Consider the following 57,671-nt stretch of genomic DNA (forward strand, 5'->3'; position numbering starts at 1 on the left):
TTCGGCAGCTTCGCGGGCTTCTCGGCTTTGATCTACAGGAAATAAGACAGTCTTGAACATACTGCGCATCTCCGGGACGCGGACTCCGATAAAATGTTTACGTTGAGCCAATCAGTGCCGTTTGTTTCATCTTCCGTTTTTTGTACGGACGCGGTTGAATGCGTCCGAGGCCCAAGTGCAAGTGACCAGTGCCGCCATTTCAACGGAATTCGACAAAAACACACATATTAGGAGGTTAATCCTGTGACAAAAAAAACTGTAGCAAATTTATCGGCATCGGACTTATCGGGCAAACGGGTATTGGTGCGGGCGGACTTTAACGTGCCGCTCGACAACGGCAATATCACCGATGATACTCGCATCCGGGCGGCTCTGCCGACAATTCAAGATTTAGCGTCCAAGGGCGCTAAGGTGATTTTGTGCAGCCACTTCGGCCGTCCCAAGGGTGTGACGGAGAAGTTGCGCTTGACGCCGGTTGCTAAACGGCTGTCGGAATTGTTGGGTAAAGAAGTCAAAAAGACTGACGACTGCATCGGTGATGAAGTCGCTGCTACAGTCGCCGGGATGCAAAATGGCGATGTGCTGTTGCTGGAAAATGTCCGCTTCTACCCAGAAGAGGAGGCAAACGACCCAGAATTTGCTAAGAAGTTAGCTTCGGTGGCCGATTTGTATGTCAACGATGCTTTTGGTACTGCTCACCGGGCTCACGCTTCTACAGAGGGCGTTACTAAGTATCTGAGTCCTTCTGTGGCTGGCTTTTTGATGGAAAAGGAACTGCAATATCTCGGCAGTGCGATCGACAATCCTCAGCGTCCTTTAGCTGCTATTATCGGCGGTTCTAAGGTTTCCAGCAAGATTGGAGTCATTGAAAAACTGTTGGAAAAGTGCGACAAACTGCTGTTAGGCGGCGGCATGGTTTTCACCTTCTACAAAGCTCGCGGCTTGAACGTTGGCAAGTCTTTGGTGGAAGAGGACAAGCTGGAACTTGCTAAGTCTTTGGAAGCTAAGGCGAAGGAACGGGGAGTTACTTTTCTGTTACCTACTGATGTGGTAGTTGCTGACAAGTTTGCTGCTGATGCTAACACTCAAACTGTCTCTGTTGAAAGCATCCCCGACGGTTGGATGGGTTTGGATATCGGCCCGGATTCAGTAAAAACTTTCCAAGATGCTTTGGCCGATTGCAAAACTGTCATCTGGAACGGGCCGATGGGCGTGTTTGAGATGGAGAAGTTTGCTGTGGGAACTGAAGGAATTGCTCATTCTTTGGCTGGACTTACTAAAACTGGTACTACCACAATTATCGGTGGTGGTGACTCGGTGGCCGCTGTGGAACAGTTGAATTTGGGTGAACAAATGAGCCACATTTCCACTGGTGGCGGTGCTAGTTTGGAACTGCTCGAAGGTAAGGAATTGCCTGGTGTTGCTGCTTTAGATGAAGCTTAATTAAGTTAAGTAGGGCGGGCTTGGCCCGCCTTGCGGTCAGCAGGTCTAAATCATTGGCTGCGAATCATTTTTTTGAGGGTTTACCGCAGAGGGCGCAGAGAACGCAGAGCAAGAGAAAAGATAGAAGGACTTGGGTTTAAAGTCTACAGTTTGCTAGTATAATTTATTTGAAGTAGCAGTGAGGTTTGTTTGTGAAAATTAAAATTTTGGCAACTGTAGTGGCAAGTTTAGCTTTGTTTGGGCTGGCAGCTCCACTTAAAGCTCAAAATCCAGATCATGTTAGGCAATTGCTGGAAGATAAAGAGTGCGAAGGCTGTGACTTGAGAAATGCTGATTTGTTCAACGCTAGCTTGTACAGAGCTAATTTAAGAGGAGCCGATTTAAGCGGAGCAAATCTCTATGAAGCTAATTTGGTAGAAGCTGATTTAAGGGGTGCTAATTTGGCGAATGCTAACTTAGTTAATGCGGAGATGTACGGAGCTGACTTGGATAGTGCTAATCTGCGAAATGCGGATTTGTCTAATGCTTTTTTGGCGCGAGTGAATCTGACGAGTGCTGATTTGCGCGGTGCTAAACTTTTTAATGCGAATTTGGCCGAAGCTTATCTGTTGCAAGCTAATTTGTCGAATGCCGATTTGAGGCGATCGCTGCTGTTTAGAGTTAATTTGAATCGTGCGAATTTAAGCGGAGCGAATATGTCTTTCGCGGATGTGCGGGAGAGTAATTTGCAGGCTGCTATTTTGTCATCAAATACCAGGCTTCCTAATGCTCTATTGATCGGTACAAATATCGATGCTGCTAATAACGTGCGGCAGGCTGATTTGGGACGTGCCAACTTGCGGGGTACGAATTTGGGACCGGGGGTTTGTGTGATAACTAATTTTCCTTATTGTGTTTTGGAGTGGGAATAATCGGCCTGCTGATTGCGTCAGCCGCGATTAATACGGATACCGTGCCGCGTACTCCTGTGGTGGAAAGATAAAAATTTTAGACCCTACTTCAAGCTCCCAGATGAATCTGTGGAGTAAATCTAAAATCTAAAATTTAAAATCGACTCACCCGGCACAAAAACGGATAGAAGCGTCCGACTTAAGTAGTGGAAATATAAAAATTTTAGACTAAAGTTTTAGCTCCCAGATGAATCTGTAGAGTAAATCTAAAATCTAAAATCTAAAATCTAAAATCGACTAAGTGGCGCGCACACCCTAGGTGGAGTTCAAAGCTAAGTTTGAGGTGGTTTGTATCCTCTTTCCAGGGCAAATCTCACAAGCTGAGCACGATTATCTAACTGTAATTTGCTGAAAATGCTGCCTAAATGAGCTTGCACAGTGCGGGGGCTAATAAACAGCCGATCGCTAATTTGTTTGTTAGTATAACCCTGGATCACCTCCCAAAAAACTCTTTCCTCGGCTGGTGTTAAAGGCAAAGGTGCAGGTGTTGGCAATACTGCCACAAATGTTGGTTCTACCGCCCTACCGCTAGAAGTTTGAAGCAGTCGAACAATCTCGGCGTGAATGCGGTGAGAGCGCTCTAACTGCCCCTTTACCTTAGCTAAAATTTCTTCAGACTGAAAAGGTTTTACCAGATAATCGTCACCGCCGATCGAATGACCTTCAACTTTTGACTCAATCTCCCCTTGACCAGACAAAAATATAAAGGGGACTAATTGTCCCAAACGGGTAGTTCGCAAACGGCGACAAAACTCAAACCCGTCCATTTCCGGCATCATGACATCTGAAATTACCAAATCTGGGGGGGCATTTTCAAACATTGAGAGCGCCTCAATCCCTGAATTAGCGCATTCAACCCGATATCCCTGACTTTCCAAGTACATTGCTAAGACTGTTTGACAGTCTGCTTCGTCGTCCACCACTAATATTCTTTCCATGACAGGCTTGCACCAATTCCAGTTGGACAGTTATTGAAACTGCCAGTCCCAAAGTAGAAACTTAAATGAGTTTACCTGCTGCAACTTGATAAAAGCTCGCAATTTCAAGACGCCACAATTCCTCAAATAGTCCAATTCCGGGCCCCGATCGCATAAAAGGGGAAGAAGTAGAGGAATATGGGAAAAAACCTCCTTCTTTGATTTGCCTATCCTAAAAAGCTACAACTTTTTATGAGGAAGCGTCAACTTTTATGCAGAAAAGAGAAGGTAACAGAAATAATTTTATTCTATTATACAGAAATCTTGGTGACACTTACACTATTCCTAGACCAGAAATTGAAAGGTTTTTAGATTTTTCCGGTTCGGACACAGGTACAAAAGGAACAACGCGATCAGGTGCTACTACTGGGGGCTGCGCGAACAAAGCGGGGTCGGCAACCAACATACTTTCAATTACCGCTGCTGGTTCGGGGCGACTGAACAGATACCCCTGCATGATATCGCACTGATGTTGTTTCAAAAAATCTAGTTCTGCTTGTGTTTCCACTCCCTCAGCAATTACGGTCATATTCAAACTGTGACCCAGTAAAATTACTGCTGTAGTAATAGCAGCATTTTGAGTATCTTCGTTGGCATTACGGACGAAAATTCGATCGATCTTTAAACTGTCAAAAGCAAATTGCTTAAGATACCCTAAAGTAGCGTAACCGGTGCCGAAGTCGTCAATAGCAATCCGAATTCCTAGAGCTTTAAGTTGGTTTAAAGTAGCGCCTGCTACTGTCGCATTTTCCACCAAAGCGCTTTCGGTCATTTCTAATTCTAAATTAGCAGGCTCTAAACCTGTAGTTTCCAATATTTGGACGATTCGCGCCTTGAGTTCCGGGTCGGACAACTGCCGAGCCGACAAGTTTACTGATATGGTAAAAGGCGAAAACCCCGCCGCCAGCCAACTCGCGGCTTGAGCGCAAGCTGAAAGCAGTACCCACTCGCCAATCGGAATAATTAAACCTGTTTCTTCTGCTAAGGGAATAAATTCGCAGGGAGAAATTATACCTCGCTCGGGATTTTGCCAGCGCACTAAAGCTTCGGCGCCGATAACTTGGCCAGTAGCAATATTCACTTGTGGCTGATAGTATACCTGAAACTCACCTTGTGCCAAAGCGTGGCGCAACAAAGCTTCGAGAGCAAACTTTTCAGGAGAGAGGGTCGTAACCTTGGTGGAGTCGTTAACTAAATCTTTGAGTCTGGCTTCTGCTTGGTGAAGCGCCACTGTCAGCGGTTGAGTAATAGTTTGCCGTTTCAAGACGCGAGAAGCAATGGCTCCCAGCAATTCAGCCTTGGTAAACGGCTTTGTCAGGTAATCGTCGGCCCCCAATTCCATCCCCCGACGAAAATCGGTTTTGTCACTTTGAGCCGTGAGGAAAATAAATGGAATTGTTGCAGCTAGCGAGTTTTGCCGCAGAGTCCGCAACACGTCATAACCGTCGAGTTCCGGCATCTGCACATCGCACAAAATTAAATCCGGTATCTCCGAAAGTGCCATCTGCACCCCAGCTCGACCGTTTTCAGCCGCAATGACCCGGTAGCTGTGAGATTCCAGGAGTTGCAGAAGAGTTTCCCGGATTAATTCGTCGTCCTCAATTACCAAAATTTTGAGCATGATACTTAGATAACAGATGGCACTATTCTGAACCTGACTAACTCTAGCATACTCAAACTAACGAATTACTGAGTCGGCCAATTAGCCAATAAACGATTAGCCAAATGGCTGAATATTTTCCCTCGGTTCTTAAGTCACCATAAAAGCACTGGGAAAGTAGGGAAGAGTTCGATCTCTTTCAAGAGCAGAAAACTTCTGCGCCCGACTCGTTTGATAAATTTTCATTACAAAATAGCCGGTGTTTCTCATAAAAAAAATTAGCCAACCGTTTCAGTGCGCGGATGGCGGAAATCACTCAGACAATGACTTAATATTATAGCAATCCTTGCAGGAGTCGTAATTTTTTTGACCCCACCCCCAACTCTCCCCAAACCTGCGGGGAGAAAGTAAGAAATTCACAAATTATTTACGAGTGCTATATGAGGTGCGGTTAATTGTTCATAATTGCTCCGTGTTTGTACTGACAACTAGAGTTTTCTCTCTCGGGATGAATCAGGACGTAGTGTCCTGATCGCTCCCAAAAAAGGATACTTGCTTTCAGACAACAGTCGTGGATAGATAAAAATTTTAGATGAAGGTTCAACCTGCCAGAGTCATCTGTGAGCTCAATCTAAAACCGACTAACGGAGAACTTAATTATGCTTCTATAACCGGAAATCCTATTATGCACTGCCTTAATTCACCGGCCTAGTTGAATTCACGCAAAACTTTTCATCTACAATTGCAGAAGTGATACGGACAGCCTGCATTGATGATGACGGAATTATCTGGTCTTGCGGAACTACCACGGTCTTTTTACAAACCAGCTCGCTACTGCCTACAGAGGCAAAGTTCCAAGCATAAACTTCGGGAGTGCTGACTGTCGCATTGGCCGGATGTAAACCTAGTGCCGTCACTAATACTAATCCAAAAGTCACTAAAGCTAGGATCGCGAATTTCAGCATATTCTTTGTTTGAACCCGACAACTTATCTGATTGGTATTACCTTATTATTGCCTGGGTGGATAGAGAGCGTCAATAGCAGTTATTCCGCCGTCAGGTTCAACTCGTAAGCGATCGGCTCAGATGCTTGAGAAACTACCACAAATTCATAATAACCAGCATCATCCAGCAATCCAGACCAACTCAGCCCCTCTGCATCTGCCAGCAAAGCTCGCGCGCCCTTTGTCCGCCCCGGAGTATAAATTGACAGTAGAGTTGATTTGCGCGGTGCTTGTAAATTCACGCGCAAAGTTTGATTTTGAGCGAGCCTGGCAATGTAAGCTTTCCCTTCTCCGGGTTTGAGATTGCCTGTGAGGCGTTTGCTCTTCGATAGGCGGTCAAATTCAACGCTTTCGACAGTTGCTCCCGCTTGTAAGGCTTCGAGTTCGTCGGCGGTAATTGCTTGCCAAATTTGTCCGATCGGCAAACCGATGATATTGCGATCGCGCGGCTGTTGTGGAAACCAATAAAAGAACCTAGCATCAGCCAAATCGTACAAAGCCCGACTGCTCAAATTCAGGTTGTTAACCTCAGTTTTCCAGCGATCAATATCTGTGGTGTCATAACTGCCCAACCGCGCTCTAGCGTCGCTGCTGAGATTTTCCAGCTTGTCGAGCAACTCGTCGCCGATTTTCTGCCACCTTTCGCGCCATTGGCGATCGTCCTGGCCTTCTTTTAACAATCGTCCGCCCAATTCCGGGTATTTGGCATAGAAAGTCTCGTCCACAAGATTGACGTAACCGTTATAGAATCGATCGTCAATTTTGAGCTTTACAAAGCGATCTTGCAAAGCATCTTCTTGCTGCTGCTTCGGGTTTGCAGGTTGGGGAACTTTCTGTACTTTTGATTGCAGATTTAACAAAGAATTGCCCGCCAACCAGCCAACTCCCCCCATCGTTGAGAGCACCGCCACCACAAACAACACCATTTTCCAAGCAGGCATCTTTTGCTGATTGCCAATAGCAGCTCGCACCGGAGTTCCCGGCAGTTTTGGCGCGGGGGCGGGCATGGGTATAGGCGAGAAATCCGGCGGCTGCGTGGGCCCAAAATCCGGGGCTGGCTGTGGCGGTTGCAGGTGCGGCGGTAAAGGCGGATTCCCCGATAGAGCGAGCATTACCTCGCGAGCCGAGGAGTAACGCTGGCTCGGCTGTTGAGCAAGCATTTTATCCAGCACCTGGGACAAATTCGGAGACAGAGAACATTCCGCCCGCCAGTTCCAATTGAGCGTCTGGCTGTCGAGTAACTGATGCGGTTCCTTCCCCGTCAGCAACACTAAAACCGTGGCCGCCAGAGCGTACAAATCGCTGTGGGGAGAGACGATACCCATTTGCATCTGTTCGACGGGAGCATAGCCGAGCTTGCCGATGCGAGTCGCGGGGCCGGAAGTGCCGTTAGCCTCAGCGAACAGAGACTCTACGGTGGCGGCGACTTGTTTTACTCCGCCGAAGTCGATCAGCACCGGCATTCCGTCAGACAGCCGCAGAATCAGGTTGTCCGGGGAGATGTCGCGGTGAAGCACTCCCAAAGAGTGAATGTATTCGAGCACGGGCAAAATCTGGAGCAGCAGTTGATTGATTTCTGCCTCTATGAACCGCAAACCCTGACGCTTGCGGGCGTCGAGCAGAAAGCGGTAGGTTTGGCCGGGCACGTAGTCTTGGACGAGAAATAGGTAGCCTCGATCGCTGATACTGACGCGGAAAAGTTCGCGGAAGCGGGGGATTTGATTGTGTTGCAGCTTGTAGAGCACTCCTGCTTCCCGCTCGAACAGTTCCTCGGATTTTTGTAAAGCGTAACTTCCATGTACTTGGGGCGCAAATTCTTTTAAAACGCAGGGTTCGTTAAATCGGTGGGCATCTTCAGCGAGGTAGGTGCGCCCGAAGCCTCCGTGTCCCAATTCGCGGACGATGCGGTAGTGGTTGTTGAGAGTTATGCCGGGGTAGATGGGATTGTTCATTGGAACTTGCTGCGTCGGATTTTCACGCTTGACTGAGACTAGGAGTTTTGGGCGATCGCTGAATTAATCTTGACATAGTGTGTCAGTGTTTATTAGTCGATCGGCAGCTTCGCTATCCCCTATGGTTATTGTGAAAACAGCGGTTTCGTGCTATAGAAGTTTACCTATTGCGCTATATTTTCGATCGACCTCAAAATGTGTTCAAATTTTTAGTGTCCAGCCCAATGTGCGATCGGGTCGCGCCGCGCTACTAATGGAATCTTGAGCGATCGAGGTGCAAAATACGCATTTTAAGGAGCAAATCATGCAGCCAGAACAGCGTCAGCGAGCAATTGGGGCGTTTGAAGAGTTTTTGAAGGCGCCGCTTGAGGAACGATTGCAACACCAGCAGAGTCGAGTTGCCGAATCCGGGGCGATCGGGCTTTTTCAAAAAGTCGCGACCACAGTACCAGCTTACCAGACTTTCCTAGCTGCACATAACATCAATCCCGCTTCAATTAAAACCTTTGAAGACTTCCAAAAATTGCCGCTAATTACCAAAGAGAATTATTTACGCTGTCACCCGCTACCTCAGTTGTGTTACGAGGGGAAATTAGAAACTTGCGATTTCATTGCTGTTTCATCTGGTTCGACAGGAAACCCGACATTTTGGCCTCGTTTTATGAGTGACGAGTTGCAAATTGCCGCTCGTTTTGAACAAATATTTCACGACAGTTTTTACGCCGACAAGCGCTCCACATTAGCTGTCATTTGCTTTGCGTTGGGAACTTGGGTTGGGGGAATGTACACGGCGAATTGCTGCCGCTATCTAGCGAGTAAGGGCTATCCCGTTACAGTTGTGACGCCGGGGAATAATAAGACTGAAATATTGCGAGTTGTGCAGGAACTGGGGGAGCATTTTGAGCAAGTAGTTTTGTTGGGATATCCACCATTTATCAAAGATGTGATTGATAGCGGAATTGCTGGGGGTGTGGAGTGGCAAAAATACCGAATTAAGATGGTGTTTGCGGGAGAAGTGTTTAGCGAAGAATGGCGGAGCTTGGTGAGCGATCGCACTAATTCTGACAATCTATATTACAACTCTGCGAGCCTTTACGGTACTGCGGATGCGGGCGTTTTGGGCAACGAGACACCGCTGAGCATTTGCATCCGCCGCTTTTTAGCAAACAATCCCGAAGCAGCACGCAATTTATTCGGGGAATCGCGGTTGCCAACGCTGGTGCAGTACGATCCGAAAAGTCGCTTTTTTGAAGTGAATAATGACGGCACGCTATTATTTTCGGGCGACAATGGCATCCCGCTAATACGCTATCACATCTCGGATAACGGCGGTTTAATTTGTTACGAAGCAATGCTCAATTTTTTGGCTGAATGGGGATTTAACCCTGTGGCACGTTTGCAGCAAGCAGCAGGTATGAAAGTTTCTGATTTCCCCAGAGGAATTCGCTGCTTGCCATTTGTGTATGTATTTGGGCGATCGCACTTTACCGTTTCCTACTTCGGTGCTAACATTTACCCGGAAAATGTCACCGTAGGTTTAGAAGTTCCCACTATTCGGGAATGGGTGACGGGAAAATTTGTACTGCAAGTCAAGGAAGATGGGGATCAAAATCGGTTTTTATCTGTTGTTGTGGAATTAGCAGCGGGGGTGGAGGGCGACGAGGAGATGAAGCAGGCGATCGCATCTTCAATTCTCGCGCAATTGCGGCGGCTAAACAGCGAATTTGCTAATTACGTGCCGCCCGAATATCAGTTACCTGTCGTGACATTAACGGAGACGGGCGATGCGGAGTATTTTCCGATTGGGGTGAAGCACCGATACACGCGGCAGTAAGTAGTTTGAATTAATGTAAGCTTTCCCTTCTCCGGGTTTGAGATTGCCTGTTCGGATTTTTGTAAAGCGTAACTTCCGTTTACTTGGGGCGCAAATTCTTTTAAAACGCAGGGTTGGTTAAATCGGTGTGCGTCTTCAGCGAGGTAGGTGCGCCCGAAGCCTCCGTGTCCCAATTCGCGGACGATGCGGTAGTGGTTGTTGAGAGTTATGCCGGAGTAGATGGGATTGTTCATTGGAACTTGCTGCGTCGGATTTTCACGCTTGGCTGAAGCTGAGGATTTTTGGCGATCGCTGAATTAATCTTGACATTAATTTTGACATAATTGATGAGCTTTTATCTGCTGATCTGTCGCACGCGCCGCTCCTGGTTTTATGTTATGACAGCGAGTGCGATCGAGGGCAAGTGGGTTCACAAAGCTATTCGTCATCCGATTTTAGATGTTAGATTTTAGATTAAGACTACAGATGAATCCGGGAGGTTGTGACCCAATTTTTCGGTCAGAAGTCTGCTATGGTGAATTACAGACATCCGCAGCAACAATGACTATGCTTGAGCTCATGATTTTTGCTGGTTTTTTGCTGTTTTCTACCTGGGGATGATCCTCGGAAGCAACTTTGTCAAAAAATTGGCGATCGGCTCCGAATATTGTTAAAAAATCAGAGCAAGTTCACAGAGTTTTAATGAATTTTCGATCGCTACCAAAATGGTTGCTGCACTCGACAGCAGTTACGGTTATAGCTGCTGTATACTACAGCACCGCTGAACTGGGCAGATTTTTGGCATCTACGCCAGACAATGTGACTCCCGTGTGGCCTCCTGACGGGTTCGCTTTAGCAGCCCTCCTGCTGCTAGGATATCGCGTTTGGCCGGGAATTTGGATTGGTTCATTTTTTGCCAATATTTGGGCTTTTTTGGACGAGACAAATGCAGCTTCTGTTGCTATTTCTATCGCAATTGCCTCTAGCATCGCTGCGGGAACTACCTTATCAGCAATCTTAGGCAGTTTCCTGCTAAACAAGTTTGTCAGACGTGGCCATCTGTTCGACCGCCCTCAAAATGTGTTCAAATTTGTAGTTATGGGCGGAATGGGCGGCCCGATTGTCAGTGCGACTGTGGGCATTACCACTCTCTGTTTGCGGGGTATTGTCCCTCTGGCAGATTGGGGCATGAACTGGTTTACATGGTGGATGTCAAATGTAGGCGGAATTCTGATTTTTACACCTCTAGTATTAATTTGGAGCCAACCACTATTAGAGGCACTTCAGGATTTATTCGATATCCGTACAGCAGGAATAAGGCAAAAAAAAAAGCTGAAATTGAAGCCTTTGAAATTTATCTCATCTCAGGTCAAAGTGGCTGAGTTTGCAATATTGATACTGCTCGTGCTTGCCGTAGGTAAAATTGCTTTTGGCGGCGGCTATCCTGTAGAGTATATGCTGATTCCATTTCTTCTATGGGCAGTATTTCGCTTTGACATCCAAGGAGCAACATTATTAATTTTTATTGTATCGGCAATTGCAGTTTTAGGAACAGTTAAAGGTGGCGGACCTTTTGCGCGTCCCGATCTTAATGAATCTCTGGTGTTATTGCAGTCTTTTATTGGGGTTGTTGTGCTGACAACTTTAGTGCTGTATGCTGCGATCGCACAACGGCAGCAAGTAGAGAACCAGTTGCGAGTTCAAACTCAACAGATTGAAAAAACTTTAGGGGATTTGCAGCAGGCACAAGCTCAATTAATTCAAAGCGAAAAAATGTCGGGGTTGGGACACTTAGTAGCTGGAGTTGCTCACGAAATCAATAACCCCATTAATTTTGTTGGCGGCAATTTGTTTCACGCCAATCAATACACTCAAGAGTTACTCGATGTTGTCAAACTGTATCAAAAATTCTATCCTCAACCAGCACCAGAAATTCAAAAGGAAATAGAAGCACTTGATCTAGAGTTTATTATGGAAGACTTGCCTAAACTTCTATCTTCGATGAAGATAGGAACAGAGCGCATTCAAAAGATAGTCTTGTCTTTGCGAAATTTTTCCCGCATGGACGAGTCGGAACTAAAGAGAGTAGACATACATGAAGGATTGGATAGTACGCTGCTTATCTTGGATAACCGCTTGCAATCTAATACAGAAACTCGGAGCATTCAGGTGATTAAAAAATACAGTAACTTACCTAAAATCGAATGCTATGCTTCTGAGTTAAATCAAGTGTTTATGAATATAGTGGTTAATGCGATCGATGCTTTGGCCGTCAAAAGGATTAAAAGAAACATTAATGAGCCTGAAACTTTACCGCAAATCGAAATTAGCACGAAGCTTTTAGATAAAAATTGTGTAGCTGTCAGCATTACGGATAACGGCAGCGGTATGCCAAAAGAGATAATAAACCGCATTTTTGATCCTTTTTATACAACTAAACAAGTCGGAAAAGGTACTGGTTTAGGCTTGTATATTAGCTACAATATAATCTCGGAAAAACACAAAGGTAAATTGAAATGCGTTTCAGCACCCGATCGAGGTACGGAGTTTATAATAGAATTGCCAATTAGGCAAGACAACTCATGAATTATTGATATACATGGCAGTAAGTAGTTTTAATTGATGAGTTATCAGTTTGGAAAAGCCTTGTGTTATTATATAATTAGGGTGACTGTTGATGGTTCAGCTTAAAATATGCCAGCAAAAGACATCTACCACAATACTGTCAGAACAGCTCTAGAAAAAGACGGGTGGACGATAACAAACGATCCGCTACCCTTAAAAATTGGCAAACGTACTCTCAACGTCGATTTGGGTGCAGAAAAACTCTTTGCTGCCGAAAAGCAAGGTCGCAAAATTGCTGTAGAAGTAAAAAGTTTCGTAAGTGCTTCACCCGTTCATGACTTAGAAGAAGCTGTTGGACAGTATATTGTCTATGCAGATATTCTAGAGCGCTCGGAACCTGAACGGATAATATATCTGGCAATCCGTGCAGAAGTTTATGCACAAATTTTTTCGGAACCTATCGGGCAGGTTTTGTTAGAAAAAAAGAGATTTAAATTAATAGTTTTTGATTCATTAAAGGAGACAGTTGTCAGATGGATAGACTAGATGAATATCGCGGATTTATTCAGAAAATTTTAGATAGTTATGCCCAGATTCCCTATCAATACGGACAAATTAAAAGCAGCGTTATTGTTGACCGCGAACAAAACAATTTTTTACTGATGCACGAAGGCTGGCAAGGGCCTCAAAGAATTCACGATTGTATCGTTCATGTGGAAATTATCGACGGCAAAATCTGGATTCAACAAGATGGTATAGAAACGGGAATTACCCCAGAACTTGTAGAATTAGGAGTGCCTAAAGACCAGATAGTTTTAGGGTTTCATCCGTATCATGTTCGGCAACATACGGGATATGCGATCGCGTAAACCAGCTTAAATACAGGAAACTTGAAGGAAAGGGCGATCGCTAAACTGTATCGGGATCAATATTTAGTTCTCGCAGTTTCGCGGCCAGGCGATCGGCTCGTTTCTGCGCCCAGGACTATTCTGAAAGCCCGATCGCGCTTTTTGCCGAAATACGCGATCGAACACCCAATAATTAGTTTTTAACTATTAGCAATTATCGTTTTATTGACCGTCAGTTTGTCTGAGAGCCTCCAGAATTTCCGGTCGTTTCATGCGCGCGTAGCCCCGCACTTTCCGGTCTTTGCCGATCGCCTTCAACCGTCTCAGCGACAGACTTTCGTAGTCTTCTTCTTCTGGGGACGGGGACGGAAACGGCAACTCTAACTGCAACTGCGGTAACTGAGGTTTCTGCTGTGCTTTCGACTGCTTCTTAGGCTGCGTTTTTGACGGCTTTTTCGGTTGTGCTTCGGGCTGTATTTCTGAGTGCGTCGTTGCGACTCCCAGTTGGCGGCGGAGCGTTTCAATTTGATTTTTCAGGTCATTTTCTACGTCTTCGATGGCGTCGGAAACAAACTGATTAATTGTTTGAACTGTGCGTTCTAATTTTGTTGACAGTAGTTTTTCCAGTTCATCTAACTGTCTCAAAGCGCCTTCCAGATTTACCTCAGAAATAACAGCAGATGTCGGGGGACGGTTGCTGGTCGATTGTTCAATTTTTTTAGCCAATTTATCTACCTTTTCATGAAATGTTTTTTCAACTTGTCCGAGCAAATCCTTAATCTGTTGTATTTGGTTACACTCAAAGTTCTGCTCAGTTAGAGCTTTTACTTGCTTTTTTAGCAGCTCTTCATTTTTTTTAACAGATTGTTCTATTCGTTTTGTTAGACTCTCTACCTTTTTTTGAAATGATAGCTCAAATTCTTGCAGTAGAGTCTCAATTTGTGCAGGTTTCTGAGTCGGTTGCGGAGCTAAATGTTCCATTTCTGCTTGAGCAACAGCTACCTCCTCGTCGGTCATTTCAAATACCCACGCCCACATTTGCTCGGTGCCGAGTTCTTTAGCAACAATACACCAATCTGAGCCGCAGACAACTTCATATTCTTCTTCGTTGCTGTAAGCTTCTGTAGGGCGTACAATTAAAGGAATTAAGTTGCTGCCTTGCTCGATCAGACTTCTCCTGAGAGCTTCGCGGCGTTCGCGAGGAATTTCGCCCCGATGAGGCTCTGGTATGGCAATTTGGGAAGTGTAAATCTGACTATGACTAATTGGCTTAATCCGCAAATATTCAACTATTTGGTTTTGATCGGACGATCGATCCATCTTGTTACAAGTCCCCTTTTGTCATTAAAATCTGCTGTGTAGGTATTTACGTATGTTTGCACTTTACAGCCTGCGTTTTAAGTGCTGCAGGACTAACCCAAAAACTCTAATTGTAAGGTGCGAGACAAACACCTTACCCAGACTGTGGTAAGTTAAAGGGTTTCTTGGCCTGGGTCTTCCAAGTCTGCGATCGAACTCGGTTATCTGGGGGGAGATATGGCGTTGCTGCTGTACCTGTGCGGCTGGCTGTGCGGTGACAGCCCGATCGGCAAAAGTTACTGCAATTCCTAAAAAAGCGACTGTGATGAGTTTAACTGCCTGCGGGACACCAAGCATACACTGCTTTACTCATCTTTACTTTTTTTGGCATCAGGGCGATCGGGCTGGCGTTGCGAGTTGCGATCGCAATTCGATTTATACCACCGCCAGCTTTAATATCGCCCTTATTCTTTAGTTTCAAGCCAGAGGCGCGAAAGTTTCTGTAGGATGGGTTTCAACCCCCGAGTCATATCGGGTTTTTCAAATTTTGTCGGGCGGGCTTTGAGGGTCCCAAAAATGCAATTTAGAGGGCTGAAAGCTTATAAATATCTTTGCCAATAGTCAATAAGCTTAATCATTGTTTTATCTCCTAACCCTTTAATTCGTTGCACCACATTCTCAAATGAGGTAAATGGCTCCAACTCTCGCTGTTTGATGATGTGGTCTATTATTTGAGATTTGATGCCAGCACTATTCAAATTTATCCTCAGTTGGGATTCCTTTTGAGTGTTGAGCGCTGACAACAGCGGAACTGGCTTGGGAATCCGGCTTTCAACATCTTTAACCCTCTCTATCAGCGCCTGTTTTTCCTGCGTATAGTCGGCTTTCAATTCATTAATTCTGTTTTCCAATCGAGTTTCAATATTTGTCAGTCGCTGTTCAAAGCTGGAGGACTGTTGGGGAACCTCACTTACAGTTTTATTGTCAGTGCTTGCGGTTTTTCTGAGAATTTTAAGTTGTTCCAGTAGAAGCTCTTCATTTTCTTCTTCCAGGATAAATGCTCCGATTGTCTCGCCTTTTTGAGGTTCTATTTCCTTTGCTCTCGCCGCCGCATAGTATTCCAAGTCTCCGTCTACTATTTCGTAGGCATCCATACCGTTGCGGCGGACAATTATCGGATTAATCAATCCTCCTGACTCTAAAATCAGTCTCGCTAATTTCTCCAAATCAGCCTCGGTAAAATTGGAACGGGGCACTGCGGATGTTATTTTTTTAACTGCAACCAGTGACGGAGATAACTTTTTCATTAGTTTTTACCTATTTTTTCCAAAACTTCAATTGCTAGCATTTCAAATTCTTGGGATGCGATGGAATCCGGCTTAAAGTCTAGCACTGAAATGGGATCGGCGATTTCCATATTTCCCACGATTTGAAATTGTTCTGCACACTTTGCTAAATCGTCTCTCTCGTAAATTACGCTGTCCATGATTTCAAAGCCGTAGCGTTTGGGAATTGCCTCCCTCCGCTTGGGCAAACTGTACTGTACAAATTTAGCATTTGTGGATATTTTGCAAGCAAGTACGCCTAAAACTTCTAGAGGTTTCTTGCGAATTTGTTTTTTGAATCCATTAACTTTTTTAATAAAATCCTTGACATTAATCAGTCCTTGATTGGCAAAAGGTTTTAAGTCAGAAGGAATAATTAAATAATCCGCCGCAATTAGGGCAACTCTAGCATAAAAATTCAAAGATGGCGGCGTATCGATCAGTACAATATCATATTTATCCTCTACTTCTTCTAGTTTATGAATTAAAATCATTCGGCTGAAATCTAGTTGATTGAGTTCCGTTTCATATTGCATTAAATCAATGTGGGAAGGAACCACATCGATTTCGGGATTGCAAAAATTAGACTTGCGAGCTACTTCTGCGATAGAGAAAAACTCTTCGGATTGCAAAACTTGAAGAATATTATTATCTTTCAAATCGTCTTGTTCTTCATCCTCAAATTTAACTAAACCTGTCGCAAATGTTGTATTCGCTTGACTATCTAAGTCTATTACCAAGACTCTTTTACCTTTCTTACTCAGCGCTGCTGCTAAATTGACTACTGTTGTAGTTTTGCCGACGCCGCCTTTATTGTGGTAAACTGCAATGATTTTCATAGTGTTTTGCCTTTTTGGGGAAACGATTACATCTGATTTAACTTGAATATTAACGGGATTATTTTCAGGTATTTGTTCCGGTTCGGAGAGTTGACTGGGTTCAGGTTCTACGGTGGCGGAATTGTTGGGCTGTACGGGGATTTCGCTAATTAAGTCAGGACTAACCAAATTAATTTTATTATATTCCCGTTCCAGATTCTCGGGAGTTTTTAGAGGTTTTAAACTATTTCTGCCAATTAAAGCGATAATTTCATCAATTCGAGTTTCTACCTCTTGTCCAGCACACTTAAATACTAGCTGAATCTCATCGGCGATTCTGGCATAAATTCTAATTTCTTTACCGTTAGTTATGAGGCCGTAGCGGATGCTCAAACTTGTTAAATAGCGATGGAGTTTTCGCAGGTGGCGGTCTAAATTTTCCTTCGGATGTTTAGCCTCCATGACTACACTCATCGGCGAGTCTGCATCGACAACTATGGGGATAACTTGGGTTGCAAATGAGAGGAAGTCTAGACGAATATTCCCAAATGCGATTTCTTGGTGCCAAGTGTCGGGCGTATAGCCTAACTTGGGTAGCAGATAGCTGACAATGAGTTTGCTTTCTACTTCGCTTTCGTTGCGACAGTTATTGGGATTGAAAGTCATTCGATTTTAGATTTTAGATTTTAGATTTTAGATTGGGAATGACTGATTTAATAATGGTACGGATTGTGATATTGACATTAGGGTACGCATTCCTCCCCTTACAAAGGCTAGGGATTGTAATATCGAAAAACCCGGTTGTGTTTGACAAACCGGGTTTTTAGGGGATTAATCGCGCTTCAAAACTACTTTGTTTGAGCGTTAAATTCCTGCAATGTCTGATAGCCGCCAGCCGGATCGTATAGGTGACAGTTGTCGGCAATCCGCTGCATTAAAGACCAAGAAAATTCTGTTTCGTAGAGATGGTCTTGCCAATTTTCCTTTAAGCTGCTGTGGGCGAGGCGCAAGTTGTACCAGGGAATAGCAGTTGAAAGGTGGTGGGGAACGTGGACGTTAATGTCGTGGCACAGAAACTCTACCCAGCGGGGATAATCGCAGTGAACTGTTCCCGACAGTTGCGCTTGGGCTTCGTCCCATTCTTCGGGTTCTTTAAATGAAATGTCTGGTGCTGTGTGGTGGACGATCGTAAAAGTGCTCATCCAGAAATGGTAAACCAGCCAGGGCACCAACCAAAATTTGACAAATCCCCAAATGCCTGTGGTTGCAATTAAAATCGGGAATCCGATCGCAGCACCGATTAAAACTACAAAAACTGAAAACCGCACTTGTTCTTGTTGCTGTTTGCCTTTGAAGCGCCACCACATAAAGTGCACTTTTCCCCAGTGGGCGATCGAGCCGATCCACCACATCCGACCGAATATTAAACTATAAGCTATTTGTAAAGCCTTGGGAGCAGCAGCGTAGTCTTCTGCTGTCATGGGTTGCCAAGCATTATCCTCACCAATTTTATTGGTGTGCTTGTGGTGGTAATTGTGGCCGTGGCGCCATGCGTGAAACGGATAAATTAACGGCAGAAATGCGAGATGTCCGACTAAATCGTTTACCCAGCGGCGGTTAGCAAATGACCGGTGCCCGCAGTCGTGCCCGATCACAAAAAAACCGGTTAATCCGGTACCTGTGAAAATCCACATTAGGGGTAGTAGAAACCAAGGAGAGACTGCTATGCCCCAGTAACCGACCGCAACTAGCAAAACGTTGACGATTACTTTTGTCCAAGCTTTGCGGGGGTTTTTGACGAATACTTCCCGCGGCAGGGTTTTGAGAATATCTTTCAGGCGCAGGTTGGAAGTGTCACTTGCGGATGTCAAATTTAGTGGTTTTTCGATCGATGCTGTCATAAACTGATTTCGATTCTCCGTATGCCATGAGGATGGCTTAACAAATTAGCGCAATAAAAAAGCGCCGTAAAATGTCAGCTCGTTGCCAGCAAGCAGCAGACGAGTTGAGCTGTAGGCAAGCGCGTTTTAGCAAAAGCTAGCGATCGCTATCCGCAGTTAGGAATTTCTAGCACTTTTGGCAAAAAATACTGCGGGTAGCAAAACATTCGTTTTTATAACACAGGGCCAGGACAATTAGCATTAGCGACTGTTGTCTGCTAATTGCTGTTGCTGCCAGAAATCGGGTCGAGATCCCGCAAGCCAGCCATCGAGCGTTGCTGTTTGAGGCTTTGCACTTCCAGCAGCAAGGATTCGATTTCTGCTTGCAAGTGCAGGAACTTAACTTGCTGATCGGCTTGGTAGGGGCACTTCACCAAATCTACTTTGCGGGCAAAAGTGGTCGATAGGGTAGAAGAACTAGCCATTTCGGGATTGCTCGCGGTAACTTGAGGCCGGGAAAGAGTGGATGAATTATTTGACATTAGTAATTGAGTAGACATATCTACACATTCACACCATTAAGTTACTTTAACCTGAACCGATCGTATTAAACATCAAATTAACCGATCGAGCTAAAATTAGTGTAAATTCCTTAGCCATTGCCTAAAACCATTGACATCGTGACCCTGATTCTACCTGCTACTGACTCTGCTGCTAACTCTGCTGCCCGCGCCGCCGAGCCGAAACGCTACGGCTGGCCCGGCTTGATCGAAGCTTATCGCCCCTACCTGCCGGTGACGGAAACCACACCGGTAGTGACCCTCCAAGAAGGCAATACTCCCCTGATTCCAGCACCGGCGATCGCCTCTCTCATTGGTCGAGACGTGCGCGTCCTGGTGAAATACGACGGCCTCAACCCCACTGGTAGTTTCAAAGACCGGGGGATGACAATGGCGATTTCCAAGGCGAAGGAAGCTGGTGCCGAGGCAGTAATTTGCGCCAGTACCGGCAATACTTCGGCCGCCGCCGCCGCCTACGCCCGACGCGGGGGGATGCGAGCTTTCGTGTTGATTCCCGAGGGTTACGTGGCTTTGGGCAAGTTGGCGCAAGCTTTGCTTTACGGTGCCGAAGTCATTTCGATTGGGGGAAATTTCGATCGAGCCTTAGAAATTGTCCGCGAAATGGCGGTTAACTACCCCGTGACCTTGGTAAATTCGGTGAATCCTTACCGCTTGGAAGGTCAGAAAACCGGTGCTTTTGAAGTGGTGGACGCCTTGGGCGACGCCCCTGACTGGCTGTGCATTCCCGTCGGAAATGCGGGAAATATCACAGCATACTGGATGGGCTTTTGTCAATACCACCAAGCCAAAAAATGTTCGCGATTGCCACGGATGATGGGATTTCAAGCCGCCGGGGCTGCGCCTTTGGTAACGGGCGAGGCTGTGGCGAACCCGGACACCCTGGCGACGGCAATTCGGATCGGCAACCCCGCTAGCTGGAAACAGGCGATCGCAGCTTCCGAAGCCAGCCGCGGCGGTTTTGCAGCAGTCACCGACGCCGAAATTCTGGACGCTTACCGCTTGTTAGCATCGCAGGAAGGGATTTTCTGCGAACCGGCGAGTGCAGCTTCTGTGGCCGGTTTGCTGAAGGTAAAAGACCAAGTTCCAACTGGGGCGACGGTGGTTTGCGTGCTGACTGGTAACGGTTTGAAAGACCCGGATACCGCAATTAATCACAGCAACAATCAATTTAAAAGTGGCATTGCTCCGACTTTGGATGCAGTAGCTGGGGCGATGGGGTTTTAAGAAGAAGGAAGAAGGAAGAGGGAAATATGAAAACTCTTTGTCATCTTCTCTCTCTTCTCTTCCTCTGCGTCCTCTGCGTCCTCTGCGGTTCGTAAAAAAAATTCTTAATTCATCACCAGGAGCAAACAGAATGGTTCAATCACCTGCCAAACTTCTAAGTGTTGATGAATTTATTGCCAACTTTGGCGACAGCGATCGTTACGAACTAATCGATGGTGAATTAACCGAAATCGAACCAACGGGGCCGCACGAACAAGTATCCGCCTTCCTCGGGCGAAAACTCAATGTAGAAATCGATCGTGTGGATCTACCCTACTTTATTCCCCCTCGCTGTCTCATCAAACTATTAGGAACAGCAACAGCGTTTCGCCCCGACGTACTTGTAGTAGATCGAACTCAACTAATTAATGAACCTTTGTGGCAACAAGAACCTGTAATTACATCGGGAAACTCAATTAAACTAATCGCTGAAGTCGTCAGCACCAATTGGCAGAACGACTACGCCCGCAAAGTTGAAGATTACGCACTGCTGGGAGTGCCTGAGTATTGGATTGTGGATTATCTGGGCATTGGCGGCAGAGAATATATTGGCAAACCCAAACAGCCGACCATTACGATTTGTATGCTGCGAGAAGATGAGTATCAAAAACAGTTGTTTCAAAAGAGCGATCGACTGATTTCTTCGCTCTTCCCAGACTTACAGTTAACCGCACAACAAATCTTAGCAGCAAGCAGTATTTTAAATTCCTGATTACCAAACGGCGGTAGTTCGAGTAACAGTAAGCTGCGTAGCGTACACCCTACAGAATAACTTCAAAAAGCTTGTATGGTGCGGAGCGTCAATAAAACTTTAGCGATTATACAATGACTAGCCCTACTGCAACCCTGTTAATTGCCTGTCCCGATCGCAAAGGACTCGTCGCCTTACTTGCTAACTTTATCGCCTCCCACAACGGCAATATCATCCACGCGGATCACCATACAGATTTTACCGCCGGATTATTTCTAAGCAGGCTAGAATGGCAATTAGATGATTTTGACTTAACCACCGAACAAATAACACCTGCTTTTAGTGAAATTGCCAAGGACTTACAAGCCAACTGGCAATTGCATTTCTCCCATCAAATTCGGCGGATCGCGGTTTTTGTAAGCCGTCAAGATCATTGTTTATTAGACTTGATTTGGCGACAGCGAGCGCAAGAAATCAGAGGTGAAATTCCCCTGATAATCAGTAACCATCAAAATTTAAAGCCTATTGCCGCACAATACGGTATCGACTTTGAGTATATTCCAATTACTAAAGACAATAAAGCTCTTCAAGAAACAAAACAGTTAGAAATTCTTAATAAATATAAAATTGATTTAGTAGTTTTGGCCAAATATATGCAAATATTGAGTCAAGACTTTACGATCGCATTTCCCAATCTGATTAATATTCACCATTCATTTTTACCCGCGTTTGTGGGTGCAAATCCCTACCAAAGGGCTTATGAAAGAGGGGTAAAAATTATCGGTGCAACAGCCCACTATGTTACACCTGATTTAGATGCTGGCCCGATTATCGAACAAGATGTTGTGCGCGTGAGTCACCGCGATGAAGTGTCTGATTTGGTTCGCAAAGGTAAAGATTTAGAAAGAGTTGTGTTAGCAAGAGCCGTGCGATATCATTTACAAAATCGTGTTTTAGTTTATGGCAATCGGACTGTGGTTTTTGCTTGAAAATTAGGCTTCATATCAATCCTGGTTTGTTACTCCTTTAATCACTCGGCGAGTGATATCAATTCCGGTTGCAACATCGCAGTGCAGCGAATCCCACAGTTTGCTCAGCTTGATATTTTGCATGACTGGGGATGCGGTTAAGATTTTCCGTTGTCGTCGTGTTGCGATCGCCCTTGGGTCAGTTTTCGCACAGAGCGGCGAATACGATTAGGTTTCGGAACTTTACGTTTGTCTGCGGGCCATCCTTCACGCTGCTGGGAGCGATCGCCATCGGTTTCTTCGGTTTGATCGTGGAACAAGATGTTCTGCGTGGGATAAGGCAAATCGAGGCCGTTTTCCACATATAGCTTTTTTTTAATAGCACAAATTACCTTGTCGCGCGATCGCAGATCGTCAATTCGGCGCGGCGGAGCAATCCACCACCGAACGCGGATATTGACCGTACTTTCTGCTAGATCCATCGCCAGTACATCGGGTGCAGGAACTTTCAAAACCTCCTTCAGGCTGTACAGTGCTTCCAGGATTAACTGCTTGGCGTGGTCAATATCGTCGCCGTAACCAATACTAATATCGTATTCCATGCGGCGTTGATCGAAAGCGGTATTCACTGTCACCGTATTCGTAAACAATTCGGCATTAGGAATGACAATCCGCCGCCCATCATAGGTTTGGATTGTTGTAGCGCGGGTCTCAATATTTTCTACCGTTCCCTCAAAGTTTTTAAACACAATTTGGTCATCGATTCGGAACGGTTCCGTCAACAGAATTAGGATACCCGCTAAGAAGTTTTGCAAGATATCGCGAAATGCAAAACCAATCGCCACCCCGCTAATTCCCAGCAGTTGCACCAAATCGCCAGCTTTCAATGTAGGAATTACAATCGAAAGAGAAATAAATAGACCAACTAGAACGATCACACTCTGGGCTAACCGTCCTAACACCAGCCCCAAATTTCGAGCTTGGTGGTGGTGGCGGGTAACTCGCCTGACCACTCTCTTAATTTGCCTACCTACAGAGTAAAAAATAGCAAAGACAATTAACGCCAGTACAATATTAGGCAGCATGAGCATAAAGCTGTCGATCATGCTCTGCATCTTTTTCCAGACTATGGATATCTCTGCCTTCATGAAGTTTCCTCGCGTATCAGTCGTTGTCGATAGTAGTAAAATTTAGCTCGATTAAATTCTATCTAAAGGGTGTAGGTTGGTACGACGCGAGGAATATTTTTTGGGAGCATCTCACTTTTGCAGCCAAGCCCAAAATTGGAGCCAGGAGCCAGGAGTCAGGAGGAAAGAGGAAGAAGGAAGAAGGAACGAGCCAGAATAAGTGTTTTTACAAATATGAGATGATCCCGATTTTTTGGCAGTGCTCAAAATTTTGAATGGGGATTATAGGTTGGGATATATTACAGTTACATCGATTAGTAGATCATCCGTAGATGCGGAATAATATCAACTCAGCCCTTCATCGGAATTATTCATCTCTCTTCCCTTCCTCTGTATCCTCTGCGTCATCTGTGCTTTAATCATTCCGATATAACCGGAATTGAATATCATAAAGAAGCTGAGAAATTAATGCCGCTTAATTGCAGGAAAAGCAAAAACAACGCATCGGTGACTAAATCCCACCTGCTAAGGGGACTCGCCATACCGACAATTCCTGAATTTTTAACTTCTAATTCCCAAAGGGCGGTAGATCGAGTAACTGATTTTTAGAAGGTGGAAGCTGCGCGGGATTTTTGCCTGTTTGGGCTGAAGTTTGGCGGATTTCCAGAGCAGTTTCGCCAGGATTTGCTGTGCGAGTAGGTACTATCTCTAAAGAATATACTGTCTCGGTTTTGGCAGGGGCAGGATTTTGGGCTTTGGTGAGCAAGTCAACGGCATCTCCGAGGGCGCTAGTTAAATTTTTGCTCGTTTCGGCGTGACGGGCTTCTTCTTGTTTGAGGGCTTGAGTGAGTTGTTTAACTTGTTCGATCGCCCGATCGCGCTCTTCGAGAACTTCTGCTAACTTAGCTTTAAGTTCGCCTACTGTTTGCAGTTGTGCGACTTCCTGCTGGCGAGCAACTCCAGCATCATCACCTTCGGGTACAGGGGGGGAAAAATTTTGTAATTGCTCTATTTGTGATTCCAGAGAAGCGATGCTTTGCTGAGTTAATTTAGCATCATTCCGCCGCTGCTCGGCTTCGGTATTGTAGAGTTGGCGCCACTGAGCAGCACTTTCACCGGCCTCATCGCGATCGCGCGAAACTTCTGTTAACTGCTGTTGCAGCCGCTTGATTTCATCTAACCACTGTCTGACATCCTGAGCCATAATATTGATTTTAGATTTTAGATTTTAGATTTTAGATTGGGGAACTGGGAATTGGCAATTGCGAGTTGATAATGGCTTAATTAATTAACGAGTTGTGTTACCTCATCTTTCGCCCCGTTTCCTGTGCGCTATGAACATTTTTTACTGGTTGCGCTACCTGATTTTAGCTTTGTTTGAGGTACTTTTAAGGCTGCTTCGAGCTCTCAAACGGAAATTGGGGGGTTTTTGGCTGTTTTGTCGGTGTTTGACTTGGGGTACGCTCAAGGAAGTCGGCGCTAAGGCGGGAGAGCAGCGCTTGCCGGGGCTGTCTGCGGAAATGGCCTACAATTCTATGCTGGCGCTGTTTCCGGGGCTGTTGGCTATCTTATCTGCGATCGCTATCTTTGAACCTTTGCAGTCAACACTGTATCAAATAGCCCGTCTTTTGGGCGAAGTTATACCCGATGACGTGCGGAATTTGATTGGTGGCTTAATCAAAGAAATTCTGTTAACTCGGAGTAAAGGGCTGTTTTCGGTGAGCTTTTTTGGAGCTATTTGGGCATTTTCTGGAGTAATGAGCGCGGCGATGGCTGCACTCGATCGCATCCATGAAATCCGGAGCGATCGAACTAGACCATTTTGGAAAGCCAAACTTATTTCTCTGGCGCTGAGTATCGGTACAATTGTGCTGTTAATTTTAGCATCGGGAGTAGTATTTGTCAGCGACTTAATTGTACAAGCTATTGCCCGCCAGAGCTGCCTGCTGGAGTCCGTCGCCAATTGCGATTTAAAAGATGTCCAAAATTGCTTGCTCCTCGCCGGCAATTGCCCTTTAGAGTCGCAACTATTAGGTGCTTGGCGGCTGTGGCGGTGGCCGATTTCGTTGGGAATTGTATCACTGGCTTTTGCCTTTATTTACCGCTACGGGCCTAGCCGCCGCCAACCAGATATTCCTATTGTGTCAGGAGCTGTTTTTGCTGCTATTTTGTGGGCGCTATTTTCAGCTTTATTTCGGTTTTATGTTTTGCATGTGGGCAATTTTAGTTGGGCTTACGGCACAATCGGAAGTTTTATTGTGTTGCTGCTGTGGCTGGATATTTCTTCTTTGGTGATGCTGATCGGCGCTCAGTTGAATGTGACGGTGGGAAAGGCTATGAAACAACCAAAATTAAAATAATTTGTTAATTTTGAAGTGTTAATTGTTATTTGCCGGATGCGGGCTTACCTACGGAGTAAAGTGCTGAGGATGCCCGCAACAAAAGACAGCAAAATCAGTATCCAAATGACACCACCGGGAATGAATGTCAAGAGGCCAACACCTCTGAGAATCCAAACTAGGAGGGTGAGGCCCAGGATAGTCAAAAAGATGCGGGTAGATAGTCGCATTTGAAATCTAGGAGAATTAGTCATGTTGAATTTTAAAGTTTTGTCTGGATCAATGATAGCTGTTTTATTGGCGATCGGCAGTTACCTCACTTTAATTTCGACTCCCGGTTCCACTGTTGCGCCTGGGGCTACAAATGTGCTGGGAGAAGCGGCAAATGCTGCTCAAAAAACACCTTCTGCAAATTTAACAATTTCCGATCGCGGAATTGGAGCGGCGAAAGTGGGGATGACTTTCGGACAATTGAAAAAGGCTTTGGGTTCCACGGCACTGTTTAAAGTTCAGTCTCCTTTTATGGTAGACTTTGATGCTGTGGCTGTCACCCAGTCGCGAAAAGTGCAATATCGGATTATTTATGCTGCGGGTACAAAGCTAAAAGATACCGATGTCATTGAACTTTTGATGACTGAAAATGCTAATTATAAAACAGTTCAGGGCGTCCGGCCAGGAATGACTCTGAAACAAGCCGAGGCAATTTACGGTAAGGCTACTTTATCTTATAACGTGGATAATGAAATGAGAGAAGGGGTTGTATTTGCCAAGCAACCCACTAGAAACATTATGTTTGTTCCCAAGGCTGAAGGCAAACAATTTGGAGGAGTTTATGGCGCTGGTAAAGGGGGGTTTTATCAGACTAATAAGTATCACCCGAATGCTGTGATTCGCTCTGTGATGGTGCGGAAGTAAGTTAGTAGAGACAGCCCAACAGATAACTCGGCGATTGAAATCGCTTCTACAGAAACTATCATCCCACCAGAGGGGGACTCAAGAAAGGAAAGACGATCGCACTTATCAAAAAAAGTGCGATCGCCAACTTGAGCTAACAGACACTAGCGGAAAAATTACAATCTATAACGCGCTAGTGAGGATATTGTCAGGGCGATCGCCCGGTGCAGCTAAACGGTGACGATCGCCAGTACGATCGAACACAACCTCAAACTTAACGTGAGGTATGGTTTGTTGCAAAAACTGAAAATGCCCGTCTGCATCTGAACGACTGCGGAAGCGGGCAACAATCATCCATTGATGAGAGGGTAACAGACGGGCGATCGCCCGCAATCCCATCCGCGTCCATCCGCGTCCATCCGCTTACATCTGCGGTCAAAAAAAGAACCATCGCCTCAAAAAAATAAGGTGGGCCGCAGCCCACCCTATCCAAATTATTTAGCAGTCACCAACTGTGCCGGCAGCCGCTTAAACGCCAACCTTTCATTCTCGATATCCACAAAAATCGTATCCCCGTCAGCAAAATCTCCCCGCAAAATACCCTTCGCCATTTGCGTTTCCAACTCGCGTTGAATTCCCCGCTTCAATGGCCGCGCACCGTAAACCGGATCGTAACCAATTTCTGCTAAGAAGTCGATCGCAGATTCCGACAATTTCAGAGACATTTTGCGATCGGCTAACCGTTTTTCCAAGCGCTTAACTTGCAACAGCACAATCTGCCGCAGTTCGGCCTTACTCAAACCGTGGAAGATAATCATCTCATCAATCCGGTTCAAGAATTCCGGGCGGAAAGTTCCCCGCATCGCTTCCATCACCCGACTCCGCATTTGTTCGTTATCTCCCGCCACATCTAAGATGTATTGAGAGCCGACATTCGATGTCATAATAATCACAGAATTCTTAAAGTCTACCGTGTGACCTTGAGCATCCGTGACGCGGCCGTCATCCAGAATTTGCAGCATGATGTTGAATACATCAGGGTGTGCTTTCTCGATTTCATCAAATAGAATCACTGAGTAAGGACGGCGGCGCACAGCCTCAGTTAATTGTCCACCTTCATCGTAGCCAACGTATCCCGGAGGCGCACCAATTAACCGCGAAACTGCGTGTTTCTCCATGTATTCCGACATATCAATTCGCACGATCGCCTCTTCAGTATCGAACAGATAAGAAGCTAATGCTTTGGCTAATTCCGTTTTACCAACACCCGTGGGACCGAGGAAAATAAAACTCGCAACCGGACGATTTGGATCTGCTAAACCTGCGCGCGAGCGCTGAATTGCATCTGCAACCGCCGTCACCGCTTCATCCTGTCCAATTACCCGCTTGTGCAGTTCATCTTCCAAGTGCAGAAGTTTTTGCATTTCCGATTCAACCAACTTGCTGATCGGAATTCCCGTCCACTTGGAAATAATCTCCGCAATGTCACCTTCTGTAACTTCTTCCCGCAGCAAAGTTTTACCTGTGGTTTGAGTTGCTGAAAGTTGAGCTTCTGCTTCTTGCAGTTGTTTTTGCAATTCAGTTAACTTGCTATATTTCAACTCAGCAGCGCGGTTCAGGTCATATTTTAATTCAGCTTGTTGAATTTCAATATTCACCTTATCAATCTGTTCTTTAATCTTTTGAATGCTGCCGATGACACCTTTTTCCGATTGCCACTGGGCATTCAAACCGTTTTGGTGTTCCTTGAGGTTGGCTAAGTCTTTTTCCAGTCTTTCCAAGCGTTCGATCGAAGCAGCGTTACTTTCTTTTTGCAGCGACAGTCTCTCCATTTCTAGCTGCAAAATCCTGCGATCGATTTCGTCGAGTTCTTCCGGCTTGGAGGTAATCTCCATTTTGAGTTTAGCCGCTGCTTCGTCCACTAAGTCAATGGCTTTGTCTGGAAGAAAGCGATCGCTAATATATCGAGTAGACAAAGTAGCCGCCGCCACTAGGGCGCTGTCAGAAATTTTAACGCCGTGGTGAACTTCGTACCGTTCTTTCAAACCCCGCAAAATTGAGACAGTATCTTCAACGGTGGGTTGGTCAACATAAACTTGCTGGAAGCGGCGTTCTAATGCCGCATCTTTTTCGAGATACTTGCGGTATTCGTCGAGAGTGGTAGCGCCGATGCAGCGCAATTCTCCCCTCGCTAACATGGGTTTGAGCAAGTTGCCCGCATCCATCGATCCTTGAGTTGCGCCGGCCCCGACAACGGTGTGAATTTCATCGATAAATAAGATGACTTTGCCGTTGCTGTCCATCACTTCTTTGAGCACCGCTTTCAAGCGTTCTTCAAATTCTCCCCGGAATTTTGCACCGGCAATTAATGCGCCCATATCTAAGCTAATTAATTGTCGGTCTTTGAGAGATTGCGGCACATCTCCGGTGATAATTCGCTGGGCGAGTCCTTCGGCGATCGCAGTTTTGCCGACTCCCGGTTCCCCAATCAATACCGGGTTATTTTTGGTGCGACGGCTCAAAATTTGAATCGTGCGGCGGATTTCGTCATCTCTTCCGATTACCGGGTCGAGTTTGCCTTGACGCGCGGCTTCAGTCAAGTCTCGGCCGTATTTTTCCAGCGCTTCGTATTTCCCTTCTGGATTTTGATCGGTCACTTTGTTGTTCCCCCGGACTTGGGCAATTATGTCTTTGAGTTTAGCTTCAGATAGTTTAAATTCTTGTAGTAAATTTTTGCCGAAGCGATCGTCCTTAACGTAACCTAGTATCAAATGCTCGACGGAAATAAATTCATCGCCGTACTCTTTTCGGTAAGTGTCGGCGCGATCGAGCAAAGTGTCGAGAGAACGACCGAGATAAACGTTGCCGCCGCTTCCAGTGATTCGGGGCTGGCGGCTGATAAACTCGTCAGTGCGATCGCGCAATTTTGCTACAGAAACTCCCGCTTTGTTAAATAAGCTGGTAGCAAGTCCCGATTCTTGTTCCAGTAAAGCTTTCATCAAATGTTCGCTTTCTAGCTGCTGCTGCTGGGCTGCTTTGACAACTTCTGGGGTGCGCGCGAGGGCTTCCCAGGCTTTTTCTGTAAATTGGTTTGGATTATTCGGTTGCATAAATTTTAATTCCCTGAATAGAAAATGATGACTGCTGTAGAGGCAATGGCTTGATCGCCCGTACAATTGTCATTGTAGGGAGTTGCGGAGGGCGATCGGATCGGTGTTCCCCTCTCTGTAGATAGGTATTTCCGTCCTGTGTAGCAGTCTCTCGCAGTCAAAAGCAAACTGTCGCCCCTAAAAGTTGCACTCTTGGATAAAACTGAGATGTTGCACCATTCTCAATAAGCTTTTTATGAACAGGCAAGATGCCTGTTCCACAAGAAAATTCACTCTTTGTGGAACAGGCATCTTGCCTGTTCTTGAGAATGGTGCAAGATGTGAGATAAAAGCAACTCTCACATTAAAAATGCTTTCTAGTGCCACTTGAAAAAACTGCACATTCTTAAACAGTCTCTTGCGGAAAATTGAGAAACACTCATGTAAATAGGAGAGAGGACTTGATAAGCGTCACAGTCCTATAGCTAAACCCAAAGCGTTATTGTTTAACTAATCAATAACAGCCGCTATAACTCTCAGAACTGGAAAATATAGCCATGAAAATTTTACCTTTAATTTCGTTAGGAATTATAGCAAGTTCCGTGATCGCACTAGCCCCTGAAGCTTTGGCAAGTACCTGGCGTGCCGCACACCGGATGTCTGGTTTTTCCGCCGACAGCAATTACTACTTGTATCTAGAAAGTTCCAGAGATACAGGAGCGGGAATTCCCAAAGCAAAATTGCAAATTGTTCGAGTCCCTGCAAATTCCTGCATCAAAAATGGGTGTATCCAAACTAAATATGGGGAGCCCGACTCGAATAAAAGCACTAAAATGGCAGAAGATGACTTGCTTAAAAAAAGTTGGAATAACAGGCAAACTTTGAAGTTAACTCCTCCTAAAGCTGGAACTAAACGGAACATTATTTCTCGTACTCCCGGAGCCAATGGAAGCGAGACAGTCGCCGTCAAAGTCAATACAGCAAAGCCTTTACAAATTCGCCTGGAACAGCGGCAAAAAACTACTTCTCCTGGCAAAGAAAGCGCGGCAATGCGTCTTGTAATTAATCATAACGGTCGGCAGCGTGTCCTCGGATCGCTGAACAATTTTCAAGATTGGGTGTTCTCTTATTCAATCCGAGAAGTTCGTTTGTCTCCGAACGGGCGCAATGTCGTTGTCCTGGTGGACAAGACAGAACGCACTTTTGAAGGAGTATTGAAAACTAATGTTGTACAAGGCTTTGTTCTTTAGGCTTGCTATATTCCCAGGTTTTGACCTGGGAATTATCAAAACTTACGCAGAACCCCTATCTGTAAGGTGCACAAGGCGCACCTACAGATAGAGTCTGTGCGTTAGTCCGGATCTGGTTGTTAATTATTCTTTATTTTGATAATTGATATATCAATATATTTTAAAATTTCCCTCTTCCTTCTTCCCTCTTTATTTTCCCTTGAATATCTGCCTCCTGATTATTGACGAATGCTCAATCATTAATCCGTGTATCCGTGTCAAAATCCATATCTTGCCTGACTTCATGCCTGCATCACCACCCGTTCCGGGAGACTGACAATAAAAGTTGAACCTTTACCGTCTTCGCTTTCGACGCTAATTTCGCCGCCGAGAATTTGACACAAACGCTGGCTAATTGTCAATCCCAAACCCGTCCCTCCGTACTTGCGGGTAGTCGAAGCATCAGCTTGGGTAAAAGGTTTAAATATCTGTTCTAATTGCTCGTCCGTCATGCCGATGCCGGTGTCGCTGACTCGAAACATTAAAACTTGAGAAGTGTAGTTTGAACCCGAGTAAAAATCATTATTTTTATTTTGTTTCGTGGATCTTGACTTTTCAATTTTAATTCTTTCGACGCCGATAGTAATGACGCCTTTTTCGGTAAATTTGGCAGCATTGCTGAGCAAATTGAGGAGAATTTGCCGCACTTTCGGTTGGTCGGCGTACATTGTGCCGAGTTCACCTTTTGTTTTCAGTGCTAAAGCATTGCCTTTTTTTTCTACTAGCGGTTGAGCCGTAGTCATCACTTCTTCAATCATGGTTGCCACGTCGAAGTTTTCCAAATAAAGGGTGACGTGACCGGCTTCTATTTTTGAAATATCGAGGATGTCGCTAATCATATCCAGTAGGTGTTTGCCTGCGGTTTGAATTTTTTCTAAGTCCGGGAGAAAGTCTTCTGAACCGGAATCTTGAGCATCTTCTTGCAGCATTTCGCTGTAGTTAATGATGGCGTTGAGGGGGGTGCGTAGTTCGTGGCTCATGTTGGCCAGAAATGCACTTTTCGAGCGGTTTGCAGCTTCGGCGGCTACTTTTGCTTCGTGCAATTCTTCTGTGTATTCCCCGACTCTTTGGATTAGTTCGTTGAGGGAAATTGCTAGCATTCCCACTTCGTCGGAAGTAGTGACGGGTACTTGCAAATCAAAGTTGGATTCTTCTGTGACTCTCTGAGCGATGAGGGTGGTGGCTTCTAAGGAGCGAGCGATCGCCCCGCTGGTGTATGCTGCTAGAATTGCTGCGCTCGCGGCTGATATCAAGAGAGAGCAAATGAGAATTAGAGTTCCGAGCTTTTCTGCTTTGTCGTAGGTACTCAATGCCTCGTCTGCTTTCTCGCCAAAGCTGCCGGCCAGTTTGGCTGAATCCTGCGAAAACTGTTCGAGTTTCAAAGCGGTTTTGCCAGCGACAAAATTGTTCAAGTTCCGCTGGAAAGCCTGCTGCTGCTGCGGATTTAAACCAGATAATTTCGCAGTCCCCAACAATTTTTGTACTTCTTGAAAGTATGATTCTACTGTTTTGCCGTTGGCTTGAACGAACTGTTGAAGCAGTTCGTAGTCTTTGGCCACCTCGGGATTCTTCGTCGGTGGAAAGGTTTGCAGTTGTTCGAGGATGCCGCTCATCTGAGCAACGCGAGTCAGGAATTCCGAGCGTTCGCGATCGAAAATTTGCGGTTTGGCCGTCAGACTGACCAGCTTTTGCTGGTGAATTCTGACTTCCTGTACCGTACTATTGAGGTTGCTCAGGATTTCCCCTTTATCTCGGTCGATCGCCAGTTTTTCCCGAACCTGCTGTTTGTAATAAAATTCTACTCCCCGTCCCGCCACAGCACCCAAAACGGCAATACCAATGACCAAGGCGTATCCGCAGCCGATTTTCTGCCTGATACCCAAGCGACTGAACAGATTTCTCAAATCTCTTTGAGGAGGGTGATGGGGTTGATTTTTCGAGGCTAAGGTTGAAGACATGGGCAATATACTCGTCACCCTGAGAGGCAGTATCTATATTCTAATTGATGCCTGCGTGAGGGTAAATAGAGTTTTTCATCCCCAACCAAATTTCGGCAGTTTCGGGTCTGTGCAAAGTTCCACTGCTTTCTCTGCTTGACACTTGGGCTAAGTTGTGAATAACTAATTAAAATTTACGAGTTATAAGTTGCAAGTTATGAGTTAGATTTGTTATTCACAACTTAACTCAACTCACAACTCACAACTTGTAATTTCTCCTCTACTGGCAAAGTCGAAATTGTGCTATCTCAGCAGGAATTCTTGAAGCATTAGGTACGTTTGCAGAGGCAGGAACGAAGATTCCCAGACCGTAACTGCAACCCTCTGCCGTCGTGCATTCGCCCGGTTTAGCAGTGATTTGATATTGACCTTGGGATGGGGGAGTAAAAGAGAGTGACGCCAGTTCGCCTGTTTTTTGACTCGCAGCGATTTCCTGACCGCTTTCATCCTTAAGAGATAAGTTTAAATCCTGACAATTTCCGTCGCAAGTGGCAACAAAAACATACTCCACATTAGGATGCAGCGTGGCTCTAAAAGGAGATGAAACTTGCTTGCGAACTTGACCCAGCAACGGCACAAATACTAATTTTTGACCGTTGCCTTTCCGCTGGTCAACTTCTGTTTTCAAGCGACAAACAACCGTTTTTTGGTCGTCGGTCAGTTCTTGAGCAATCGCATTTCCTACAATTGCAGTACCGAGGATCAGGGCAAGGCCGGAAATAACCAGATGTTTGAAATTCATTGATGTCCCTTAAAGTTAATTTTGGGTGATTGCAATCGACCGCTTTTGTCAGCAGTCTATTGGTTTATCTGGAGCCTATCACATTTGTTGACTTTTCATCAAAAACAGGTCGGAGAAAAGTGCGATCGAACTCATGTCTGGTTTTAGATGAATCTGGCGTCAGCTATCGCCGAAACTCCACAGATTGCGGACGGTACGAGCAGAGCCTCGTCCTGATTGTATTGTACTAAATTAGGGCGATCGGCATCGGGATCTAGAAACCGGGTTTCTGGGCGGATGCGGCGCAGCTCAACCTAAGATTTATAGTAGAGACTGGGTTTAACAAGACCTGAATCAGTCCAAGACTGTAAATGTCTGATACAGGTTCCCAGATTCCAGGCCAACAACATAATACCAATTTAAAAAAATCTTGCTACAATCATCAATCTTATACCAATTCTTAAAAGTCGTAGCTCCCGTAAGGACAAGGCAATGCCATGTCCCTACTCAAAATCCATGGGTTAAATCCATTAAATCCGTTCTACAATCCCTTGTCTAACTTCCTGCTTCCGTTCATTTATCGCTGTTGCGAAATTTCCACGCAGGAACAAACTTAGAATCACCCCAAACGCCGCGGCGATTTTTCTTAGCTTCGGCTTCCGCTTTTTCCAAAATACTTGCACTCGGACAGTTTTTCAAGTAAGGACGGTAAACCATTGCTAATCCTTCGCGGATCAAAACTTCTTGGGCAAATGTGCCGTTTGGCAAGCGAACTTCGCTCACTTTGCGGCCGTAGCGGTCAGTATCGGTGACGGTCAAAACAACGCGACCGCCCCCTTGGTTTACAAGCTGCTGCATTCTTTGGTGCGCTAGATTTCCCCACTTAAATTGATTTTTTTTTGCTGCTGCTTTGCTATTTTTCTCAGCATTTGTGTGCGCGACTTCCGGTGCATCTATGCAGGCAAAACGCACTTTGATATCTTTTCCAGCGCTATCGCTAGCGACAAGAGTGTCGCCGTCGCTGACTCGCTTGACAGCATAGTTGTTGGGCGCTAACTTTTGTGGACACCCGAATAGTAACAATAGCAAAGCAACTGCACTTAAGGTTTTTATTTTTGGGAAAATGGCGATTTTAGTTTTACTCATCGTTCTGTCTGTCTATTAATTTACCTTTATGTGGTGAGTTTAATTAACCGATCGCACTTTCAGCCTTTCCCTAACGCCAAGCGTGAAAAACCATCCGGGCGCACGTACCGCTAGCTTGGGAAATATTAACAGCTTTGATGTCGCGGAACCCTGCACTTTCCAGCATCCCTTTCACCGCCAAAGCATTTGGTCCGAACCAATTCGTCGGGTCATTATTCAGTTCCCTGCCGCAGTAAAACGCCGCTGCCGGTCTTTGACAATCAAGCATATCGACGTGAGTTTCTAATATTAACTGCTTGCCGGTGACGCTGAAAACTCGATCGAGAGCCAGCAGGGGATGCCTCATATGGTAAAGCACTCCCAAGAACAAAACCAAATCAAAAACCCCTACTTTCTCGGGCGAAAGTTCGAGCACGTCTATCTCCATATCTTCAACTTGAGACTTGAGCACTCTGCGGGCCAGTTCAAATCCTCCTTTGCCAACATCGGGGGATTGCCAAACAAAGGAATCTGTAGCCAAAACGCGCTTAGCCCCGCGCCTTTCTGCGGCAAAAGAGTAAAATCCATCCCAAGCACCGACATCTAAAACAGTCATTCCTTCTAAACTTTCGGGAAGTCCAATTTTTTCTTCGGTTTGGGGAGAAGAGGTTTTACCGCCGCCCGGAGTGATGACTCCGCAACCGAGGTCAATGCAGTGATGCCAAGTGGGAATTTTTGCTACTTCTGCTTTTAGCAGCAATCTTTCGATATCTTGTAGAGAAACAATCTCCGCAGGTGCGGCTTGCTGGCTTGGCAATTGCTGAGTTTTAGCGCATAGCGTGTCAAAATCTTGGCGGTAGACGGCTAATTCTTCAACCAAGCTTTCGGATAAAGGAGTGCCGCTGTCTTGCAGTTTTTGAGCTGCTTGGGAAAAGCGCAAGTTTAAATCGGTGGCGCGTTTTTTTACATCGTTTAACTGCTGCCACAAAGTTTGTGTTTCTGCTGTCATCATCTTGTTTTTTCTCCCCCAAGTGCGGTTGCTGCTGTCTATTTTGTTTCCATCCAATTTTGCCCAGCGTGGATGTCCACTATCAGCGGTACGCTAAGAGGCAGAGCATTTTCCATCGCAGTTCTAATTTTCGGCTGCAATTCTTCCCATTCATCGGGAGGTACTTCAAATATTAATTCATCGTGAACTTGCAGCAGCAGCCGCGCCTGATAGTTTTGCAAAATTTTGTGTACCTCAATCATGGCAAGTTTAATGATATCAGCACTAGAGCCTTGAATGGGAGCGTTGGCGGCAGCCCGCAAAGATTGGGCGTCATCTCTGCTGACAGATTTAAGTCTATCGGAGTGAATGTCTTGGGGATTGCGGCCTTTTAAGTCCAGGAGGCTTTCGCTCTCGAATTTTAAATAGCGGCGGCGGCCTAGAATTGTGGTAACGTATCCGAGGGCGATCGCCTCTTTTTTTACTTTCTCCAAAAATTCAAAAACCTTAATGTAACGCTCGTTAAATCGCTTAATAAACTCTTTGCCGTCTGCTGAAGTTTTGCCCATCGAACGACCAAACTTAATCGCCCCCATACCGTAAATTACCCCAAAATTAATTGTTTTGCCAAACCGTCTTTCGTCCGGCGTTACTTCCTCTTTTTCAAACAACAGTTGAGCCGTCACAGTATGCACATCTCGGTTATTTTGGTAAGCTTCTATTAACACAGGTTCTTGACTCAAATGAGCTAAAATTCGCAGTTCAATTTGAGAATAGTCAGCCGACACCATCAGCCACCCTGACTCCGGTAAAAAAGCCTTGCGAATTTGCCGCGAAAACTCGGTACGGATGGGAATATTTTGTAAGTTTGGATTAGAAGAAGAAAGCCTTCCCGTACCCGTTGCAGTTTGGTTAAAATCTGTATGCACTCGCCCGGTATCTGCACGCACTAACTGTGGCAAAGCATCCACATAAGTTGATTTCAACTTGGATAATGTTCGGTGTTCTAATAAATCGTCTACAATCGGGTGGTCTCCTTGCAATTTATCCAATACGGCGGCGTCTGTAGAGTATCCCGTCTTAGTTTTGCGAGACTTTTTCTGAAACTCATCCGGGATTTTTTCTAACAAGATTTCGCTGAGTTGTTTCGGGGAACCTAAATTAAACTTTCTCCCCGCTGCTTGATAAGTTTTTTCTTCTATTTCTTTTAAGCTCTTTTCTAGCTGCTGCGACAGTTCTTGCAGATACTCTGAATCAATGCGAATTCCGCAGTATTCCATTTCAGCTAAAACTGGTTCTAGGGGCTGTTCTACTTCCAGCAGCAACTGGTGCAAAGACTTTCCCGGAAAGTTAGCTTCATCAGCTTTATCCAATTCTGCTCTAAGTTTATTTACTAACCCAAATGTGGTGTGAACATCCATACCGCAGTAGTCAGCTACCGCCGGAATACTGATGTCAGCAATTGTTTTGTTTTTCGGTACTAATTCATTGTAACTTTTGGCGACAATGCCTAAGTATTTCCTTGACAATTCGCTGAGACTGTGGCTAGTTTCTGGGTTGAGTACGTAACTGGCTAGCATGGTGTCGAAGACGACTCCGGCTAGTTTGATTCCCTGACAGCGCAGGATCGATCGATCAAACTTAGCATTTTGCAGCGCCTTCGGATAATTCTCGCTTTCCAAAATCGGACGCAAAGCATTTAAAACTGTGGTTTTGTCCAAGTTTTTGCCCGTTTTATGTCCCGTAGGAATGTAAGCAACATCCTCTTCACCGGTTCCCCAACAGCAGCCAATTCCGACTAATTCGGCGTCTCGCGGTTCGATGGCGGTGGTTTCGGTATCCCACGCCACGGGTGAGGCTTTGTCGGTGTGGGTTTGCAGCAGTTGGACTAATTCGTTTAACTGTTCGGTTGTTTGAATTATTCGGGGTTTAATGGGTAATTTGTTTGCTTGCTGAGCGGCTTTGGTATCATCATGACTCCAAAAGGATAAGGCATTTTCTTCTGAACTTTCAGAAGTTGGAGGTGACTTATCTATTGTGGGGTGGGCATCTTGCCCGCCCTGTTCCAATGGCTTTTCTACACCCTCCAATGGCTCTTTTACACCTTCCAATGGCTGTTCTAGGGTGTTTTCCGACGAGTCAGAGCCTCTGGATGTGCGTTCCCGGGCAGAGCCTGGGAACGAGGATTCCTCTTCTTGTTTTTCCTTTTCTTCAACGCCACCAAAACGCTTTTGAATTTGCTTTACTTTGCTTAAAAATGTTTTAAATTCCAACTTTTCCAGCATGGGAATCAAGGCTGATTCGTCAAAACCTATAAGCTGGCAATCTTCTAAGTTGATTTCTAAGGGCACGTCTTGGACAATTGTCGCCATGCGTTGAGAATGATAAGCAGCTTCTTTGCCTTCTTCTAGCTTTTTCTTAGTTGCTCCTTTAATCTCGTCTATTGCTGCATAAATTCCATCAAGGGAATTGTAAGCTTCCAGCAATTGCAGTGCGGTTTTGTCGCCGATGCCTTTAACTCCGGGGATGTTGTCGGATTTGTCGCCGCACAAAGCTTTGTAATCTACTACTTGTTCGGGCAAAATACCGAGTTTTTCTTTGACTGCTTCCGGGCCGTATTCTTGGGATTTGCCTTTGCCCGATCGCCTTAATTCATCCGTACTCAAATATAATACGCCGATTTGTTTTTCGGTGTCTACTAATTGAAACAAATCTCGATCGCCCGTGAGGATTTTGACCTGATAACCGGCCGCGCTGGCTTTGTTTGCCAAAGTTCCCAAAACATCGTCTGCCTCAAAACCGGGAGCAGTTATTGCAGGTAAATTCAAATAGGTGAGGAGTTCTTGCAGGTTTTTGATATCCGGCTTAAAATCTTCCGGTGTTTCGGCTCGGCCCGCTTTGTAGGTGTCGTCTGCTTCGTGGCGAAATGTGGGTGTGGCGAGGTCAAAGGCGATCGCCATGTACTGGGGATCGTGGGCGGCCATCACTTCCAGCAGCGACTTGAGAAAGCCAAAACAGACGCTGGTGGGAATGCCTGTTGTCGTTCGCAAGCCTCCGTCTCGACTTTTGGCAAAGGCGAAGTAGGATCGAAAGGCCAGGGAGTGACCGTCAACTAAGATGAAGATGGGAGCTTGATTTGCCGACACAGACACAAATACCGATCGCACGAAAGGATTTTCTCATTGTACTCAGTTGTCCGCCTGCATTGATCGACCGGAAGGATGGCCCGCAGACTTGAGGACGCTTGACACTCGATCGGGGAGCGGCTTACTGTGCAGCTTGGCTGAGAATAGTAGAAGATGTGAAGTACGATTCCTACTCGGGATAGCTTCGCTTCACGCCAATTTACCAACATCTGCCGATCGAAGTCTATGGGTGACATTAACCGATGCTACGAAATCCTCGAAATTGAGCCGGGAGCTTCCTTACAAGAAATTAAGCGCGCTTACAGGGATTTAGCGTTTGTGTGGCATCCCGATCGGTTTGCCACCAACGACCGCCTGCAACAAAAAGCTCACCAAAGATTAACAGAAATTAATGAAGCTTACGAGCAGTTGGTGTTGTTTCTGAGTCAGCCTGAATCATCGAGGTCGATCGAAAAACAGTTTCAGCAGCCACCGCCCCCTGCGCCGGAAAAGCCGCTGAGAAGGCGTTCTGGAAAATCAGCCGCCAGGCCTGGTTCCCAGCGCCGTCAAACCCGCCCAAAAGCCGCCTCCAAAAAATTTCTCACTCAAAAAAACTCTTCAAGCAAGAAACGATTTACCACTCACAATCGCCAAGCGCGGCGGGGCAGAAAGCAACCTGGGCGAAGCGTTGCGAGGCAACCACTGCGATCTCAACACTATCCAAAGCTGATCTCGAAAAGGAAAAAAGAATTTTCAACTCAATACTCAAAACCGCCAAGCCCGCCGAGGGAAGTGCGGCCATCTCAACAGTATCCAAGCTTCCCTTGGTGGCCGCTGGTAATCGCTGTGGCGAGTTACGCCTTGACCGGTTGGATTTTGACTGAATCAGCCGCGCCGCTGTGGATGTGGGCTTTAATCTGCGGTGCAGATTGGCTGTGGGCCGCGATTTTGCTGGCGGAGGGTTCAGCAATGCCTAGAGTGTGGCTGGCGGCGTTAGTTTTGGCTGGGGCGGTAGGGGGGTCGATCGCCGGTTTTCAGGCGGGAGGAATGGTAACAGGGGCTGCTTGGGGCGCTGTTGGAGCTGGTTTGGGGGCGATCGCCAGTTCCGAGGCCCAGTCGCGGGCCGTGGCTGTTGTTTTGGCTGTGGCGGGAGTGGTGACAGTGGTGGGATTGATGGCTGGAACTGGTTCTGGGAATTGGGTCAAGGCGTTAGTGGTGGCCGTGGGTTGGGCGATTGTCGGCTTGACGTGCGGGCTGGTGACGGAAGTAGGTGTGCATTCTGGCCGCCCCGTCGGACTCTCTGGTGCGATCGGGCTGGGGATTGGGGCGTGGGCTGGGGCTTTGGCTGGGGCGAGTTTGGAGGCGATCATCCAAGCCTTAGCTATCGCCGGGTCTAAGAGTGTTTATGGGGCTTGGGCTGCGATCGGGATTATTGCTGGAGTTGTGGCGCGCATGGTAGCCGCAGAAAGGTTGATCCACATTACCAGCGGGCTTTACACGTTTATCCTGTTGGTGGCTACTTCCGGTTTCGGGCTGTGGCTGGGAAGTTGGATCGTATCTTTTAAATTACTCATCAGTCATTAGGGAAAATTACCAATTACCAATTACCCATTACCCTATTTTATAGCAACTGCCAAGACGATTAGGAGTTTCTTGTTTGCTCAAACCTGAGCTTAAAATTGCTGTTTCCTTCTTCCTCCAGCCTAACTCCCAGCACTTATCGCTTTTGAGCAGCGCTTCAAACTCAGCCCTTGGCAAAGCCTGACTGAAAAGATAGCCTTGAATTTCGTCGCATTCGTGATCGCACAAAAAATCAAGTTCTTGCTGATTTTCTACCCCCTCAGCCACCACCGTCATGTTCATGCAGTGTGCCATTTGAATAATCGCTATTGTTATCGCTGCATTTTGGCGATCGTCTGCCAGATCCCGAATAAAAGTCTTGTCAATTTTGATCGCATCAAACGGAAAGCGTTTTGGATAACTCAAAGAAGAATATCCTGTTCCAAAATCATCAATTGCTATCCTAATCCCCTGATCTTTCCACACCGTAAAAGCTTTAGCTGCTGCAATTTCGTCTTGCAAAACAAGACTTTCCGTCAGTTCTAATTCCAAACACTTGGGATCGAGATTACTTTCTGTTAATATCTCCCTGACTCTTTCCGTGAAATTTTTGCGCTCGAATTGACGCGCTGACACATTAACTGCCACTCGCAGGGGCGGCAAACCTGCTCTTTGCCATGCTTGATTTTGCCGACAAACAGTCTCTAATACCCATTCGCCCAACGGTGCAATCAAGCCCATTTCTTCAGCCATTGGAATAAATTCTCCCGGAGAAACGCGCCCCCGTTCTGGATGATTCCAGCGCACCAAAGCTTCAGCACCAATCATTTTACCTGTTTTAATTTCTATTTGCGGCTGATAGTAGATTTCAAACTCTGAGCTTTTTAAAGCATGGCGCAGTGAAGTTTCCTGAAGAAGTGTATTAATAAAAAAACTAGCGTTTTTTGCCGTATAAAAATGATAAGTATTGCCGCCTTTCTGCTGAGATTGATACATTGCTATATAAGCATTTTTCAGCATTTCATCTCCGTCGGTGCCGTCCCCGGGATACAAGCAGATCCCCATACTAGCAGTGACATAGACTTCGCAATCTTTGACAATCATACCTTGGGATACAATATCTAAAATGTTTTGAGCAATCTTAGCTACCTCCTGTTTTTCTGCAACTGGTTTAAGAATTAGCGCGAATTGTGCTGCTTCCAAACGAGCAACAATATCAATGTTTTCCATGCAGTTAGTTAGCCGCTGGGCGATGGTGCAAAGCACTGAGTCGCCGATATCGTGCCCCCAGGTACTGTTAATGCGGTTGATTTTATCTAAGCTAAGCGTGACAACTGGAACGACTACTGACAATTCTTGTTTACCATCTAATACTCGACTTAACTTTTCTCGCAAAAACGAACGATTCGGCAGGTTTGTCAAGCTGTCGTACTGATGTCGGTAGAGTGCCAGTTGAATAGTTGTGTGCAAGTTTTTTTCTTCAAATGGCTTGACAATATAGCCGAATGGTTTGGTACTATTGACTCGTCGCAAAGTAGTTTCATCGGCATAAGCTGTCAGATAAACTACCGGAATTTGAAAGCGCAAGCGAATTTCTTCGGCTGCTGTAATGCCGTCGATTTCTCCTTGTAGGTTAAGATCCATTAAAACTAAATCCGGGCGCAACTGGGCTGCCGATTCAATCGCTTCTTCTCCCGAATAGACCATCCCCGTTATTCTATATCCTAGAGATATCAAACTGTCGGAAATGTCTTCCGCAATGATGCTCTCGTCTTCAACTATCAGAATTTTTTTATTGTACACTAATTTTTTTCCTCCGAGTGCAATTTAGGTTTACAAAAGGTTATTCTAAAAGTTGTGCCAGCAGTTTCTAACAGTTCTATTTTCCCCCGGATTTGCTTAACTAAAGACCCAACCAGTCGCAAACCCAACGTTCGGGCTTTTCGATAATCTAAGTCTTGAGGAAAACCAATTCCGCTGTCACTCACGGTTAGCACGCAAAGTCTATTATTTTCTAAAGTGAAATCTATGTTAATTTTACCTTTACTTTGTCCTTTAAAAGCATATTTGAGAGCATTTGTCACCAGCTCGTTGACAATTAATCCGCAAGGAACTGCCGTATCAATATTAAGAGAACACGGCGCAATGTTTGTTTGCAACTTAACGCCTTCTGCATGAATTTCATAAGCTTGGAATAAATTGTGGGCGAGATTTTGGATATATTCAGCAAAATCAATGTTGGACAAGTCTTTGGATTGATACAATTGTTCGTGAACCAGGGCCATTGATCGAACTCGGTTTTGACTTTCTTTTAACATTTCACTAACGTGGCTGTCTTGGATGTAGCGGGACTGAAGTTTGAGCAAACTGGAAATAACTTGGAGGTTGTTTTTGACACGGTGGTGAATTTCTTGGAGAAGAACTTCTTTTTCGGCGAGGGAGGCTTTGATTTGATCCTCATCCCGTTTGCGATCTGTAATGTCGCGTACTACTGCTTGGAGAAATTTTTTTCCCTTAATTTCCATTGCGTTTAACAGAACTTCGGCGGAAAATTCAGAACCGTCGAGTCGTTTGTTTACCCAGTCAAAGCGACAGCTACCTGTTTGCATTGCTGTCGATATTCGCTGTATTGCTAGACTGGATGAGTCTTGTCCGCTAGGCTGAAATTGTGGGGAAAAGTCGATCAATTTCTTGCCGTAAAATTCTTTTGTGGTACTACAGCAAAATATTTTTAAGGTAGCGGGGTTGCAGTCAAAAAACTCCTTTTCGTCAAACAACATTACTGCGTCGCTGGTGGCTTCATAAAGGCTACGAAATTTGTGTTCTGATTCTTGCAGCGAGCATATCAATTGGTTTTTTAGAGCTTCTGCACGCTTGCGGTCGGTAATGTCTATTCCTACGGAAACTGCTGCGGTTCCATGATGATATTTCTGAGCTACTATCAAATAGTTGCGGACGAAACCGTTAATTTCAATGTCTATTTCTTGCCAGGTTTGCTGAGATGAACTGTCAAAAAATTTTCTGATCAGTTCTCCAAAAGTCGAGCCTTTTTCGAGAAAGTTTATTTCTTGACCGACAAAGCTTTCAGGAGACAAGTTGAATGAGGTTGCTAAATGCTGGTTGACTCCAATATACCGCAAATCTGAACTGATCCAAGAAATCAGTCCCGGTACGGCATCCAAAACGGCGCGAAGTTGGTCTGTAGCTTCTTGGAGTGCTTCTTCCGATCGCTTGTGATCGCTAATATCTGTCGCCGTTCCGCACAAGCCTAAAATAGCGCCGTTTTCAGCTTGGTTGACGATGCTGTTGACGCGCAGGTGAACGGGAGTACCGTCTTTACGAATGTGTACTGTTTCGTAAGGAGAATTAGCGGGTTGTGGCTGAATTTTGGTTCTTGCTAAAAGTTGGGCAAATATTTCTCTTGGTCTACTTCGTTGATCGGGAACTAAAAAATCGGTGAAGCGGCGTCCGATCATTTCTGGCGGTTCGTAACCATAGATGCGTTTGGCGGCGGAATTGACAAAAGTCAAGAGGCCTTCAATATCGATCGACCAAATCAATTCTTGGGAAGTTTCTACGAGGTTGCGGTACTTTTTTTCGCTTTCGGCAAGTGCTGTATTGAAGAATGCAGTCTGCTGCTGTAGTCTCTCTTCTAATTCTTGATTTGCTGTTTCCAGAGTTGCGATCGACTGCTCGCGCTCGGTAATTTGAGTAGAAACACCCACGGCCCCGACAACTTCGCCGTTTCCATCTCGCAGCGCTGTCGATCGAATTTCGTGAATAAAATGCCTCTCGCGGACGTTCCAAGTGCGATCGTTTCCTGCTACTACCTCGGCAATATTTTCTAAGATATCTGGCTGGCTGCTGTAAACTTCAACAATCGATAGCCCGACAGTTGCACCTGGTTTGAGTCCCAAATTTTCTAATCCTTTCCCTGCTGCAAGGGTTAACTTGCCTTCTCTGTCTGTTGCCCACAGGAAAATTGGGGCACAACTGACAGCGGCGTGAAGGGTTTCGTTGGCTTGTTTGAGCCGATCGATTTCTGCGTGAAGCCGATCCTGGGTGCTCTTTAATTCTACCGTTAGTCGATCGGCTTTTTGCTGCCAATTGGCAGCAGTATCACACATTTCTGCGAGATTGTGGGAACGACAGATGGATTGGTTGCAGTGTGACATGGTTACTCTAGGGCGCACTGTATATTTAACTCCAGTCTATCTTTTAAGCATAAACTTTTTAAGTGAAATATTACAGTTAGCAGCGGCTCATTCGAGCAATATGCGATAGTTTAAAGCTAGTTTAAAGGATTCAGGAATTGCGACTCGCTCAGACTTCCTGGCGACAGTTCAGAAATTGACAATCAGGTGAATAATGCCTGCGAATCGGTACTTTTACTGTAAGTATGTGTAGTAGTACAAAAAGAAGTTCCGCAATCCTCGGCTTGCACAAGAACTGGGATTGTAAATTTATTATATTTGTTTGCGTAGATTCACGCACCGAGGAATCGGGAATCGGGAATTTGTAAATATAGCCAGCGCGCCCGACGTTTAGGACGCGCTTAATTGCACTTTCCCCATGCTTATCGCCTCTGCCTTCTTCCTTCTTCTTTCTGCGTTATTCCTTTTTCCCTCTTCCCTCTTCCCTCTTTCTTCCATCCGCTACATCCGTTACAGAATCCGTTGCCGAACTTCCTTCTTCCTTCAATTAACTCCCCAGCTTTTGACAGTTTTGTCTATACTGCCACTGATAATAGTTTCGCCATCGCTGCTAAAAGTAAGACAAGTAACAGAGTTTTGATGTCCGCTAAGAGTGTGAATATTTTCGCCTGTACTGGCATTCCAACATTTGATATTACCATCCGCACTAGCACTAAAAACAGTGCGTCCGTCGGGACTAAAGAGGATCGCATTTATTGAGTTAAAATGCCCTGCCAATGTGATTGAACTATCTGGATTCGATAGCTGTCGCAGTTGAATGTTTCTGTCCCAGCCGCCAGTAGCCAAAGTCTGCCCGTCTGGACTGAAAGCCAGACAATTCGCGTAACCCTTAATTGTTTGGGAACACTGTCTGCTGCGGAGGTTCCACAGTTTAATTGTACCGTCAGAACTGCTGCTAGCGAGAGTTTGTGCGATCGGGCTAAAAGCAAGACTAACAATTCCTGCTTTATGAGCTCCCCAAGTTAAAAGATTGCCAAAGGTACAGATTAACTTTCCCGTCTCTAAATTCCAAATTTTGATAGTAGTATCGGCCGAGGCGGTGGCGATAACTTGACTGTCGGGACTGACGACAATTGCGCTAATTTCCGCTTCATGTCCGAGGGAAGTATGCTGCAATTCTCCTCCCTGCCAAATTTCGATCGCACGGTGTTTTGGAGTATTTCTGCTCCTCACAAACACTTCACTTTCTTGGCAAAGGACAAAAGTTTCTTGAGCGCGGGGATACTTGTCAACAGTATAGAGTATTTCTCCTGTGTCTACATCGCAAATTCTAATTATTTTCCCGTGCAAACTGGCCGTGCGATCACCTCCGGGACTAATCGCAACATTTGTCCCAGTTTTGACCGTGCGGATGCAGTCAAAAAGCTTGTAAGGCACGAAGTCTTTTAAAGCTTGACGCACTAGAGGTTCTGTCCTTGGTCGCAAAATTAAATAAGCAACTCGCTGCACTTCTGGTGCGGGGTCAAGCAGCGCCTCAATTGCTAAATTTAAACCAGCGCCTCCGTATTTAGGAGCATCTTTAACGGCGGCAATCCGCGACTCGATACTAGGACTGTTGAAGCGCTCCTTGACCCCAGCGATGCCTCCCAAAACAGCGCCGGCGATCGGGATTTGACTTTGGCCGCCGAGGACGGCATCATATTCTCTGGGTTGGTTAGAATTGTCGGCCATCATAGGATTTTAGATTTTAGATTTTAGATTTTAGATTGAATAATTGGAGGATTGAGAAAAGCGAACTCACGGATAAATTGGGGGAATTGTTATCGGATACTATGTTGTTAATTTCTGCACCGATGAATCCGGGGGCTTGTACCCTGGCTGGTTTCGGTGACGCTCAAACCTCGTTTAAGAGCGCAACTTCTAACTTATTGACTGTTGCAGTTTATAGTATTATAATCAAATTAGCGTTTCACACAAAAATCCGAAAGTGATATGTCACACTTCACAACGATTAAGGTTCAGATCAAAAACGGCGAACTGCTGCATCAAGTGTTGGAAGAGTTGGGTTATCAAGTAGAGTGCAATGTGCAGGTGCGGGGTTATCGGGGCGACAAAACTAATGCGGAGTACGTGATTCGGCAATCCAACGGTTACGATTTGGGTTTTCGTCGCAGCGGAGAGGACTACGAATTGGTGGCGGATTTTTGGGGCGCTCGAATTAATCAGCAGGAATTTGTCAATTCAATTAGTCAAAAATACGCGCGGAAAAGTTTGATGGCGGCGGTGCAGTCAGAGGGTTTTAATGTTGAAGAAGAGGAAACTTTGGCAGATGGAACGCTGAGAGTTGTAGTGGGTAGATGGGTTTAAGACTCGCCCTGGATTAACTCGTTTTTACCTATCAAGAGGAATCACCATGTGGCGATAGGCGATCGTACTAATCATCCTCGCGCTTGTAGTGGGCATTGTTGGCGCGATCGCCATTGGAGCATACCGCTGGCATCTCGGTACCCAGGAACTGCCAGCAAATCTGGAAGCTGTGCGCTTACCAATTAAACCTCTCACATTTGATGCGCGGGAAATTGCCGATTTACCCCAGCCAGTGCAGCGCTACTTTCGCGCGGCGCTGAAGGATGGACAACCGCTAATTGTAGCAGCGCGGGCTTTCCACGAAGGTACGTTTAACTTGAGCGAAACCGCAGAAAAATGGAGTGCTTTTAACTCAACTCAAGTGGTAATTACTCAACGCCCCGGCTTTGATTGGGACGGGCGAATTGCCATGATCCCCGCTATCAATGCGTTCGTTCATGATGCCTACCTTTCTGGCGAAGGCATCCTCCATGCAGCGCTGCTGGGCCTGGTGACTCTGGCGGATCTCCGCGACACTCCAGAAGCTGCACAAGAGCAATTCCTCCAAACTAAGCTACAAACTGACCAATAGCGATCGGCCGAAGAAGTGCTGGAAGTTGCTTTGCGATTGTTGGAGGAATACGATAAGGGCGATCGCGAAGGGAGTGATAGTGTACGAGTTAAGATAGATGCTGCTGTTGCCATGTCCGAACATACTCCACCGATTGACGGCGAAACCTTTATTGCAGGGATTTGCGATCGTTTCCGCCAAGTACGCCCCAGTAAACAAGGCTATACTAATTGAAATGCTTGTATGATAGTTGCATTCAATTCCTGCATTTGCTGACTTCCTAACTCGCCCAATCGTCTCAGTATTAATCTTTGTTCAAGACTGACAATCCGAGTTACTCTAACTTTAGAAGATACTCTTAATCCCGTGCTAGAAAATTCTGGATCTGAAGCACTTAAAGCAAATTCATCTAAACTTAGGCTAGTGACATTTTGCGAAGAAATGAAGCAGAGCGTAATTTCATCTATGGTTGAACTTGCCCACAGCACTAAAGCTGGACGTAACTTTTTCTAACTCAAATCTGTAAAGGGAAATTCAGCTAAAACAATATCTCCTTTTTTTAGCTTCACTAAATTGGCTCTCCATCTTCAAGGGTGTAAATATCAGGTTCGTCGTGCAGGAATTGAAATGCTCCTCCGCTTTGGGCTAACTGGGTTATTTCCACAGTAGAAGGATAGGGGATGTTATTAAATAGTTTTGCTTTTATTAGCAATTGCTCCTCTTCTGAGAGTGTCTGGATGATTTGTACTAAGGATTCAATGAGTTTTGTATTCATAGCTGAAACTATCTGGGGATATTTTATCTTACTTCAACAAGGCAAACTTCGATGATTATAACAAAACAACTAAGAGCGTGAAGCGAAGCTATCCCGTAGGGAATCGCCCATCCAGTAAAATTCGGAGATAGCACAGATTTACTCCTCCAAGTCCACCTGCTTAACCTGCTCTAAAGGTATATCTAGCGCTTCTGCAATTTGTTCGTCGCTCAAGCCAAACTGCCGTAATTTATCAATTGTTTCAATCTTAGTTTGATTTTTGCTTTTCGGCTGCAAGTCGGGAATTTCCGGCTGACTTTGATCTGGGGTAGGAGTAGAGAGATTAGAACAGTTGTTAATGTAGCTAATATTGCTACTATTTTTAATAGTAGTATTATTACCAAGATTTATATTCTGATTTATCTGTCTTTCTATAACGGATTCAAGATTACTTTTTTTAACTTGTTCGCCAAACACTTCTGATAACATTTGCAAAAGCTCGTAACTGGCTTTTTTAACGTGGTGGGAGCTATAACCATAAGTTTCTGCAACGTCAGCATATCTTTGACGATTCAGTATGCCTGCGATAATCCTCCGCTGCAAGTTATTTAGACGTTTACCTGTGTTGGTATAGACAGCTTCATCGACAAATTGCAATATCTGAGGACTATCCATAAGTGGGATGGTGAGATAGGTATGGTTACTATACCAAACTTTTTCCCACTTTTTCCAACTTTTTGGGCCTCGCATCCGAATTTTAGGAAGTTCCCACTTTTTCCAACTTTTTTCCCTTTACATCTTTTGTGCGATCGGTTTAAAATAGTTTTGTAATATTTAGATGCAATAAATTAAAACTATCTGTTTGAGCGTGTGAGATTTCACCTTGAATAATTTTGCATATGTTCAATATTTTCTAAGTCAGAAGCAATACAGGATAATTGTGGACATTTGAGCATGAGAAAGAATCCAATATTATTAGCAATATAGCAATCCTAAATCATTATCATGATTGTGATACAATTATATGCAATACTCGATCGTGACCATAAAAAAATGAATAACTTACAACTGCAACAAAAAGATAGGCAAAAAGAAATAGATTGTTTAGAATCTTTCATTAAAAGCGATATAGATGCCAGAGAACTAAAACGAGCAATAGCTGTAAGGATGGCGCTCTCAGGTAATATCTACCATGAGATCAGCAAAATTTTAGGTGTAAGTAATTTTTTTATTGGTTATTGGAAAAAACAATTTAAAACCAAAGGCATCGCCGGAATCAAACTAGGACATAAAGGGTCAAAAGGGTATTTAACAGCTCTACAAAATACTGAAGTAATCGAGTGGTTAAGAAATAAAGAATATTGGAATTTAGATGAGCTAGTTACTTATTTAGAACAAGAATTTGGTGTGATATATAAATCAAAACAGAGTTACTATGAACTTTTTGACCGGGCGAAAATTAGTTGGAAAAAAACTCAAAAAATTAATCCTAAATTTGATAAAGAACTGGTAAAAAAAAAGACGGAAGAAATTAACGATATTTTATTTAAAAACAAGGCTGGTATAGAGTCTGGGGAAATAATAGTATTGTTTTTAGATGAATGTCATCTACTTCATGGTGATCTGACTGGTTATGTTTGGGGTCAATCCCAAATCCGAATTGAAGTCCCAATTACCAATGAAAAAGATAGACAAACTTATTTTGGCGCACTCAATTATCAAAGCAAAGAATTCCATGTTCAGAGCCATCCATCTGGTGATGGAAAATCAACAGTTAAATTCATAAAATACTTACAATATAAATATAAAAATCGCAAGATTATCTTGATTTGGGATGGAGCTAGTTATCATAAATATGGAGAATTTAGAGACTTTTTATTAGAACTCAATGCTGCCAAAGAACCTGCTAATTGGTCAATTACTTGTATTTTATTTGCTCCCAATGCTCCCCAACAGAACCCCGTTGAAGATATTTGGTTACAAGCTAAAAACTTTTTAAGAAAGTATTGGTATTTATGTAGGTCTTTTAAGATTGTCAAGTTTCTGTTTGAGTTTTTTACTAACGAACATAAATTTGATTTCCCCAAAATACGTCAATATACTTACACACAGAAAATCATTTAGGATTGCTCTAGATATAGAAAATCATTTAGGATTGCTATATGTACTATTTCATTGTTATTAATTACTTCAATTCAATCTTTAGCTCAGCCATCTAATAGGACATCAGTTCCAGAAAATATCAAACCAAGTTCTGGTACTTCTATGACACAACAAGCACTCACATTATCACTGAGTCCATCACAAAATATTTTAACACTCAATGATGGCAATGCTGTACAACAGACAAAAAAAGAAACTGATTGGATTGTCATAATCGCAACCTTAGTTTCTATACTTAGCTTAGTTATCTCTTTTGCTGTTGCTTATACGTCGAATCTCAGACCAGCAAATATTCAGTTATGCTTTGGTAGAAATCTCATATTTTTTCCTATTCTTATAGATATTCCCACGAATAGTCAAACTATTAAAGGAGTAGGATTCAATCTACCCGTAACTTTCTACAATTGGAGTCCAAAGGGCGGAACTATTCAGCGCATTCGCTTCGTTATAGGAAGAGAGAATCATGATGACAAGTTTTATGACATGACCTGGACGACCTTCGTAAAGATTACAAGTGTCGGAAACTTTGACAACGATAATTTAGCTCAACCCATTGCTGTAAAAGGCATTTCTTCTGTAAATAAAGTAATTAGATTTGATTGGATTTCCGAAGAAAGTAATTCTTTTGAAGTAAAACCTGGTAAGTATTATATAATAATTTATGGATGGACGAAAAACACTAAAAAGCCCAGCTTAAAGCACAAAGCATCCTTGATAATCGAAGATAAGCATTGTACAACATTTAATGACTATGTGGCAGCTAGTACAAGTAGACCTATTTGGCTATCATTGGATGAAAATGAGAAGCCAAATCAGCTTCTATCAAGAAGTGCTATTGAGAGACTTTATGAATATTAGATATCTTTTAGATTAAGGAGTAGTTTAAATTATGACTGACAATAATAATTTTCGTAACGTCGGTGGAAGTGTTTACGGTGGAATGGTTAGCGGAGGTGTCTATAGCCAGAATGGTCCTATGCGTAATAAGGCCAGATCCGACAACAATAATTTTGTGCAACACTCACAACAGAAACAAACTCTTTCTGATGCAGCAGAAGAAATTCAACAATTGCTCAAACAGTTAGAGAAAACTAATCCTACCGCTACTGAGGCTGAAAAGATTGAGTACGTTAATGATGAAACTACCCCAAGTTTCAAGCGTCGCGTAGTTGGCGCATTGCAGGCTAGAGGTGAATCTGCGATCGAAGAGTTTTTAGATAATCGCTATGTCAACGTCGGGAAGGCGATCGTTAAAGGTTGGATAAAACCAGAATGGATTGTGGTGTGCGAAGAGCGATCGCCCTAACCAGAAAACCCAAGTGCGATCGCCCTAATTCAAAAACTAATATCGCTCTCATTCCATCACATCATCTGTTGCAGGTTCACCAGGATAAAAAGCATCGCTAAAAATTTCTTCTAACGTATACTGACAATTCTCTGGAAAAGTTTTTCGCGGCAGATTTGTTTCTCCAGAAGCTAATGCCATTCCTTTGATGTAAGCTGTCTGGAGAGCTTCTTGTAGGTAAGGTTTGAGACTTGGATTCTCTTGGAGTAACTCTAATATATCGATACGCTGGATGCAAATTGTATTCACCCAACTGCGACTTCTTTTTGATACTTGATATTCCCATTTAAGCAAATGTCCAATCAAAATACTCAAGCGGTTTCTTAATTCGGCGCGTTGTTGTTTTCCCAATGACTCAATCTCCTCGATTAAATTAGGTAGGTCAATTTGACTCCATTCTCGATGTTTGAGGAGTTTGGCTTGTTCCTGAGTCCAAGCATAAAAATCAGTTTCATAAAGACTTTGTATTAAAGTTCCCGGTATTTGTCCACTTTGTGGTGTTTGCATAAAAATATCAAAATTTAGTGTTCTTTCCTTAATTATACTTAACAGCTTCATTATCCGGCTTATTTCTTAGTCTCGCGTTGCGAGTAATTCGTTTTTGTGGGGCAATCCCCCCGTGGTTGCCCCGGTTTCAACCGCCTCCTTCATCAAGAGGGTAACTTTTCCAAAAAAACCTACCTCAAAAACAACTTATACGCCGGATTCTGACTCTCATCCCCATACTGATAGCCCAGCGTATCCAAAAAAGCCTGCCATTCCTGCATCTCATCGGGCGGTACTTGAATTCCCACCACAATTCGCCCGTAATCAGCGCCGTTATTCCGATAGTGAAAAACGCTGATATTCCAGTTAGGACTCATCGAACTCACAAACTTCATCAACGCACCCGGACGTTCGGGAAATTCAAAGCGATAAAACAATTCGTGATGTGCCAGCATCGAACGCCCGCCCACCATATGTCGCACGTGCAATTTCGTTAATTCATCATCAGTTAAATCCAAAGTCTTGAAGCCACAATCTTCAAAACTTGCGGCTATCTTCACCGCATCGGCACGGTTTTGAATTTGTACACCGATAAAAATATGTGCCTCTTTCTCATCCGCAATTCGATAGCTAAATTCAGTTAAATTGCGTTTGCCCAGACATTCGCAAAACCTGCGGAGACTTCCCGGTTGTTCGGGAATGGTGACTGCAAAAATGGCTTCGCGGCGTTCACCAAACTCGGCTCTTTCTGCTACAAAACGCAGCCGATCGAAATTCATGTTCGCGCCGCAAGCAACAGCAATTAATGTTTGTCCTGCGATTTGTTCCCGTTCCACGTAAGCTTTCGCACCTGCGATCGCCAAAGCGCCAGCAGGTTCTAAGATCGATCGCGTATCTTCAAAAACATCCTTAATCGCCGCGCAAACATCATCCGTATGCACCAAAATAATCTCATCCACATACTCCTGACACAAGCGAAAAGTTTCCTCCCCCACTTCCCGCACAGCAACGCCATCAGCAAATAAACCCACCTGCGACAAACGCACCCGTTTACCCGCTTTCAGCGATTGATTCATTGCATCGGAATCCACCGGTTCGACGCCAATAATCTTAATTTCCGGCCGCAACCGCTTGACATAAGCCCCAATTCCCGAAATCAATCCGCCGCCACCAATTGCCACAAAAATCGCGTGAATTGGTTTTTGATGTTGCCGCAGAATTTCCATGCCGATCGTACCCTGTCCAGCAATCACGTAGGGGTCATCAAAAGGGTGAATAAAAGTCATACCTTTTTCCGCCTCTAATTGACGCGCAAAAGCGTAAGCATCATCGTAAGCATCCCCATGCAAGACTACCTCTCCACCACGGGCTATCACCGCATTTACCTTCACCTGCGGCGTCGTTACGGGCATGACTATGATCGCGCGAGTTCCCAGGTGGCGGGCGGCGAGGGCGACTCCTTGGGCGTGATTGCCGGCGGAAGCTGCAATGACACCTTGTGCTAGCAAATCCGGCGACAGTTGCGCCATTTTGTTGTACGCCCCCCGCAGCTTGAAGGAAAACACCGACTGCATATCCTCTCGCTTCAGCAAAAGTTTATTGTTGAGCCGTGCTGATAGATTCGGGGCGACTTCTAGGGCTGTTTCTTGAGCAACATCGTAGACGCGGGCGGTGAGGATTTGTACCAGGTAATCGCAAAGCATGGGGTTAGCAGGTTGGTTGATGCCGGATGGTGGGATAATTGTAGGGCACTTGTGTTAGTATTTTGCGCGGAACTGGCGATCCTCTTCGAGGGCTTCGCTAACGGGCGATTCCCTGCGGGATAGCTTCGCTTCACGCAAGTTTTCAATAAAAAAATTTCGCTTTGCGAACATAATAAGCGTGAAGACTATGAATAATATTTCGTTTTGGCCACTTACCCCGGTTATAAAATCCAGTTTGTGAGCGTATTAGTCCGTAATCCTTGATTTAGTATGTAAATTCATGGACGTACAAATTACAGATTTGCGTGCTGGCGACGAGCCAAAAATTCAACAGGTAGCTAAATTAATAGTTGAAGGTTTTAAAGAGCATTGGCCCGGTGCTTGGCCCGATAGAAATTCTGCTTTGCAAGAAGTGCAAGAATCTTTAGGAGCCGATCGCATCAGTCGAATTGCTGTCGGCGACAGCAATCAAGTTTTGGGATGGATTGGCGGGATTAGACAGTATGACGGTAATGTTTGGGAACTGCACCCGCTGGTAGTGAAAACAGAATTTCGCAGACAAGGAATTGGTCGATCGCTCGTAGCTGATTTAGCAGCAGAAGTTAAAAACCGGGGAGGGATCGTGCTGTGGGTGGGTACCGACGACGAAGACAATCAAACAACTCTTTCAGGCATCAATCTTTATCCTAACGTTTGGGAACACGTCGCCCAAATTAAAAATTTGCGCGGTCATCCCTACGAATTTTATCAAAAAATGGGTTTTGCGATCGTGGGAGTGATGCCCGACGCCAACGGAATTGGCAAGCCAGATATTTACATGGCAAAGCGGTTGTAAAGTTTAATGTAGGTTGTAAATTTACTGACTGGTGGCTTGCCAATTCAACACTTAGCAAAATTAGTTGTTGAAAGTTTCGCAGAAAATCGGTCTAGTCTGGACGTGCGAAACCCGTTAGAGGGTCGCTAATAAACAAACCCAGAACTAACGAATCCATCACCGTATCCCAGACAGGAGTCAAACGCTCTGCATCGTCAACCCAGTAATCAAAAGTAATCAAACACTGAACATTAGAACCCAATCCAATACAGATTCGCGAATAAGCTTCCCGCTGCTCTGGAGGGTCGATAAACTTAAATTCAGTCCAAACAATGCGGGCAGTTTGCCGCTTCAATTGGATAATTTCCCCAAAAGCGATCGGATTCCGCGTCTCATCTTCAACTACCTTCTGTAATAGCGGCACCAGCGGAAAATCTGCCCAGTTACCAGGTGGTAGCAAATTAAACGAAACCTCCAAACGACAATCATCATCCGGCGGCTTTTTATCCGTAAATCGGAACGAGTTAGTATCCGGTTCAAAATGCCAATCTTCCGGGACATCAAAGCGGACTGCACCTCTTCCTGCTACAAAAATTCGAGTTCCAGGCTTTGACTTCCAATTGTGGTCTTCTTTGAGCTCTAGGGTTTCCTTGAGCCATTCTTGCTTTTTGCGCTTAGACATAAACAGAACACCAAATTGCTGCTAATGTGTAGTTTTCGACCTTGCCAACACATTTTAACTCTATTTTGCTCGCCGTTTGCTCAAATATAACAATCCTTACAAAAATTATGAATTCCTCTCTTCTCTATTCCTCTGTGTTCTCTGCGCCTCTGCGGTAAAAAAGAATTCCTTTCACAATTGGCTAACTTTTATTTTTCACTCTTGGGAATCACATACCTAATTCCGCCTTTATTCCCAGCCGCATCGCCCTTATAACGGGGGATAACATGAATAGCCGCGTGACTGCGACTTTGACCAGCCTGTTTATTAATATTGATTCCCACATTAAACCCGTCAGGCTGAAACTCTTTACTTAACATCTCTTGTACCTTATTAGCCATAAACCAGCAAGCCGATTGCTCTCGAAACGGCAGTTCAAAATAATTGGCAACGTGACGCTTGGGAATAATTAAAACATGACCTTTACTGGCGGGATAACCGTCAAACATCGCATAAGCTGTTGCTGATTCAGTTAGCAAGATTAGGTTTTTATACGGATTGCAGAATATGCAGTTATTAGTAGAATTTCTTTGATGGTTGTAATGTACGTATTTGTAAATTTCGCAAGACTCATCTAGGTGAAGTGGCTTAAAGGGAAGTTTGACAATACACTGATATGTAGGTTTTTTGTGGACATAATGTTCTCGAAAGCCTTCTTTTTTGATATCCCTTCTCACCGCAAAATACGCATTCCCTCCCGGTTTCAACAGGTGCGACACTTCCATCAGGACATTAGCTTGTTCTTCAGGAAACAAAACATTCAAAACATAAAAGCAAATGATGGTGTCGAATTTATCTTCCGGGAATTGCGGGAAATAATAAGGGTCATAACCCGTAATATCGAAGCCTTTTTGCTGCAACAATTTCACATCGCTGCCGAAGCCGCACCCAAAATCTAAGACTTTGCCTTGCAGCAAGTTTTTATCCAATAAAAATCTTGCCGGGAATGACAGGGAAATTCTTTCGATGGCCGTCAGGTGGCTGAATTTATTTTGTTGCTTTTTCATGGCGGCATAAATTTGATTTAAAGCGATATTCTTCAGTCCGCGCACCATCCAGACGAGAGTTTGTGGAGTAGCAATTTCCAGATCCGAATGTTATCTAAAAATTTTACCATTATTGCAGTTTGGCGATCGCCCCTTTTTCCACCAACACCTTACCAGTCACCAAATCCCGCACCGTCGCCAACAAAACCCGCCTCTCATCCACCTCAAAACTCACCGAAACCCTGTCAATTCCCAATACCCCAGGTGGGTTCAAATGCGCCACACAAACCTGCTGGTGGTGGCTGTCCAAAGAGCGAAAATCCGTCTGTTTGTTGAGCCAACTGCTCGTCATTTGCCCTTTTTCGTTAAAAATAACCTCCGCTTGCGATACTTCCGCAACTTCCCCAATATCTAACCGAATTTCCCTTTGCCCTTCAATTGCCACTTGCAGCGTCAACTCTTCGGAACTTTGACAGGGATACTTCATTTCCTTGCTAAATATCGGCGAATAAGCATAAGCTTTAGCATAAGGTTCCCAAAGGCGAATTGCATAGCTGTGGCGCAAATAATCATCAACACTTACCAATTGTGTCAACGCTAAAGCACCGTGTGCCACTGCTTCAAAAGGCTTGTCTCTTTGGACTTTTTGCCGCCCAAAATACGAAACAACTAAATTAGATATAGCCGGAATTAAAGAAGTTCCTCCTACCAGCAAAACCTGTTCGATATCTGCTTTGCCGATACCTTTTCCTAGCGCAATACTCAGCACTTCATCTAAACTTTCCCGCAACTGTTCTAACAACTGCCTAGATTCCAGAATTTCCTCAAGCTTGTCTCGGTTTAGCTGCAAGTCGTAAGACATAAAATTTTCATCGTCAAACCAGCTTTCCTTCGCCTCATTAACTTGAGAAAGTTGAATTTTTAATTTTTCCGCTATTTCTAATAAGTTTTGCCAGCCAACTGGGCCGACTTCTGCCCGCGACGAACCAATTTGCCGCAAATAATCTTCGACAATCCAGATGTCAATATCTTCGCCGCCTACATAAGCATCGGATTTTGCCAACACTTCGGCACGCACCCCCCCCAGCCCCCCCTTGTCAAGGGGGGGAGCGAGATTTCTCCCCCCCTTGGTAAGGGGGGGTAAGGGGGGGGTTAGGGCAGTGCGAACTAAACTTAAATCTAAAGTTCCGCCGCCAAAATCAACTACTAAAACTAAAGAACCGGGGCGTTTTACTGCATATCCCAGGGCGGCGGCTGTGGATTCATCTATTACCTGAACTTCCGCAACTCCCAAACTTTCTCCTAAGTCGCGGAACCAATCTAGATATCGCTCAAATGCTCCAACGGGAACTGTAAAAATTACTTTGTCTGGCTGTATATTTTGTAAATATAATTGT

54 protein-coding genes (2 of these 54 only partly in view) are annotated in these 57,671 nt (G+C 44.9%); 22 read left to right on the plus strand and 32 right to left on the minus strand.

The annotated features are described in order from the left end of the window. On the minus strand, positions 1–60 hold the beginning of the coding sequence (locus D0A37_RS13675) for a universal stress protein (protein WP_006633514.1). Its footprint begins 354 nt before the window's first position; 60 of the gene's 414 nt are visible here — the first part of the coding sequence; the start codon lies at positions 58–60; the stop codon falls past the left edge of the window. Between the two features lie 183 nt (positions 61–243). Here D0A37_RS13675 and D0A37_RS13680 point away from each other — a divergent pair, with 183 nt between their 5' ends. Both D0A37_RS13680 and D0A37_RS13685 read left to right on the plus strand, forming a co-directional pair. Then, on the plus strand, positions 244–1,443 hold the full coding sequence (locus tag D0A37_RS13680; RefSeq protein ID WP_242724897.1) for a phosphoglycerate kinase: 1,200 nt from the start codon (positions 244–246) through the stop codon (positions 1,441–1,443). Between the two features lie 191 nt (positions 1,444–1,634). Beyond that, complete coding sequence (locus D0A37_RS13685; RefSeq protein ID WP_242724898.1) at positions 1,635–2,354, plus strand: pentapeptide repeat-containing protein; 720 nt, start codon at positions 1,635–1,637, stop codon at positions 2,352–2,354. Between the two features lie 311 nt (positions 2,355–2,665). On the opposite strand, the gene D0A37_RS13690 is transcribed toward D0A37_RS13685, so the two are convergent. The 4 genes from D0A37_RS13690 to D0A37_RS13705 form a co-directional block, all read right to left on the minus strand. Beyond that, positions 2,666–3,331: a response regulator gene (locus D0A37_RS13690; protein WP_242724899.1), complete on the minus strand. Its 666-nt coding sequence runs from the start codon at positions 3,329–3,331 to the stop codon at positions 2,666–2,668. Between the two features lie 313 nt (positions 3,332–3,644). After that, on the minus strand, positions 3,645–4,991 hold the full coding sequence (locus tag D0A37_RS13695) for an EAL domain-containing response regulator (RefSeq protein WP_242724900.1): 1,347 nt from the start codon (positions 4,989–4,991) through the stop codon (positions 3,645–3,647). Positions 4,992–5,665: 674 nt separating this feature from the next. Next, positions 5,666–5,935: a hypothetical protein gene (locus D0A37_RS13700; protein ID WP_242724901.1), complete on the minus strand. Its 270-nt coding sequence runs from the start codon at positions 5,933–5,935 to the stop codon at positions 5,666–5,668. A gap of 80 nt (positions 5,936–6,015) precedes the next feature. Continuing rightward, the gene (locus D0A37_RS13705) at positions 6,016–7,926 is read right to left on the minus strand and encodes a serine/threonine-protein kinase (protein ID WP_242724902.1); all 1,911 of its coding nucleotides are present in this window, start codon (positions 7,924–7,926) and stop codon (positions 6,016–6,018) included. Between the two features lie 304 nt (positions 7,927–8,230). Between D0A37_RS13705 and D0A37_RS13710 the strand changes: the two genes are divergently transcribed. The 5 genes from D0A37_RS13710 (at position 8,231) to D0A37_RS13730 (ending at position 13,356) form a co-directional block, all read left to right on the plus strand. After that, positions 8,231–9,760: a phenylacetate--CoA ligase family protein gene (locus D0A37_RS13710; RefSeq protein WP_242724904.1), complete on the plus strand. Its 1,530-nt coding sequence runs from the start codon at positions 8,231–8,233 to the stop codon at positions 9,758–9,760. A 615-nt stretch (positions 9,761–10,375) separates the two neighbouring features. Then, the gene (locus D0A37_RS13715; RefSeq protein WP_242724905.1) at positions 10,376–12,325 is read left to right on the plus strand and encodes a sensor histidine kinase; all 1,950 of its coding nucleotides are present in this window, start codon (positions 10,376–10,378) and stop codon (positions 12,323–12,325) included. A 108-nt stretch (positions 12,326–12,433) separates the two neighbouring features. Continuing rightward, a complete protein-coding gene (locus tag D0A37_RS13720; protein ID WP_242724907.1) occupies positions 12,434–12,850 on the plus strand; it encodes an element excision factor XisH family protein in 417 nt (138 codons plus the stop codon). Then, positions 12,838–13,173 (plus strand): XisI protein, encoded by a 336-nt coding sequence (locus D0A37_RS13725; RefSeq protein WP_242724909.1) that lies wholly within the window; start codon positions 12,838–12,840, stop codon positions 13,171–13,173. Before D0A37_RS13720 ends, D0A37_RS13725 begins: the two co-directional genes overlap by 13 nt. Before the next feature lie 21 nt (positions 13,174–13,194). After that, the gene (locus D0A37_RS13730) at positions 13,195–13,356 is read left to right on the plus strand and encodes a hypothetical protein (RefSeq protein WP_242724911.1); all 162 of its coding nucleotides are present in this window, start codon (positions 13,195–13,197) and stop codon (positions 13,354–13,356) included. Between the two features lie 18 nt (positions 13,357–13,374). Here the strand turns inward: D0A37_RS13730 and D0A37_RS13735 are convergent, their stop codons facing one another. The 7 genes from D0A37_RS13735 to D0A37_RS13765 form a co-directional block, all read right to left on the minus strand. Continuing rightward, positions 13,375–14,472, minus strand: coding sequence for a ParB N-terminal domain-containing protein (locus D0A37_RS13735; protein WP_242724913.1), 1,098 nt, complete (start codon positions 14,470–14,472; stop codon positions 13,375–13,377). Between the two features lie 63 nt (positions 14,473–14,535). Continuing rightward, positions 14,536–14,808: a hypothetical protein gene (locus D0A37_RS13740; RefSeq protein WP_242724915.1), complete on the minus strand. Its 273-nt coding sequence runs from the start codon at positions 14,806–14,808 to the stop codon at positions 14,536–14,538. Further along, a complete protein-coding gene (locus D0A37_RS13745) occupies positions 14,783–14,932 on the minus strand; it encodes a hypothetical protein (RefSeq protein WP_242724917.1) in 150 nt (49 codons plus the stop codon). Before D0A37_RS13745 ends, D0A37_RS13740 begins: the two co-directional genes overlap by 26 nt. A gap of 118 nt (positions 14,933–15,050) precedes the next feature. After that, a complete protein-coding gene (locus D0A37_RS13750; RefSeq protein WP_242724919.1) occupies positions 15,051–15,758 on the minus strand; it encodes a DUF655 domain-containing protein in 708 nt (235 codons plus the stop codon). Further along, on the minus strand, positions 15,758–17,260 hold the full coding sequence (locus D0A37_RS13755) for an AAA family ATPase (RefSeq protein ID WP_242724921.1): 1,503 nt from the start codon (positions 17,258–17,260) through the stop codon (positions 15,758–15,760). Before D0A37_RS13755 ends, D0A37_RS13750 begins: the two co-directional genes overlap by 1 nt. A 182-nt stretch (positions 17,261–17,442) precedes the next feature. Next, the gene (locus D0A37_RS13760) at positions 17,443–18,495 is read right to left on the minus strand and encodes a fatty acid desaturase (protein WP_242724923.1); all 1,053 of its coding nucleotides are present in this window, start codon (positions 18,493–18,495) and stop codon (positions 17,443–17,445) included. Positions 18,496–18,752: 257 nt separating this feature from the next. Continuing rightward, positions 18,753–19,016: a hypothetical protein gene (locus D0A37_RS13765; protein WP_445242527.1), complete on the minus strand. Its 264-nt coding sequence runs from the start codon at positions 19,014–19,016 to the stop codon at positions 18,753–18,755. 138 nt (positions 19,017–19,154) lie between these two features. On the opposite strand from D0A37_RS13765, the gene thrC reads away from it, so the two are divergent. From thrC to purU, 3 genes are all read left to right on the plus strand, one after another. After that, positions 19,155–20,279 carry a threonine synthase gene (gene thrC / locus D0A37_RS13770; RefSeq protein ID WP_242725523.1) on the plus strand — a complete coding sequence of 375 codons (1,125 nt, stop codon included), beginning with the start codon at positions 19,155–19,157 and terminating at the stop codon, positions 20,277–20,279. A 130-nt stretch (positions 20,280–20,409) separates the two neighbouring features. After that, positions 20,410–21,030: a Uma2 family endonuclease gene (locus D0A37_RS13775; RefSeq protein WP_242724928.1), complete on the plus strand. Its 621-nt coding sequence runs from the start codon at positions 20,410–20,412 to the stop codon at positions 21,028–21,030. Between the two features lie 113 nt (positions 21,031–21,143). After that, positions 21,144–21,998, plus strand: a complete 855-nt coding sequence (purU, locus tag D0A37_RS13780) for a formyltetrahydrofolate deformylase (protein ID WP_242724930.1) — start codon at positions 21,144–21,146, stop codon at positions 21,996–21,998. Between the two features lie 137 nt (positions 21,999–22,135). On the opposite strand, the gene D0A37_RS13785 is transcribed toward purU, so the two are convergent. After that, the gene (locus D0A37_RS13785) at positions 22,136–23,092 is read right to left on the minus strand and encodes a mechanosensitive ion channel family protein (protein ID WP_445242528.1); all 957 of its coding nucleotides are present in this window, start codon (positions 23,090–23,092) and stop codon (positions 22,136–22,138) included. Positions 23,093–23,201: 109 nt separating this feature from the next. On the opposite strand from D0A37_RS13785, the gene D0A37_RS29025 reads away from it, so the two are divergent. Continuing rightward, positions 23,202–23,324 carry a hypothetical protein gene (locus tag D0A37_RS29025; RefSeq protein WP_278187201.1) on the plus strand — a complete coding sequence of 41 codons (123 nt, stop codon included), beginning with the start codon at positions 23,202–23,204 and terminating at the stop codon, positions 23,322–23,324. 348 nt (positions 23,325–23,672) lie between these two features. On the opposite strand, the gene D0A37_RS13790 is transcribed toward D0A37_RS29025, so the two are convergent. Continuing rightward, the gene (locus D0A37_RS13790) at positions 23,673–24,308 is read right to left on the minus strand and encodes a hypothetical protein (protein WP_242724932.1); all 636 of its coding nucleotides are present in this window, start codon (positions 24,306–24,308) and stop codon (positions 23,673–23,675) included. 130 nt (positions 24,309–24,438) lie between these two features. Here D0A37_RS13790 and D0A37_RS13795 point away from each other — a divergent pair, with 130 nt between their 5' ends. Together D0A37_RS13795 and D0A37_RS13800 are read left to right on the plus strand one after the other, a co-directional pair. Next, positions 24,439–25,464 (plus strand): YihY/virulence factor BrkB family protein, encoded by a 1,026-nt coding sequence (locus D0A37_RS13795; RefSeq protein ID WP_242724933.1) that lies wholly within the window; start codon positions 24,439–24,441, stop codon positions 25,462–25,464. A gap of 231 nt (positions 25,465–25,695) precedes the next feature. After that, positions 25,696–26,358 (plus strand): hypothetical protein, encoded by a 663-nt coding sequence (locus tag D0A37_RS13800; protein WP_242724934.1) that lies wholly within the window; start codon positions 25,696–25,698, stop codon positions 26,356–26,358. 162 nt (positions 26,359–26,520) lie between these two features. Here D0A37_RS13800 and D0A37_RS13805 read toward each other — a convergent pair whose 3' ends face one another. Continuing rightward, the gene (locus tag D0A37_RS13805) at positions 26,521–26,736 is read right to left on the minus strand and encodes a hypothetical protein (RefSeq protein ID WP_242724935.1); all 216 of its coding nucleotides are present in this window, start codon (positions 26,734–26,736) and stop codon (positions 26,521–26,523) included. Positions 26,737–26,831: 95 nt separating this feature from the next. Next, positions 26,832–29,447: an ATP-dependent chaperone ClpB gene (gene clpB / locus D0A37_RS13810; RefSeq protein WP_242724936.1), complete on the minus strand. Its 2,616-nt coding sequence runs from the start codon at positions 29,445–29,447 to the stop codon at positions 26,832–26,834. A 536-nt stretch (positions 29,448–29,983) separates the two neighbouring features. Between clpB and D0A37_RS13815 the strand changes: the two genes are divergently transcribed. Continuing rightward, the gene (locus D0A37_RS13815; protein ID WP_242724937.1) at positions 29,984–30,676 is read left to right on the plus strand and encodes a DUF2259 domain-containing protein; all 693 of its coding nucleotides are present in this window, start codon (positions 29,984–29,986) and stop codon (positions 30,674–30,676) included. 281 nt (positions 30,677–30,957) lie between these two features. Here D0A37_RS13815 and D0A37_RS13820 read toward each other — a convergent pair whose 3' ends face one another. From D0A37_RS13820 to polA, 5 genes are all read right to left on the minus strand, one after another. Further along, positions 30,958–32,673 (minus strand): sensor histidine kinase, encoded by a 1,716-nt coding sequence (locus D0A37_RS13820; protein ID WP_242724939.1) that lies wholly within the window; start codon positions 32,671–32,673, stop codon positions 30,958–30,960. Positions 32,674–32,932: 259 nt separating this feature from the next. Beyond that, the gene (locus D0A37_RS13825) at positions 32,933–33,454 is read right to left on the minus strand and encodes a hypothetical protein (RefSeq protein ID WP_242724941.1); all 522 of its coding nucleotides are present in this window, start codon (positions 33,452–33,454) and stop codon (positions 32,933–32,935) included. A 552-nt stretch (positions 33,455–34,006) separates the two neighbouring features. Next, complete coding sequence (locus D0A37_RS13830; protein WP_242724942.1) at positions 34,007–34,579, minus strand: thermonuclease family protein; 573 nt, start codon at positions 34,577–34,579, stop codon at positions 34,007–34,009. Between the two features lie 70 nt (positions 34,580–34,649). After that, positions 34,650–35,570: a DUF1698 domain-containing protein gene (locus D0A37_RS13835; RefSeq protein ID WP_242724943.1), complete on the minus strand. Its 921-nt coding sequence runs from the start codon at positions 35,568–35,570 to the stop codon at positions 34,650–34,652. 35 nt (positions 35,571–35,605) lie between these two features. After that, positions 35,606–38,713, minus strand: coding sequence for a DNA polymerase I (gene polA, locus D0A37_RS13840; RefSeq protein ID WP_242724944.1), 3,108 nt, complete (start codon positions 38,711–38,713; stop codon positions 35,606–35,608). Positions 38,714–38,917: 204 nt separating this feature from the next. Between polA and D0A37_RS13845 the strand changes: the two genes are divergently transcribed. Then, positions 38,918–40,255, plus strand: a complete 1,338-nt coding sequence (locus D0A37_RS13845) for a J domain-containing protein (RefSeq protein ID WP_242724945.1) — start codon at positions 38,918–38,920, stop codon at positions 40,253–40,255. 27 nt (positions 40,256–40,282) lie between these two features. On the opposite strand, the gene D0A37_RS13850 is transcribed toward D0A37_RS13845, so the two are convergent. From D0A37_RS13850 to D0A37_RS13860, 3 genes are all read right to left on the minus strand, one after another. Then, complete coding sequence (locus D0A37_RS13850; RefSeq protein ID WP_242724946.1) at positions 40,283–42,034, minus strand: putative bifunctional diguanylate cyclase/phosphodiesterase; 1,752 nt, start codon at positions 42,032–42,034, stop codon at positions 40,283–40,285. Beyond that, positions 42,034–44,406 carry a PAS domain-containing sensor histidine kinase gene (locus D0A37_RS13855; protein WP_242724947.1) on the minus strand — a complete coding sequence of 791 codons (2,373 nt, stop codon included), beginning with the start codon at positions 44,404–44,406 and terminating at the stop codon, positions 42,034–42,036. Before D0A37_RS13855 ends, D0A37_RS13850 begins: the two co-directional genes overlap by 1 nt. Before the next feature lie 522 nt (positions 44,407–44,928). Next, positions 44,929–46,119, minus strand: a complete 1,191-nt coding sequence (locus D0A37_RS13860) for a WD40 repeat domain-containing protein (protein ID WP_242724948.1) — start codon at positions 46,117–46,119, stop codon at positions 44,929–44,931. Between the two features lie 258 nt (positions 46,120–46,377). Between D0A37_RS13860 and D0A37_RS13865 the strand changes: the two genes are divergently transcribed. From D0A37_RS13865 to D0A37_RS13875, 3 genes are all read left to right on the plus strand, one after another. Beyond that, positions 46,378–46,752 carry a DUF1257 domain-containing protein gene (locus D0A37_RS13865; protein ID WP_242724949.1) on the plus strand — a complete coding sequence of 125 codons (375 nt, stop codon included), beginning with the start codon at positions 46,378–46,380 and terminating at the stop codon, positions 46,750–46,752. 88 nt (positions 46,753–46,840) lie between these two features. Further along, positions 46,841–47,323 carry a DUF6920 family protein gene (locus tag D0A37_RS13870; RefSeq protein ID WP_242724950.1) on the plus strand — a complete coding sequence of 161 codons (483 nt, stop codon included), beginning with the start codon at positions 46,841–46,843 and terminating at the stop codon, positions 47,321–47,323. 15 nt (positions 47,324–47,338) lie between these two features. Further along, on the plus strand, positions 47,339–47,536 hold the full coding sequence (locus D0A37_RS13875) for a hypothetical protein (RefSeq protein WP_242724951.1): 198 nt from the start codon (positions 47,339–47,341) through the stop codon (positions 47,534–47,536). On the opposite strand, the gene D0A37_RS29455 is transcribed toward D0A37_RS13875, so the two are convergent. From D0A37_RS29455 to D0A37_RS13885, 3 genes are all read right to left on the minus strand, one after another. Further along, positions 47,524–47,790: a type II toxin-antitoxin system PemK/MazF family toxin gene (locus D0A37_RS29455; protein WP_445242529.1), complete on the minus strand. Its 267-nt coding sequence runs from the start codon at positions 47,788–47,790 to the stop codon at positions 47,524–47,526. The genes D0A37_RS13875 and D0A37_RS29455 overlap by 13 nt on opposite strands. An 80-nt stretch (positions 47,791–47,870) precedes the next feature. After that, positions 47,871–48,077 carry a hypothetical protein gene (locus D0A37_RS13880; protein ID WP_242724952.1) on the minus strand — a complete coding sequence of 69 codons (207 nt, stop codon included), beginning with the start codon at positions 48,075–48,077 and terminating at the stop codon, positions 47,871–47,873. 138 nt (positions 48,078–48,215) lie between these two features. Continuing rightward, a complete protein-coding gene (locus tag D0A37_RS13885; protein ID WP_508632744.1) occupies positions 48,216–48,806 on the minus strand; it encodes a helix-turn-helix domain-containing protein in 591 nt (196 codons plus the stop codon). Positions 48,807–49,109: 303 nt separating this feature from the next. Between D0A37_RS13885 and D0A37_RS13890 the strand changes: the two genes are divergently transcribed. Genes D0A37_RS13890 through D0A37_RS13900 form a run of 3 tightly spaced genes read left to right on the plus strand, consistent with a single transcriptional unit; the run spans position 49,110 to position 51,525 of the window. Beyond that, the gene (locus tag D0A37_RS13890; RefSeq protein ID WP_242724953.1) at positions 49,110–50,180 is read left to right on the plus strand and encodes an IS630 family transposase; all 1,071 of its coding nucleotides are present in this window, start codon (positions 49,110–49,112) and stop codon (positions 50,178–50,180) included. A gap of 51 nt (positions 50,181–50,231) precedes the next feature. Next, positions 50,232–51,077 carry a hypothetical protein gene (locus tag D0A37_RS13895; protein WP_242724956.1) on the plus strand — a complete coding sequence of 282 codons (846 nt, stop codon included), beginning with the start codon at positions 50,232–50,234 and terminating at the stop codon, positions 51,075–51,077. A gap of 31 nt (positions 51,078–51,108) precedes the next feature. After that, positions 51,109–51,525: a hypothetical protein gene (locus D0A37_RS13900; protein WP_242724958.1), complete on the plus strand. Its 417-nt coding sequence runs from the start codon at positions 51,109–51,111 to the stop codon at positions 51,523–51,525. Positions 51,526–51,573: 48 nt separating this feature from the next. On the opposite strand, the gene D0A37_RS13905 is transcribed toward D0A37_RS13900, so the two are convergent. Beyond that, positions 51,574–52,071, minus strand: a complete 498-nt coding sequence (locus tag D0A37_RS13905; protein WP_242724960.1) for a DUF29 domain-containing protein — start codon at positions 52,069–52,071, stop codon at positions 51,574–51,576. 170 nt (positions 52,072–52,241) lie between these two features. Continuing rightward, positions 52,242–53,753, minus strand: coding sequence for a threonine ammonia-lyase, biosynthetic (ilvA, locus tag D0A37_RS13910; protein ID WP_242724962.1), 1,512 nt, complete (start codon positions 53,751–53,753; stop codon positions 52,242–52,244). A gap of 280 nt (positions 53,754–54,033) precedes the next feature. Between ilvA and D0A37_RS13915 the strand changes: the two genes are divergently transcribed. Beyond that, positions 54,034–54,588 (plus strand): GNAT family N-acetyltransferase, encoded by a 555-nt coding sequence (locus D0A37_RS13915; protein WP_242724964.1) that lies wholly within the window; start codon positions 54,034–54,036, stop codon positions 54,586–54,588. A gap of 91 nt (positions 54,589–54,679) precedes the next feature. Here the strand turns inward: D0A37_RS13915 and D0A37_RS13920 are convergent, their stop codons facing one another. The 3 genes from D0A37_RS13920 to D0A37_RS13930 all read right to left on the minus strand — a co-directional run. Further along, positions 54,680–55,249: an Alr1449 family protein gene (locus D0A37_RS13920; protein WP_242724967.1), complete on the minus strand. Its 570-nt coding sequence runs from the start codon at positions 55,247–55,249 to the stop codon at positions 54,680–54,682. A gap of 188 nt (positions 55,250–55,437) precedes the next feature. Next, positions 55,438–56,295, minus strand: coding sequence for an HIT family protein (locus D0A37_RS13925; protein ID WP_242724970.1), 858 nt, complete (start codon positions 56,293–56,295; stop codon positions 55,438–55,440). A gap of 109 nt (positions 56,296–56,404) precedes the next feature. Continuing rightward, a protein-coding gene (locus D0A37_RS13930) for an Hsp70 family protein (protein ID WP_242724974.1) crosses the window boundary here: on the minus strand, positions 56,405–57,671 show its 3' portion. Its footprint extends 365 nt past the window's final position; only the last 1,267 of its 1,632 coding nucleotides appear in the window; the start codon falls outside the window, past its right edge; it ends in the stop codon at positions 56,405–56,407.

The organism is Microcoleus vaginatus HSN003 (assembly GCF_022701255.1).
GTDB lineage: Bacteria > Cyanobacteriota > Cyanobacteriia > Cyanobacteriales > Microcoleaceae > Microcoleus > Microcoleus vaginatus_B.

What these genes read in the sequence shown, in the direction of transcription:
- D0A37_RS13920 (WP_242724967.1), bottom strand. Translation starts at nt 55,249, where the DNA reads ATGTCTAAGCGCAAAAAGCAAGAATGGCTCAAGGAAACCCTAGAGCTC.
- D0A37_RS13905 (WP_242724960.1), bottom strand. Translation starts at nt 52,071, where the DNA reads ATGCAAACACCACAAAGTGGACAAATACCGGGAACTTTAATACAAAGT.
- D0A37_RS13815 (WP_242724937.1), top strand. Translation starts at nt 29,984, where the DNA reads ATGAAAATTTTACCTTTAATTTCGTTAGGAATTATAGCAAGTTCCGTG.
- D0A37_RS13690 (WP_242724899.1), bottom strand. Translation starts at nt 3,331, where the DNA reads ATGGAAAGAATATTAGTGGTGGACGACGAAGCAGACTGTCAAACAGTC.
- D0A37_RS13855 (WP_242724947.1), bottom strand. Translation starts at nt 44,406, where the DNA reads ATGTCACACTGCAACCAATCCATCTGTCGTTCCCACAATCTCGCAGAA.
- D0A37_RS13865 (WP_242724949.1), top strand. Translation starts at nt 46,378, where the DNA reads ATGTCACACTTCACAACGATTAAGGTTCAGATCAAAAACGGCGAACTG.
- D0A37_RS13795 (WP_242724933.1), top strand. Translation starts at nt 24,439, where the DNA reads ATGAACATTTTTTACTGGTTGCGCTACCTGATTTTAGCTTTGTTTGAG.
- D0A37_RS13710 (WP_242724904.1), top strand. Translation starts at nt 8,231, where the DNA reads ATGCAGCCAGAACAGCGTCAGCGAGCAATTGGGGCGTTTGAAGAGTTT.
- D0A37_RS13915 (WP_242724964.1), top strand. Translation starts at nt 54,034, where the DNA reads ATGGACGTACAAATTACAGATTTGCGTGCTGGCGACGAGCCAAAAATT.
- D0A37_RS13885 (WP_508632744.1), bottom strand. Translation starts at nt 48,806, where the DNA reads ATGCGAGGCCCAAAAAGTTGGAAAAAGTGGGAAAAAGTTTGGTATAGT.
- D0A37_RS13800 (WP_242724934.1), top strand. Translation starts at nt 25,696, where the DNA reads ATGTTGAATTTTAAAGTTTTGTCTGGATCAATGATAGCTGTTTTATTG.
- purU (WP_242724930.1), top strand. Translation starts at nt 21,144, where the DNA reads ATGACTAGCCCTACTGCAACCCTGTTAATTGCCTGTCCCGATCGCAAA.
- D0A37_RS13695 (WP_242724900.1), bottom strand. Translation starts at nt 4,991, where the DNA reads ATGCTCAAAATTTTGGTAATTGAGGACGACGAATTAATCCGGGAAACT.
- D0A37_RS13925 (WP_242724970.1), bottom strand. Translation starts at nt 56,295, where the DNA reads ATGAAAAAGCAACAAAATAAATTCAGCCACCTGACGGCCATCGAAAGA.
- clpB (WP_242724936.1), bottom strand. Translation starts at nt 29,447, where the DNA reads ATGCAACCGAATAATCCAAACCAATTTACAGAAAAAGCCTGGGAAGCC.
- D0A37_RS13835 (WP_242724943.1), bottom strand. Translation starts at nt 35,570, where the DNA reads ATGATGACAGCAGAAACACAAACTTTGTGGCAGCAGTTAAACGATGTA.
- D0A37_RS13830 (WP_242724942.1), bottom strand. Translation starts at nt 34,579, where the DNA reads ATGAGTAAAACTAAAATCGCCATTTTCCCAAAAATAAAAACCTTAAGT.
- D0A37_RS13765 (WP_445242527.1), bottom strand. Translation starts at nt 19,016, where the DNA reads ATGTCAAATAATTCATCCACTCTTTCCCGGCCTCAAGTTACCGCGAGC.
- D0A37_RS13880 (WP_242724952.1), bottom strand. Translation starts at nt 48,077, where the DNA reads ATGAATACAAAACTCATTGAATCCTTAGTACAAATCATCCAGACACTC.
- D0A37_RS13790 (WP_242724932.1), bottom strand. Translation starts at nt 24,308, where the DNA reads ATGGCTCAGGATGTCAGACAGTGGTTAGATGAAATCAAGCGGCTGCAA.
- D0A37_RS13760 (WP_242724923.1), bottom strand. Translation starts at nt 18,495, where the DNA reads ATGACAGCATCGATCGAAAAACCACTAAATTTGACATCCGCAAGTGAC.
- D0A37_RS13845 (WP_242724945.1), top strand. Translation starts at nt 38,918, where the DNA reads ATGGGTGACATTAACCGATGCTACGAAATCCTCGAAATTGAGCCGGGA.
- D0A37_RS13735 (WP_242724913.1), bottom strand. Translation starts at nt 14,472, where the DNA reads ATGGATCGATCGTCCGATCAAAACCAAATAGTTGAATATTTGCGGATT.
- D0A37_RS13825 (WP_242724941.1), bottom strand. Translation starts at nt 33,454, where the DNA reads ATGAATTTCAAACATCTGGTTATTTCCGGCCTTGCCCTGATCCTCGGT.
- D0A37_RS13755 (WP_242724921.1), bottom strand. Translation starts at nt 17,260, where the DNA reads ATGACTTTCAATCCCAATAACTGTCGCAACGAAAGCGAAGTAGAAAGC.
- D0A37_RS13820 (WP_242724939.1), bottom strand. Translation starts at nt 32,673, where the DNA reads ATGTCTTCAACCTTAGCCTCGAAAAATCAACCCCATCACCCTCCTCAA.
- D0A37_RS13720 (WP_242724907.1), top strand. Translation starts at nt 12,434, where the DNA reads ATGCCAGCAAAAGACATCTACCACAATACTGTCAGAACAGCTCTAGAA.
- D0A37_RS13750 (WP_242724919.1), bottom strand. Translation starts at nt 15,758, where the DNA reads ATGAAAAAGTTATCTCCGTCACTGGTTGCAGTTAAAAAAATAACATCC.
- D0A37_RS13700 (WP_242724901.1), bottom strand. Translation starts at nt 5,935, where the DNA reads ATGCTGAAATTCGCGATCCTAGCTTTAGTGACTTTTGGATTAGTATTA.
- D0A37_RS13900 (WP_242724958.1), top strand. Translation starts at nt 51,109, where the DNA reads ATGACTGACAATAATAATTTTCGTAACGTCGGTGGAAGTGTTTACGGT.
- D0A37_RS13890 (WP_242724953.1), top strand. Translation starts at nt 49,110, where the DNA reads ATGAATAACTTACAACTGCAACAAAAAGATAGGCAAAAAGAAATAGAT.
- D0A37_RS13740 (WP_242724915.1), bottom strand. Translation starts at nt 14,808, where the DNA reads ATGCTTGGTGTCCCGCAGGCAGTTAAACTCATCACAGTCGCTTTTTTA.
- D0A37_RS13805 (WP_242724935.1), bottom strand. Translation starts at nt 26,736, where the DNA reads ATGGGATTGCGGGCGATCGCCCGTCTGTTACCCTCTCATCAATGGATG.
- D0A37_RS13775 (WP_242724928.1), top strand. Translation starts at nt 20,410, where the DNA reads ATGGTTCAATCACCTGCCAAACTTCTAAGTGTTGATGAATTTATTGCC.
- D0A37_RS13860 (WP_242724948.1), bottom strand. Translation starts at nt 46,119, where the DNA reads ATGATGGCCGACAATTCTAACCAACCCAGAGAATATGATGCCGTCCTC.
- D0A37_RS13705 (WP_242724902.1), bottom strand. Translation starts at nt 7,926, where the DNA reads ATGAACAATCCCATCTACCCCGGCATAACTCTCAACAACCACTACCGC.
- D0A37_RS13725 (WP_242724909.1), top strand. Translation starts at nt 12,838, where the DNA reads ATGGATAGACTAGATGAATATCGCGGATTTATTCAGAAAATTTTAGAT.
- D0A37_RS13785 (WP_445242528.1), bottom strand. Translation starts at nt 23,092, where the DNA reads ATGCAGAGCATGATCGACAGCTTTATGCTCATGCTGCCTAATATTGTA.
- ilvA (WP_242724962.1), bottom strand. Translation starts at nt 53,753, where the DNA reads ATGCTTTGCGATTACCTGGTACAAATCCTCACCGCCCGCGTCTACGAT.